The organism is Winkia neuii subsp. neuii DSM 8576 (assembly GCF_000420405.1).
GTDB classification, from domain to species: Bacteria; Actinomycetota; Actinomycetes; order Actinomycetales; family Actinomycetaceae; genus Winkia; species Winkia neuii.
This window is the reverse complement of record NZ_ATUW01000001.1, coordinates 345437-388766: the sequence shown is the minus strand read 5'-3', so window position 1 is coordinate 388766 and position 43330 is coordinate 345437. Positions and strand designations below refer to the sequence as shown.

The 43330-nt window shown below is 56.8% G+C and carries 36 protein-coding genes (1 of these 36 only partly in view); 9 read left to right on the top strand and 27 right to left on the bottom strand.

Going from position 1 to position 43330, the window contains the following annotated elements; translation table 11 throughout:
* On the bottom strand, positions 1–2210 hold a 2210-nt coding region (locus G437_RS11595), incomplete at its 3' end, for a Rib/alpha-like domain-containing protein (protein ID WP_024330880.1).
* Between the two features lie 227 nt (positions 2211–2437).
* Positions 2438–3853: a CCA tRNA nucleotidyltransferase gene (locus G437_RS0101735; RefSeq protein ID WP_024330879.1), complete on the bottom strand. Its 1416-nt coding sequence runs from the start codon at positions 3851–3853 to the stop codon at positions 2438–2440.
* A 197-nt stretch (positions 3854–4050) separates the two neighbouring features.
* On the opposite strand from G437_RS0101735, the gene G437_RS0101730 reads away from it, so the two are divergent.
* Genes G437_RS0101730 through G437_RS0101715 form a run of 4 tightly spaced genes read left to right on the top strand, consistent with a single transcriptional unit; the run spans position 4051 to position 9153 of the window.
* Positions 4051–6660, top strand: a complete 2610-nt coding sequence (locus tag G437_RS0101730; RefSeq protein ID WP_024330878.1) for a lysylphosphatidylglycerol synthase transmembrane domain-containing protein — start codon at positions 4051–4053, stop codon at positions 6658–6660.
* Positions 6661–6677: 17 nt separating this feature from the next.
* Entirely contained in the window at positions 6678–7526 is an 849-nt protein-coding gene (locus tag G437_RS10430) for a DsbA family protein (RefSeq protein WP_024330877.1), read from the top strand.
* On the top strand, positions 7523–8347 hold the full coding sequence (locus G437_RS0101720; RefSeq protein WP_024330876.1) for a cytochrome c biogenesis CcdA family protein: 825 nt from the start codon (positions 7523–7525) through the stop codon (positions 8345–8347). Before G437_RS10430 ends, G437_RS0101720 begins: the two co-directional genes overlap by 4 nt.
* The gene (locus tag G437_RS0101715; RefSeq protein WP_060797754.1) at positions 8344–9153 is read left to right on the top strand and encodes a CPBP family intramembrane glutamic endopeptidase; all 810 of its coding nucleotides are present in this window, start codon (positions 8344–8346) and stop codon (positions 9151–9153) included. Before G437_RS0101720 ends, G437_RS0101715 begins: the two co-directional genes overlap by 4 nt.
* Before the next feature lie 23 nt (positions 9154–9176).
* Here G437_RS0101715 and G437_RS0101710 read toward each other — a convergent pair whose 3' ends face one another.
* From G437_RS0101710 to G437_RS0101635, 15 genes are all read right to left on the bottom strand, one after another.
* Complete coding sequence (locus G437_RS0101710; protein WP_024330874.1) at positions 9177–10976, bottom strand: alpha/beta-hydrolase family protein; 1800 nt, start codon at positions 10974–10976, stop codon at positions 9177–9179.
* Positions 10977–11096: 120 nt separating this feature from the next.
* On the bottom strand, positions 11097–11804 hold the full coding sequence (locus G437_RS0101705; RefSeq protein ID WP_024330873.1) for an LmeA family phospholipid-binding protein: 708 nt from the start codon (positions 11802–11804) through the stop codon (positions 11097–11099).
* Positions 11805–11811: 7 nt separating this feature from the next.
* On the bottom strand, positions 11812–12999 hold the full coding sequence (locus G437_RS0101700) for an ROK family protein (RefSeq protein ID WP_024330872.1): 1188 nt from the start codon (positions 12997–12999) through the stop codon (positions 11812–11814).
* An 82-nt stretch (positions 13000–13081) separates the two neighbouring features.
* A complete protein-coding gene (locus G437_RS0101695) occupies positions 13082–13378 on the bottom strand; it encodes a ferredoxin family protein (RefSeq protein WP_024330871.1) in 297 nt (98 codons plus the stop codon).
* Complete coding sequence (locus G437_RS0101690; RefSeq protein WP_024330870.1) at positions 13379–14677, bottom strand: FAD-dependent oxidoreductase; 1299 nt, start codon at positions 14675–14677, stop codon at positions 13379–13381. It lies immediately after the preceding gene.
* 4 nt (positions 14678–14681) lie between these two features.
* Complete coding sequence (locus tag G437_RS0101685; RefSeq protein WP_024330869.1) at positions 14682–15548, bottom strand: electron transfer flavoprotein subunit alpha/FixB family protein; 867 nt, start codon at positions 15546–15548, stop codon at positions 14682–14684.
* Positions 15549–15566: 18 nt separating this feature from the next.
* Positions 15567–16325, bottom strand: coding sequence for an electron transfer flavoprotein subunit beta/FixA family protein (locus G437_RS0101680; protein ID WP_024330868.1), 759 nt, complete (start codon positions 16323–16325; stop codon positions 15567–15569).
* A 209-nt stretch (positions 16326–16534) separates the two neighbouring features.
* Positions 16535–17161: an MBL fold metallo-hydrolase gene (locus G437_RS0101670; RefSeq protein ID WP_024330867.1), complete on the bottom strand. Its 627-nt coding sequence runs from the start codon at positions 17159–17161 to the stop codon at positions 16535–16537.
* 2 nt (positions 17162–17163) lie between these two features.
* Complete coding sequence (locus G437_RS0101665; protein ID WP_024330866.1) at positions 17164–18483, bottom strand: MFS transporter; 1320 nt, start codon at positions 18481–18483, stop codon at positions 17164–17166.
* A 29-nt stretch (positions 18484–18512) separates the two neighbouring features.
* Positions 18513–19388, bottom strand: coding sequence for a MaoC/PaaZ C-terminal domain-containing protein (locus G437_RS0101660; RefSeq protein WP_024330865.1), 876 nt, complete (start codon positions 19386–19388; stop codon positions 18513–18515).
* A 14-nt stretch (positions 19389–19402) separates the two neighbouring features.
* Positions 19403–20938 (bottom strand): AMP-binding protein, encoded by a 1536-nt coding sequence (locus G437_RS0101655; protein WP_024330864.1) that lies wholly within the window; start codon positions 20936–20938, stop codon positions 19403–19405.
* A 35-nt stretch (positions 20939–20973) separates the two neighbouring features.
* A complete protein-coding gene (caiB, locus tag G437_RS0101650) occupies positions 20974–22185 on the bottom strand; it encodes an L-carnitine CoA-transferase (RefSeq protein WP_024330863.1) in 1212 nt (403 codons plus the stop codon).
* Between the two features lie 9 nt (positions 22186–22194).
* Entirely contained in the window at positions 22195–23328 is a 1134-nt protein-coding gene (gene caiA, locus G437_RS0101645) for a crotonobetainyl-CoA dehydrogenase (protein WP_024330862.1), read from the bottom strand.
* A gap of 11 nt (positions 23329–23339) precedes the next feature.
* Positions 23340–24308: an alpha/beta hydrolase fold domain-containing protein gene (locus G437_RS0101640; protein ID WP_024330861.1), complete on the bottom strand. Its 969-nt coding sequence runs from the start codon at positions 24306–24308 to the stop codon at positions 23340–23342.
* A complete protein-coding gene (locus G437_RS0101635; RefSeq protein WP_024330860.1) occupies positions 24301–25641 on the bottom strand; it encodes an MFS transporter in 1341 nt (446 codons plus the stop codon). The genes G437_RS0101640 and G437_RS0101635 overlap by 8 nt, the downstream gene beginning before the upstream one ends.
* A gap of 850 nt (positions 25642–26491) precedes the next feature.
* On the opposite strand from G437_RS0101635, the gene G437_RS0101630 reads away from it, so the two are divergent.
* Together G437_RS0101630 and G437_RS0101625 are read left to right on the top strand one after the other, a co-directional pair.
* Positions 26492–27865: a sn-glycerol-1-phosphate dehydrogenase gene (locus G437_RS0101630; protein ID WP_024330859.1), complete on the top strand. Its 1374-nt coding sequence runs from the start codon at positions 26492–26494 to the stop codon at positions 27863–27865.
* Between the two features lie 8 nt (positions 27866–27873).
* Complete coding sequence (locus G437_RS0101625) at positions 27874–29541, top strand: ribulokinase (protein WP_024330858.1); 1668 nt, start codon at positions 27874–27876, stop codon at positions 29539–29541.
* A gap of 58 nt (positions 29542–29599) precedes the next feature.
* Here the strand turns inward: G437_RS0101625 and G437_RS0101620 are convergent, their stop codons facing one another.
* The 3 genes from G437_RS0101620 to dnaB form a co-directional block, all read right to left on the bottom strand.
* Positions 29600–29893 (bottom strand): sulfurtransferase TusA family protein, encoded by a 294-nt coding sequence (locus G437_RS0101620; protein WP_024330857.1) that lies wholly within the window; start codon positions 29891–29893, stop codon positions 29600–29602.
* A 26-nt stretch (positions 29894–29919) separates the two neighbouring features.
* Entirely contained in the window at positions 29920–30978 is a 1059-nt protein-coding gene (locus tag G437_RS0101615) for a YeeE/YedE family protein (RefSeq protein ID WP_024330856.1), read from the bottom strand.
* 312 nt (positions 30979–31290) lie between these two features.
* Entirely contained in the window at positions 31291–32628 is a 1338-nt protein-coding gene (gene dnaB, locus G437_RS0101605; RefSeq protein WP_024330855.1) for a replicative DNA helicase, read from the bottom strand.
* Positions 32629–32880: 252 nt separating this feature from the next.
* Between dnaB and G437_RS0101600 the strand changes: the two genes are divergently transcribed.
* Positions 32881–34290 carry an MATE family efflux transporter gene (locus G437_RS0101600; protein WP_024330854.1) on the top strand — a complete coding sequence of 470 codons (1410 nt, stop codon included), beginning with the start codon at positions 32881–32883 and terminating at the stop codon, positions 34288–34290.
* 3 nt (positions 34291–34293) lie between these two features.
* Here G437_RS0101600 and G437_RS0101595 read toward each other — a convergent pair whose 3' ends face one another.
* From G437_RS0101595 to G437_RS0101565, 7 genes are all read right to left on the bottom strand, one after another.
* On the bottom strand, positions 34294–34560 hold the full coding sequence (locus tag G437_RS0101595) for a hypothetical protein (RefSeq protein WP_024330853.1): 267 nt from the start codon (positions 34558–34560) through the stop codon (positions 34294–34296).
* A gap of 101 nt (positions 34561–34661) precedes the next feature.
* Complete coding sequence (locus tag G437_RS0101590) at positions 34662–35594, bottom strand: ADP-ribosylglycohydrolase family protein (protein ID WP_024330852.1); 933 nt, start codon at positions 35592–35594, stop codon at positions 34662–34664.
* A gap of 373 nt (positions 35595–35967) precedes the next feature.
* Positions 35968–36429, bottom strand: coding sequence for a 50S ribosomal protein L9 (rplI, locus tag G437_RS0101585; protein ID WP_024330851.1), 462 nt, complete (start codon positions 36427–36429; stop codon positions 35968–35970).
* Positions 36430–36444: 15 nt separating this feature from the next.
* On the bottom strand, positions 36445–36693 hold the full coding sequence (rpsR, locus tag G437_RS0101580) for a 30S ribosomal protein S18 (protein ID WP_004807791.1): 249 nt from the start codon (positions 36691–36693) through the stop codon (positions 36445–36447).
* 79 nt (positions 36694–36772) lie between these two features.
* A complete protein-coding gene (locus tag G437_RS0101575) occupies positions 36773–37369 on the bottom strand; it encodes a single-stranded DNA-binding protein (protein WP_024330850.1) in 597 nt (198 codons plus the stop codon).
* A gap of 29 nt (positions 37370–37398) precedes the next feature.
* Complete coding sequence (rpsF, locus tag G437_RS0101570; RefSeq protein ID WP_024330849.1) at positions 37399–37686, bottom strand: 30S ribosomal protein S6; 288 nt, start codon at positions 37684–37686, stop codon at positions 37399–37401.
* A gap of 152 nt (positions 37687–37838) precedes the next feature.
* The gene (locus G437_RS0101565; protein ID WP_024330848.1) at positions 37839–40217 is read right to left on the bottom strand and encodes a transglycosylase domain-containing protein; all 2379 of its coding nucleotides are present in this window, start codon (positions 40215–40217) and stop codon (positions 37839–37841) included.
* Between the two features lie 227 nt (positions 40218–40444).
* Between G437_RS0101565 and G437_RS0101560 the strand changes: the two genes are divergently transcribed.
* Both G437_RS0101560 and G437_RS0101555 read left to right on the top strand, forming a co-directional pair.
* Positions 40445–41746 (top strand): alpha/beta hydrolase, encoded by a 1302-nt coding sequence (locus tag G437_RS0101560; RefSeq protein ID WP_024330847.1) that lies wholly within the window; start codon positions 40445–40447, stop codon positions 41744–41746.
* Positions 41746–43330, top strand: the 5' portion of a protein-coding gene (locus G437_RS0101555; RefSeq protein WP_024330846.1) for a bifunctional lysylphosphatidylglycerol flippase/synthetase MprF. 863 nt of this gene lie beyond the right edge of the window; 1585 of the gene's 2448 nt are visible here — the first part of the coding sequence; the start codon lies at positions 41746–41748; the stop codon falls past the right edge of the window. The genes G437_RS0101560 and G437_RS0101555 overlap by 1 nt, the downstream gene beginning before the upstream one ends.

Below are 43330 nucleotides of genomic sequence, written 5' to 3'. Positions count from 1 at the left end.
ACCGAAACACCATCACCATAAGAAGGATCAACCACATCAGCAACCGGCTTCTTATCAGCAGGCCCCACCTTCACCGGAACACTAACCGTATCCGAAGACCCATCCGGATAAGTCACCACCACCGGAACCTTATAATCACCCGGCTCAACATCAGCACCCGGCTCAACACTAAGAGAACCATCACCATTAACAGTCACCCAACCAGGCACACCATCACCAGGACCAAACTTAGACCCCTCCGGCAACGCACTCCCATCAGCACCCTTAGGAACCGAAACAGAACCAGACTCACCAGCCTTGACCGAAACACCATCACCATAAGAAGGATCAACCACATCAGCAGTCTTAGATTTCTCCTTCACCGTAACGGGTGCTTCTATAATGCGTGACTGCCCGTTGGGATAGGTGATCTTAACTGGAACTTTGTATTCGCCTGGCTTCACATCAGCACCCGGAGCCAGAGAAATAGACCCATCGGCATTGACCGTGGCCCAGTCAGGTCCAGCCTCGATCCCCTCCGGTAGCTCCTGGGCATTTGGCGCCGCAAAAGTAGTCCCCTCGTGGAGAGGCTTGCCAGCCTTGGTAACGGGAACAGGCACCGTGTCCGAACCACCTGCCTCGACCTCGATAGGTTTGTACTGAGGCTCTGGCGTGGCTGCGAAGTTATCAGCTGCAAGCGCTGTTGTAGTATCGCCCTTCGGGTAAATCGTGGCGGTATAAATTTGTGCCTGATCCAAATCGTCCGGAACAGTAAACGGGCAGGACTCGATCTTGCCTACATTTGAAGAGGTAACCGTGCACTTGCCGACTTGGTTTCCAGCCGAATCTGTCCAAACAACGTCATAGTCTAGACCCGGATTAAATCCGGAAGCTTCAGTATTTGCCGTATCGGCCGGCTTCGCCAACTTGTCGGTAGAATCGTATTCCACCACGTCAAATTTGCGGTTTTCCTGCTTAAGCGCAAAATCCATGCTGGTAACGCCACTTAGAGCATTTGAATCCACATACAGGTCATTTCTGCCAGCATCCTGGTACATGTTTGTTTGCATGGTATCTAGCGAACCGCCTATTCCCTCGGGCAGCTCGGGGGAAACGTACATGTACTTTGTATTCACGTGTTTGGAAGAGAGATTTCCCTTGGCCCAAGAACCCTGCCCAACAGGTGCCAGCTCGCCGTACTTGTTCTTATTTACGATCCCCTTGTAGTTATAGCTGTCGCCCCACAAGCCCTGGAATTGGATCTGGTAAGAGCCGTCAGCCTTAGTCAATGCATACGCAGTTTCGGCAATAGCAGACTTGCCCGGATTATCCGCCTCGTACTGCTTCATAATTTGCTTTTGAGCATCGCGGAACTGATCCAACGTAGCGCCCTTATTGTCGGCTAGCCACTTGTCGAACTGGCGAGCCACTTCGTCTTGAACATAAGAAGCGCGAACCTTCATTCCCTCAATGGGCTTATCGCCCCAGGCGGGATCGAGCCCGGGAATGTCGCCAGATGCACCATAGTTATTCCGCTGATCCCACCAGACGGTGCCAAGCACATCGCCACCAGTCTTAGTTGGAGTCAAATTAGTTTGTTTATCTTCCGGCAGGTGCATAACGTCATTTTGGGGACGTTCCTGGAACGAAACGTTGAAATCAACCGCGTTCCTGCTACTAGGCAAGCTATTCCAGAACCCGTGCACTCGCTGGACGCTATTAGCGAAAGTCTGGAAGCCCTCCGAAAAAGAGGAAATGTACTTCGAATCGTCCGGATTTTCAGACCATATACGAAGTTTTTGGGTTGAGTTGGCCTTAAAAGCATGCTTGTTGCCTAGCGAATCCGTCCAATCCGGCAACGAAATTGAATACTTTCCATCATCGCCAGAAGTAGAAGTATAAATCGGGGAAACAGTCTTGGCGGAATCATCGTCCACCCACTGCGCGTAGACTTTGACCCCAGACAGGGGCACATCCGAATCGTCATAAGCCGTCCACGACTGTTTGCCATCCAGCTCCCCACGCGGACCCGACCTATCAACGAAAACCTGCCCAGACACAGTCTTATAGCCCTGATATGAGCCGGGCGATGAAATCGGCGTATTTTCAGCAACTGCCGGGGAAATAACTACTGGAGATAGCAACATGCCACCGGCGGTTAACGCTACAACGCCAAGACCAGCTGCTAGTGGACGAGGGGTAAAGATCAACGGATTGCGCTTTAGGCTCATGGGCCCTCCTGAGTTGAGGCACCGTAGGTACCCTGACTAAACACAGCCAGCTTTATAAATACGCTACGGTATGTACCCATTCAGCCTAACAAGCAGTGTTACCATTCACACACAACTGTGACCTTAGTCACTTACAAGTGAATAGCTTTCCACCTGCTGTTATACCCAATTCGCGTTATTAGAAGAACGCAGCGGGCAATTGCTTCTAGGCGCAAACCTGAGCAAAACTACTGCTGCGCATCCCACCACGAAAGCAGGCGTTCCTTTGCCACATCCTGCCCAAGCGGCCCCTCGTCCATACGCAACTGCAACAAGAACTTATACGCCTTGCCCACCTGGGGACCAGGATCAATCTGCAGCAAGTCCATAATCTGCTGCCCGTCCAAATCCGGGCGAATGGAATCCAACTCCTCCTGCTTAGCCAGCTCGGCAATGCGCCGCTCCAGATCGTCATAAGCATGCGAAAGGTAGGCAGCCTTGCGCCTGTTGCGAGTAGTGCAATCAGCCCTAGTCAGCCGATGCAACCTTTCCAGCAGTGGACCAGCATCGGCCGCGTACCGGCGCACCGCCGAATCCGTCCACGCTTGCTCCCCATAACCATGAAAACGCAAATGCAACTCGACCAGGCGACAAACTTTCTTGGTAGTGTCCTTATCGAACTTCAAAGCCCGCATCCGCTTGCGCGTGAGCTTTGCTCCCACAATCTCGTGATGGTGAAATGACACAGTCCCGTTAGCTTCAAACCTACGCGTATCCGGCTTACCCACGTCGTGCATGATAGCCGCAAAACGCAAAATAAAATCCGGAGCCGGAACCGCCCCGTCGGGGCCCGTCTCCATAGACATAGCCTGCTCCAACACCGTCAGAGTGTGCTCGTAGACATCCTTGTGCCTCTTGTGTTCGTCAACAGTCTGGCGCAAACGCGAAAACTCCGGCAACACAAGGTCCGCCACACCGGTGTGCGTCATCAGCTCCAATCCGACCCTAGGGCGCTTACCCACCATAAGCCGAACTAATTCTGCCTGGATACGCTCTGCAGACACAATCGATAGCCGCTCCGCCTGCTCACTCATAGCCTGCATCACGTCCTCGGCAACATCGAAACCCAGCTGCGACGCAAAGCGAGCTGCACGCATAATGCGCAACGGGTCGTCGTCAAACGACTGCTCAGCAGAAACTGGCGTGCGCAGCGTCCCCGCCAACAAATCGGCCAACCCCCCAAGCGGATCTACCAAGGTCATATCGGGAAGCCGAATCCCCATAGCGTTCACAGTAAAATCGCGCCGGGTAAGATCGCCCTCCAACGAATCCCCATAAGCTACCTGCGGCTTACGCGACCCCACCTCATATTCGTCGGTGCGGTAGGTAGTAATCTCGACAACCGTGTCGTGCAAGCGCCCACCAATAGTGCCAAACGCCCTGCCCACATCCCAGGTGGTAGCCCCAGCCTCCTTCAACAAAGCCTCCGTCTGTTCCGGCCGGGCCGAAGTAGTCAAATCAAAATCGTGCGGGCGCAACCCCAAAAACGCGTCCCGAACCGGCCCCCCAACAAGCGCAATCTGGTGGCCAGCATCAACGAACACCTGCGCCAGCGCAAAAACTTCCTTTGGGATAAGCGCAAGCGCCGCATGTGCATTCTTCATAGCTACCTGCGCAGCAGCAGCCATACCCACCTCGGCAACATCGGGCAAACGTTCAGCATCGGCAATGGGCTCAGGATATTTCTGCATAAGACAACCCTAATCGAAACCGCCCGCCAATAAACAAACAAAATTGACAACAAACACCCAATTCCGCTTAGAACTGGGACAGTTAGGGCGTTTCTACTAACATATTCCCTATGGGAAAACCGGGCTCTACAAACACGTGGACAACCACGCTGCCATGGGTGCGCGCAGTCCCCCAAAAAGAAATCGCCACCCAATCCGAGGCGCCCACCACCCTCACAGACTCCCAGGCGCGCCGCGTCCACCGCCCAGACGACCTAGTGCAACTAGTATTCACGGCACTACTCGCAGCCTCCCTTGTGCTCATCTCGATGGTGGGCACCGAAACCTCAATCGCAATAACCTCAGACGTGCAACACGCCGCCTCCCGACTACAAGAAATAGTCTTCTTCCCCCTCCGGATTGTAGAAAACGCCCTCGTACTAGCCATCCCCGTAGCAGTGCTTGTCCTCCTGGCAGTAAAAGAACTATGGCGCCTAATACTCGAGGCCGTGCTAGTAGCGATAGTTGCCGGAATTAGCGCCTGGGGCGCCACCGAAGCACTCACCCTACTGCCCAAACACCTGCTCACCGCCTTCACCATCACCGAAGGCGGCGCACTAGTAATCGCCCTCAACATCCCGGTCGCAGCACTAGTCGGAATGATCACCTGCGCGGGCGAGCGCTCCCGCGAGCGCGTGATAGCGCTATCTTGGAGCGGCATCTGGATCACCCTTTTCATTTCGCTGATCCAAAACCGCTCCACCCTCTCGGCGGCTCTACTGTCAGTAGCTATCGGACGCATGTTGGGGCTCGCGGGCCGTTACGCAGTCGGGGTCATCGACAGGAGGGCGAAAGGCCCAGCTCTAGTTGGGGCCGTGCGGGCCGCCGGGTTGCACCCCAAATCGCTCACTCGCCTAGGTCAGCCTGCAGGGGGGCCATCAAAAGTTTGGCAAGTCTCACCCGTTACCTCTAAACGGGGGCACCTGATCTTACAAACCCAACTGGTGGGGGAAGGCAAGATCGTAGCAGACAAAGCCGCCTGGCCCTCCGCAGTAGATTCCCGCCACTACGCAATGGAAGATTACGACGGGCGTCACTACGAAATCGCAGTATTAGATTCCAACCGCAACTACCTAGGATGGATCGAACGCCTCTGGGATTCCCTGCGCCTACGCGGATTGTCTGGGCCCAACCCGGCTACCCTCCGAGGCGCCCTAGAGCGCGCCACCCTAATGGCCTCAGCAGCCACAAGCGCCGGAGTGAACGCACCCCGTCTGGTAAAAGTCAGCCAGAGCGGGGAAAGCGCCCTAATGATTTACGAGGAAACCCCGCAAGCCCGCCCAGTTGCCACCCGCAACGCAGACCCTCGCGAAAGTGGCGGTTCAAGCGCTATCGCGCAAGGCGCCCCCCTCTCGACCGCCGGGGCTCGCTCCCTCTGGCGGCAGTTGCGTAAAGCCCACGCCTCCGGGCTCGCCCACCGCAACCTAACCCCGGACGCAATCGGCATTACCGCAAACGCAGAACCGGCAATCATGCACTGGGAAGCCGGCGAAATCGCAGCCTCAGAACTGAACCAGCGCGTCGACCTCTTCCAAATGCTAGTGGTCCACATCTTCGCGATGGGCTGGGACAAAGCCCTGAAAATTGCTCGAGAGGAACTCGGCCAAGGGGTGTTGCGGCAAATTGTTCCCGTTACCCAACGCATAGCATTGCCGTCAGTAACTTCCCGCCTAGCCGGCAAACACAAACTGCTCGGGCCTCTGCGCGAAGAACTACTGGGCGAACAAGACCCCACCTCCGAAGTCGAAATGGTGGAGCTAACCCGCTTCAACTGGAAGCGAACAGTGTTTGCCGCCATCGGCGTAGGCGCCCTAGTAGTAGTGGCGGGCTCACTAAACATCGACGAACTCAAAACCGCAATTACTGGAGCCCGCCCGGGGTGGATAATAGTGGCCGCCTTCTTTGCCTTCGCCTCCTACCTGGGAGCCGCCCTCAACCTGAAATACCTAACCCCCGAAAAACTACCCGTCGGCGAAACCACACTGGTACAGGTAGCAGCCTCCGTAGTAGCGCTAGTCGCCCCCTCAGGGGTGGGCCCAGCTGCACTAAACCTGCGTTACCTACAGAAAAAAGGAGTTGCCCCTTCGCTGGGAGTAGCCACAGTAGCGCTCGTACAGGCAGCCCAATTCGTATTTACTGTTATCGCACTGGCCATCGTGGTAGTCATTACCGGCCAGGACGGATCAGTGCGAATCCCCGGACGCACCCTATTCATGGTGCTGGTAGGGATCGCCGCCGTGGTCATAGTGATCGCTGAAATAGCCCCCCTACGCAAACGCATCATGGCCTGGCTCAAGCCGTGGCTAACCGAAGTATGGCCCCGCATCGTGTGGGCCATGGCCGACCCCAAACGAATCGGCCTTTCAGCCTTCGCAGTATTACTACAAACTGCCTGCTACGTAGCCACATTCGGGGCCTGCCTTATGGCCTTCGACCACCGCCTGCCAATCCCGCAGCTAACCGTAACATTCTTGACGGCCAACACACTGGGGTCAGTAATTCCCACCCCGGGCGGTCTCGGCCCGGTAGAAGCGGCCCTTACCGGCGGCCTACAAGTCGCAGGCATTCCGGGAGCAGTAGCTCTCTCGGCCGCTATGCTCTACCGTCTACTCACCTATTGGCTACGTGTCCCCTTCGGGTGGGGAGCGCTAAAGTATTTGCAACGAAAGAACACTATTTAGCCTGACAAGAGGGGATTATGACCGAAAACGCAGCCAAACGCCGCCCGTCCATTCTGGTCGTAGTATTAGCAGCGGCAATCTGCGCTACTCTAGCGGTAATCGTTGGCCTGGTGGTCTACCACACCACTCGCAGCCAGAGCCCACAAGCCCCCGCTGCCAACCAACCTGCGCCCTCGAAAACGCCTGCAAATCCTGACACTACTCTTCCCGCCGACGCGCAGGGGCTTTTAGACGAGGGCGCCAAAGCCCAGAGCGCGGGCAAGGTTGCCGACAAAGCCACCCGCGATTTGATGGCTTCTGAGGCCGCCCGCGAAGCTTCCGACCCACGGGCGCTCGGCAAAGCTGACGCCCCCGTGGTAATGATCGAATACGGGGATTTCTCCTGCCCCATGTGTGCGCGCGCACAGGCGCAAACGATCTCTCACCTGCGCCCTCTGATTGATGCGGGAGTGCTGCGCCTAGAATGGAAGGACATGGCTTTCTTCCGCCAATTTCGTTCCGACTACGCGGCAGCAGGGGGTCTGGCGGCGGCCAAACAGGGCAAGTTCTGGCCTTTCCACGACGCTGCCTACCAGCTGAGCGCGAATGGGGACCACCCCACCTGGAATCAGGACAATTTACGGCAGGTGGCAACCCAAGCCGGGATAGAAAACGTAGAACAGTTTATGGCCGACGCCAATTCGCCAGAGCTACTAGGTAAGGTGCAGGCACAAACCGACCACGCCTCAAAAGAGATGGGACTACAAGGTACGCCCACTTTCTTTGTAAACGACAGGTACATTTCTGGGGCTCAAGATCCGCGCGTGTTTTTGGCAACCATTAGGGCTGCCTACAAGGATGCCACGGGAAGGACCTCACTAAAGTGAGCGTGACACTTTTGGGTGCCTATTTAGGTGGCCTAGTCACCCTGTTTGCCCCCTGCTCTGCAACTCTGGTGCCCGCATTTTTTGCCTACGCCTTCTCCTCAAAAGGACAGATCGCCAGATCCACGCTGTACTTCTTCGTGGGTCTCTTAGTTGCCCTGCTGCCGTTAGGTGCAGCCGCCGGGGCTTTGTCGAGGGCGTTACTTACCTACCGCCACCCCATTGCGATGGGCACAGGGATAGTGCTCATAGCGTTGGGGGTATGGACCGGGCTGAATCTACCCTTCCCACATCCGCGTCTTCCGGGAAGCAAACGAAAGCGCCACAGGGGAGTTTCCGGCCTCGCCCTGTTGCTTTTGGGGCTCAGCTACGGCCTAGCCGGAGCCGGCTGCACCGGCCCCATTTTGGGAGCTGTACTGGCCCTGGCGGTTACCTCGGGCTCGGCGGCGCTGGGAACGCTCACGATGTTCACCTACGCCTGCGGCATGTTCACCCCGATAGTGGTACTTTCTCTAATTTGGAATTCACTAAGCCAAACTAAACGCAACTGGCTGCGCCCTCGCCCAGTAAAAATTCTGGGCAGACAAACCACCTGGGGTTCCCTGCTCGGGGGTGCCCTATTCGCAATACTCGGAATAATATTAGTTGCTACCGGTGGCACCTCAGATTTTGCAATCTTGGGTGCCGCACAGCAAGCCGATTTAGAACACTTGCTGCTGCAAATAGGGCAGGCCGTACCCAACTGGCTGTTCCTCCTGTTGGGCGGGCTGGCACTGGCACTAATTGTCGCCCTCGTGGTGGAAAAACGGAGTAAACGCAAATGAGGTACATACATTGGCGGTCTAACCTGCCCACGATCGGATGGCTCGTAGCCACATTCGTAGGTGCGTTCGTGCTGCGAGAAGTAGCCACCGTGGTGCTCACCCTGCCAATAACAACAGTAGGGTTCCCCGCCTCGCTGACTTCGCCCGCAAGTACCGTACTCGAGCTGGTCATCCCGCTGGCGATCGTTTCTTTCTTCACCCTGTTCGTTGCGCGCCACCTGGATCACGGCATGGACGTACTCGTTGAACCCTCGCTGCAAGCCACCCGCGAGCGCGCGGCCCGGCGCCCCACCGACCCGTGGGAAGACGAAGAATCCTCTAACGCCCGCGCCTTCTCGGAACTGTCTTTGGAGCCGGCTCCAATCACCTACCCTCCCAGGCGCAACACCCCAGTCCTAGTTAGGGCCGGGGCTATGGCGCAATTGTTCCTAATCGCAGTTATCGCCATCCACAACATAACGGTTTACCAGATGCACGCGGGCGCTACCGTGGCACTTCTAAGCGGCGGCGTGGGCGTGCTAGCGATCGCCATAGTTGAAGAACTCCTGTTCCGTGGCACCATCTTGCTCACCTGCCGCAAACTAATGCGTCGCGAATGGCAGGCCGTAGCCATATCTTTAGTGCTCTTCGCCCTCTGGCAGATAGGGATGATTCCGCTGGGCACAGACTGGACTATGGCCGTGTTAATTGCGGTGCGCTCAATTGCTACAGGTTTTGGCTTCTACTGTGTTCGCGTCATGACCGGGCACCTGTGGCCCGCCATTTTGGCCCACGCCCTGTGGGGATTCTTCGTGTTCGTACTGTAATTCGTGCCCTAACGGTGGCTACGTCATTCTTGACGCAGTTTTTCGCGTATCTGCCCGTCCGAGGCCGCACCTTGCCCAACCCCGCTGCCCACGGATCCTTCGGCCCCCAGGTTGGCCCGCCACGGTTCGATCGTGCCGGGCACCCCTAGCAGCGCTTTCCAATGCACCAAGTATTCGTCCTGGTAATTGTGCCCATGGCCAGGTTCGGTTTCAATTGCCAGGGGCAGCTCTGCCGAAAGCTGGGTAAACGTGACGAACCAGTGCCAGCGCAGGGCGGTATCGACATCTTTGCCCGCGTCCTCGCGCATCCAGTCCGGTTCGGCCGTCCAAATAGGTATCTCCCAGCGCGCTACCGGATCCGAAGCATGTTGGGCGTAAATCGTGCGCGGATAGTGCCAACGCCCCAGTTCACGCCCGTAGATATCGGTGTGTAGTTCACCTTTTGCGGTTGCCACCCGCACCTGTTTCCCATTGTCAATAACAGGTGCTATTTGAGGGCTGCCGTGGGTGCGGGCACGTTCCAGTTGCACGCGTTCGGGGGTAAACGCCGGGGTTCCCACCCACAGTTGCCCACTAACCAAGGACACTAAGTTGCGACCGTGCGCGGTCTTAGCAAGTTCGCTGAGGGCGGCCAGCCCTGAATAGGCGCCCAGCGATTCGCCGGATAGGTACACGCGGGGCCGTTTATTAGCGGGCAAGGTGGCTACCTTTTCTAACACTGTGCGAACCAACATGGTACCTGCCTGGCGCACCTCGTCTTTGTTAGCCACAATTTCAACCCACGACGGATTGTACGAATACTGCATGGCGGCGGTGGCACAATTCCCGCCGGTGGCGTACTCGAAGGAACCCGGGTTCCAATTGTTTACCCAGCCGGTTCCCGTAGTGGTCACAATGGCGAGGGCGGGGCGTTCGAAAGCGCCCGCACGCTCCAGTTCTGCAACCACCGCCCTGGCAGTGGCAGACACATTCTTGTGCTGGGCAACGGAAGCATACGCCCTGATCGGCTGCGTAGCGGGGAGCTTAGTGAGTGCTTCAATTTCTTCTTTTGAGGGCGTCTTAGAGACAAACACCCGCCCCTCTTTACCCAGCAGCGCCCAATCCTCGTTTGATTCCACCGACCCGGATACGAGCTCAGAGGAAGGCCTTGACGCGTTTGGGTAGGTCTGTTTGTTCAATTCGGCCGCCTGGCGTGAGGCCCATCCTAGCCCCCCACGCATTACCCCTCCGTACAAAACCAATCCCACGGTAGAAAGCACAAGCACCCACCCAGTAAATCGGGCAAGAGGCAACGGCAGGCGGGAACTGAAGCTCTTCACGAGCACCACTGCTAACCAGTGGATTGCACTTACCACCTGCCAAATGCCCCAGGCTAGAGCTCCCCCCAGAAGCACCTCCAGTACGTACACCAGCAGACTAGGCTTTGCCATTCCAGTAAGCGCGGCAGTATGCATCGCAGACCTGTAGTTAGCCACGAACCCCCACAGTGCCAGCGCTACCAGACCCGCCGTAACCGCCCAGGCGAGCAGCCGCAAAACTCGTTTTTCTACAACCACCTGAAGCGCCAGCGCCCTCGCCACCCAGTAGGTGAGGGACCCCAAAAGTGAACCCAAAGCGTAGCCGAACGCAGAGCAAATGCCGATCGCAGCAGCCTGCGCCCACGGCGGCTTCACTAGCAGCAGCGGGGCCGTTACCACCAGCGCCATATTAGTTCCCACAACTAGGCCAACTACCGACCGAGGTAAGAATCGAGCCGCCTCCCCGAACGCCACCTGGCGCAAACTATGTTGCCGCTCCGGATGCGGGCCAAAGGAAACCAGCACAATAACCTCAAAAACCTAAACTGCTAAGCCAATACTAGGATAAACGTTTCCCCGTCTAGAGGACGCTTATCCGCCTGCCTAGAAAGGTCTGAGGAAAAACGAGCGCACCCGGCCCGCTCATTACTGAAGCTGGAAGTTAGTGAGCGACCCCTCCACCTGCACCCCACCGCTAGTGGGTTTTACCGACTTCAAACTAGTTCCAGCTGGCAAATCGTTGAGCGGCAGATGATATTTGCCCTCGAACGCACCGGAGCCAAGTGCCCCACCGAGGCCGGCGAGGTCAACATCCACACCGGTGAGGGCGAAGTCAATCTGGGGTTTGCCGTCGGCAGTGGGCGCCCCAACACCCGGTTCAAGCTTCCCGGTTACGTCAATACCCATCAAGGTCCCGGAAACACCCACATTTTTCGTTGTGGAGTGCACCTTCAAGTCGTACCCCTTAGCCTTTATTACCTTCTGGATCTGAGAGTCCGGCAAAAGGAACTTGAAATCGGCCTTCTTCACCTCGGTGAGCGGCTTATACGTTAGGCCCCTGGCATCCACAGTGACGTTACGCAAAGTTAGGGTGTCCCTTTGCTCGCCAAGGGTTATGGGAACCTCGATCGACGAGGCCGTAGCCGTAGCCGAATCAACCTTGGTACGCACCAAGTTCTGAAGCGCCGGCAAATCGTGAACCTTCACCTGTGGGTCAGTGGCCCCATAATCCGCCAACTTCGACTGCCCCAAATGTTGGGCGAGGGCGACGCCCCCGCGATCTGCCCCTACGGCAAGTACGCCAAGCAGGATCAGGATGCCTAGCAGAGCCTTCAAATTAGAGTGTTTCGACATAACGCACCTACTGGGTAGCCTTCTCGACAAGCCTGCGGATCCAACAGTCTATTGCGACTGCCCCGGCCCCGGCAGCCCAATTAGCATAGCCCCCCTTGCGCACGTGCACCCGGATCGGGTCTATGTTGGGGCCGAGAAATTCAGCAAGTTCCTTAGCGAACTCCATTTCGGGCCATTCAGCAATTGCAGCAAGCGCACCACACAAGACCACGTCCGAAACCATGGCAACCGAGGCGACCACGGTAACAGCCTTGTGCAAACTATGTTCGAAGCCGCAAAGGATTTGAGTTAGGGCTGGGTCTTCGGCCTCGAGCCGGCGGCGCAATAGCGCAATAAATTCGTCATTACTCAAGTCGTTTTGCTTCAGATCAGGCTGAGCCCACGCCACCCGCGAACGCAACGACTGGACGGTAAGTGCAGTAGAAACACAGCCGCGGTGCCCGAGCGAACAGATTCCGCTCCCACCCGAAAGTGGCATGTGGGCAATGCGCCTATGCCCCCCGTCGTCACTGCTGAGCAGCTTCCCCGAACGCACAATCGCGTGGCGAACCGTAGCCCCCGTAGTGAGTACCGCAAAATCGTCGACCTGCCTGCCGATCCCAAACCACAGCTCCCCCTGAGAGAGGGCATCGGCGTCGTTGGAAAACCAGGTGGGGTACAGGCGCGGGTCGACATACTTCGACAAGTCGACATCTTGCATAGACAAAGCCGCAGACGAAGTAACGTACCCGTCGCGACTAACAATTCCATCGAGGGCAATCACGGCCGCCTCAATAGATTCGTTTGCAGCCGCCGCCTCGGCAGAGCTCAGCAGTCGATCTACGAGCGCAGCTATAGCCTCAGGCGAAGAAGTATCAGTGTGTTCTGTGTGCGAATAACGCGTGCGCCCAGTTGAATCGACCAACGCCACCGTGGCGCCGCCCTCGTAAAGCAAAATGCCGGCAAACAAAATGCCCGCACGCACTCGAATATTAGTAACCGGCCGCCCCAGAGTCTTAGACGCACGATCTTCGCCGCGATCCAGTTCAGGGTGGGATTTAGCCTCCTCGGCAATGCCCAAATAGATGAGCTGTTTAGCGATGCGAGTAAGGGAAGCCGGGGAAAGCCCAAGTGCCCGAGCCAGTTCTAAACGCCCAAGCGGACCCCGCCTTACGATCTCGTGGGCAACTAGAATTGCTGACTTATCGACTGCCACTTGCCCCCACTTTCTGGCACTTTTGTGCCCAAATACTAGATTGGCCCGACCCCAAGGGGGCCGGGTCCAGTCTATCTTTACCTTAGCCTTCGCGGAACATGATGCCCATGGAGGACTGAGGGTAGTGCCAGGTCAAAGCACCGGGCGCGGCTACCGCGCGGCAAGTACCGCACTCTAGGCAGGCCGCATATTCCACGGCAATATCCCCGTTTTCTTCTTCTGAATAGACGTGGGCGGGACATATGCGCACCAACAGTTTGCCTGTGCCCGTGGCCTTGGCGATCTCTTGGTTTACCTCAATGTGCGGGTTGCCCTCGTCGATCTCGTAGACGTTCCTTGCCAGACGGTCCGGAACGGTTCCCCCAATGTATTCTTCCATTTACATCGACCTCATACCTTGTACGGCGATCTTCGCTAGCTTAGTTAGTTTCAGTGGCGATTCCTTGAAAGCATCCCAGGCAACCTTCACCAAGTGTTTGCGCGGGGTCAGGTCGTGGTTGTAAACGCCGTAGAGGACGTTCGCGACCAGTTCGCCAACTTGCCCATACATCTCGTCGTTCTCGAGGAATTCGGGTGCACCGGCGTAGGTCTTCATGTCCTTGCCAACGAACATAGATTCATATTCGGTTATGTAGGCGGAGAGCGCTTCCTTCGAATAGTCTTTCTTGTCGAGGGCGGAAATTACGGCTCGAGCTGCTGCCTGTGCGCTGCCTGCGGCCAGGTCCATGCCCCGCACGGTGAAACCGGTGTTCAGGGTGAAGCCTGCGGCATCGCCGATAACGAGCAGACCTGGGTGGACCAGATCGTGCTGCATTTTAGCGCCGCCCTCGGCTACCAGGTGGCAGCCGTATTCGAGTAGTTCCCCATCCCTTAGGAAGGGGGCGATCGCCGGATGAGACAGGAAGTGGTCATGCAGATCTGAGGAAGATTTGCCCTTCTTTTCGATGTCATCTAGGCGAGCCACTATGCCGATGGAAACGGATTCTTTGTTCGTGTACATGAATCCACCCCCGGCAACACCTTCGGTGCAATCGCCCACTATGGCGTAGGCGGCGCCCTCGTCCCCGGTCAGGTTGAAGCGTTCGCGAATGCGCTCCTCACCCAGTTGGATCACAGATTTGACGCCCACTGCCAAGTTTTCCTTGGGTTCGCGTCCGCGCAGGCCTTCGTCCTTAGAAATGAACGAGTTCACGCCGTCGGCCGCGATGATCACACGGGCCTTCAGTTCGTCCTCGCCTGCACGAACCCCAACATAGCGGCCGTCTTCCTTGACCAAAGAGTCGACCTTGATGCCAGGCATCACGGTCACGCCCGCTTCCTCGCACTGTTGCGACAGCCACGGGTCAAACTTTGCGCGGAGTACAGTGACCGCGTTTACAGGCTCAGCTAGCCGCCCATCCCAGTAGTCCACGTTTACGGCAGATTGCTCGTTCAAGAAGGAGATGCAATTTCGAGTAATCTTGCGTTCAATCGGGGCTTCTTCCAAGAAGTTCGGGAAGATTTCCTGCATTACGCGGCAGTAGAATACACCGCCGGAGAGGTTCTTCGAGCCAGGTTCTACCCCGCGCTCAATCAGCAGGACTTCCTTTTCCTGGCTGGCGAGCAGGTAGGCGCAAACCGCACCCGAGATTCCGCCACCGATGACGATGGCATCAAAGTCGTACTCTTCTTCGGTCATAGATTTATCGAACTGCCTCGGTTAGGGCCGGCAGAACCTCGTACAGGTCACCGACGATTCCATAGTCTGCCTTGGCGAAGATGGGGGCATCCTTGTCGGAGTTGATTGCCACAACAACCTTCGAGGAATCCATGCCAGCGGTGTGCTGGATCTGCCCCGAGATGCCCACTGCCAGGTAGAGGTCGGGGGATACGGTCTGGCCAGACACGCCTACGTAGCGGTCGCGTCCCAACCAGCCGGAGCCTTCCGCCACCGGACGGGAGCAGCCGAGCTCTGCACCAATTGCGCTTGCCAGATCGCGGGCCAGTTGCAGGTCCTCTTCCGCCTTGAAACCGCGTCCTACGGACACGATCTTACGAGCATCACCCAGGTTGGCCTGGGCGGTGGAAGATTCTGCAACAGCGGTGACCTTGGCGTCGAAGCCAGTGAATTCAACTGCTTCGCTTGCCTCTTCGCCGGCTGCGTCAGCGCCGCCCTCGGCAATAAAAACGGCCGGGCCGGAGTAGGAGACGGTTTCGGCCGAGATGCCGCCGTAACGCGAAACCTTCGCAGTGCCCTCGCCAATTTCGATTGGGGAGGTCAGCACCGGGGCGTTCAACTTGGCCGCTACGGCACCAGCCAGCACCTTCTCAACCGGGCGGGAAGCCGCCAAAACGACGTCCCCAGCCTGGGCGGTGATCGCCTGCGCGACTGCCGGCGCTGCAGCCTCAGCCGGAATGCCTTCCGCCAGGGCGATGTTCAAAACCTTATCTGCGCCCGCAACTTTTACGTCGCCGACGGTAACGACGGTAACAGTGCCGCCAACGCTCTTACCAAGTTCGATTAGCTTTGCGACGTGCGATTCTGCCGCGATAACCCATGCGTTTGCCATTTTGAGTAAATCCTTCCCTTACAGAACGCCCTCGGAGCGCAGTGCCCCAACAAGTTCGGAAACAGCTTCTTCGCCGCTGAACACCTGGTTCTTGCGGTCCTTGGCGGCAGGCTTCTCGGTGCCGGTAATTTCCAGTTCAACCGGAGCGGCCTCGACGCCGTCGGCAGCAACTACCTCGACCGGCTTCTTGCCGGCAGCCAGGATGTCCTTCATTGAAGGAACCTTGACGGGGGCCGCATCAGTGGCAACAGACACAACTACGTTGCCGGACACGGTCAGGGTTCGGGTGCCACCGCCGTGGGCCTGCACAATTTCGTAGCCGCCGTCGGCAGGAGTAATGGAGACGACTTCTTGGAAGCAGGGCCAGCCCAGGTAGCCCGCCACCAACGCGCTCATTACGCCAACTCCCTCGTCAATGGAGGAATCGCCGGTAAGAACAACTTCAGCCTCTTCCTTCTTGGCCAGTTCGGCGAGGGCGGAGGCCACCTTCGAAGCGTTCCAGGATGCGGTGGCGTCGTCCGACAGGATTACCCCGCGATCGAGCCCCTTGGACATCGCGTTCTTCTTCGCCATCGAAGACGACAGGTTCTTGCCCCCGACAGAAATGCCAACGAGCTCCGCGCCGGCAGCCTCTGCCAGCTTTCGGCCAACTTCAACGGCTACCGGATCGTAGTCGCTGACGGCAGCCTTGGCGCGAGACCAATCGACGGACCCATCAGAACGGACGTTAGCGTCCTGGGGGTTTGCCGCATATTTATAAGCAACCGCAACAGTCATCTATTATTCCTCCTCCAGGAATAGTGAATACGCTTTTGTTTGCTGCTTCTTATCAAACCGCATATTATTTATTTTTAATAGGACTTTCTCCCCAAAAAGCATATTTTCTTTTTATTTCTCGACGGAAATATTAAATATCGTTTGCCCAGGTAGAAGGCTCTTTTTGAGGATTGCACTACATTCCTAGAGGAAAGATTTAGGTATTTATTTTAGCTACTAAAAGAGCTTAGAAATGGATTCAGCCTTTGCTCAATTTCTAAACTAGTGGAAGGTCCGTGCCCCGGCAACACAGTGAGAGCCGGATCCAAGCTCGCCAACCGCTTGCAAGTAGCCCTCATCGCAGCAGCATCCCCACGCACAAAATCAGTGCGTCCAACGGAGCCCGCAAATAGAGTGTCACCTGTGAAAAGCCGCCTATTTTCAAAATCCAGCAGACAGATGGAACCGGGCGTGTGCCCCGGCGTGTGGAGCACCTGAAGTAACGAATCCCCCCAAGAAATAACTTCGCCCTCGGCAAGCCCGCGAGTCGGAACCGAAACCTTATAATAGGTACCGTCGTCGTCAGAACCAGATAGGTGCGGATCGGCGAGCCCCGCCTGGTCATCCTGGCCTACCAACACGGGAATTGGATACTCGGCAACGAGCTCGTTTATTGCGCTGATATGGTCACTGTGGCAGTGCGTCACCACGATCGCCACCGGGTTTTTAAAACGCAACTCCTTTAACAGCAGGTGCGGATTATCGCCCGGATCAATAATAAGGGTGTCATTTTCGCTATTCAGAAAATAGCAATTCGTGTCGTAAGAACTAACTACATGTTTTTCTATGCTGTACATTTTTACCTTCCCTCGATAGAGCTGGCTGCAGCAAGAGTGAGCCCCTTCGTCTCGGGGGCAAAGAGCACGGACACCAGGCAACCCAGCGCCGATATGCCCGCGCCCATCAGCATAACGGCCTCAATACCGCGGGTATTGATCAGGCCGGGCAGGAGGTAGATCGAAAATACGGTGCCGATTCGGCTAAACGCCATTGCCACGCCCATAGCCGAGGCACGCACTTCGGTAGGAAACAACTCGTTGGGGTATAGCCATTGCAAATTGCCCGGTCCGCCCGAACAAATCGCGTACACCGCAAAACAGCCGATTACCACCGCTATGGGGGCGCCCTTGTAGAATCCGAGCACCGCCATAGCTGCCGTCATCAGCACAAAAGAATAGATTATAAGAGGGCGGCGTCCCATCCACTCGGCCAAGAACATTGCGGGAATAGTGCCCACCAGGAAGAAGGTGCCCACGATAGTTTCGCCTATGAGCACGCCCCTGCCAGAACCAAACCCAAAGGCACCCATAATTTGGGGGCCGTAGGTGTAAATCGCAAACATTGGGATTGCCTGACACAACCAAATGGAACCTACGAACAGGATGCGTTTCAGGTAGCTTCCTCGGAAAATTTCACTGAAACGGGTGCGTTCTTCGGGTTCTTCTTCCAAAATTACGGGCTGGCCGAAAATTTGGTACAGGATTTGGTCCGCCTCGTCTTTGCGCCCCTTTGAATACAGCCATCTGGGAGATTCGGGGATAGACCAGCGGCCCACCAAAATAATTACGCAGGGAATTAGCGAGGACGCCAGTGCCCACCGCCAGCCATTGTTCCACTCGAGCACCAGGTAGCCTATGGTGTAGGAAACGTTCGCGCCCACGTACCAGATCGCGGCTATGAACCCCATAGAGATGGCTCTATACCTACGGGGAGTAAATTCGGCAATCATCGAAGTTGCAATCGGGTAATCAGCCCCGATAGCGACCCCAATCAGAAAACGCACGGCGATCAGTTGAAATGCATCTGCCACGAATAGATTCGCAACGGAAAGGGCCGCGATTGCCAAAACGTCGATTACAAACATCTTTCGCCGCCCCAGTTTGTCGGTAGCCCAACCCCCCAGCACGGCACCTACGAACAGGCCGGCGAGGGCGATCGTACCAATCGCCCCCACCTGCGAGTCCGTAAGTTTCAGATCGGGAACCATCTTCACCATGGCGATGCCTACGATTCCCAACACGTAGCCCTCCAGGAAAGGGCCTCCGGAAGAAAACAGGGTGACGCGACGCAAGAAAGGGGTAACCCCCAAGTCATCTAGTAGTACTGCCTTTTTTGCCACGACTAACCCTCTTCTCTTCTAACTTCCACTTAGCGGTATTCGATAATTCCCCAGTTCAGGTGGGGCTTTGCTCCGGTCTTTTCAAAATCTTCATCAACAAGACGGAAACGCAACTCGCCCTCGCCAACCTTCCACAGTTGGGTCTTCAGAACCGAGCCGGGATGCACCGGCGAGGTGATGCGAGTCTTAAAGCGAGTAATGCGTTCTGGTTCCCCAGGCACGAACTGGTTGATTGCGTGGCGCATCACTACGCCCGCGTACGAAATAGCGTGCAGGATCGGGCGGGGCTCGCCGTTCTTAGCAGCGTATTCCCAGTCGATGTGCTGCGGGTGGTAGTCCCCCGACAGGCGGTAGATTAGCGCCTGATTTTCGGGAATGCGCTCGCTGATTTCGTAGTCGGGGGCGCGATCTGGCATATCCACAAGATCCTTCGGGGGCTTAGGCCCACCCCAGCCGCCGTCGTAGATCAGGCAGTCCCAAGACTCGTTGGTGAATAGCAAGTTGCCCTCGGAATCGTAAGTATCGCCGATATGCTGGGCGAGCAGGCCGCGACCTTCGCCGCGGTCGTATAGCCCCTCCAGCTTCACCTTGGTTTCAAGATGGTCGGCCATCTTAGTGATCGGCTGGTGGAACTTGATGTCGAAGCCCCAGTGCAACGACCCGGCGTAGTTGTAGCCGTAGTCGATGGTGCGAGTAACTTCGCTGTCGACGATCAGCATCGCGCCGAACATGGGCAGCACCTTCAACTGCGGGTTCTGGGGATCCTTCTCGTTCAGGTACTCGAGGCCGTCTTTGCCGTCTATACCGGCCCCACAGCCCAGGGCGAATAGCTCCAGGTCGCGGAACGTGTAATCGCGGGTGAAGGGACCAAATGTTTGCCCGACCATATCAGTGTTAATAGCCATGGCATTCCTTTCTTTTAGTTGTTTGGCACCAATAGATGCTTCAGGAGCTTTCCGTAGGCTCCGCGCGGCAGAGCCTTGCGGAATTCGATTACGGAGGGGACTTTGAAAGAGGCCAGGTTTGTTTCGGCATAAGCCGCTACGTCGGCCTCGGTAATATTTGAGCCGGGCTCTAAAACAAGGACAGCTTTGACGGCTTGGTCGCGCACCGGATCGGGTACTCCCACCACCGCCGCCTCAGCTACTCCGGGAATTTCTTCCAAAATGTTTTCCACCTCAGTAGTGGAGATGTTTTCCCCGCCGCGCTTGATCAGGTCAATGTGGCGGTCGGCAAAATAGAACCACCCGTCGTTGTCTACTACGCCGTAGTCGCCGGTGTGGTACCAGCCGTCGGCGTCAATTGCCTTGGCAGTTGCCTGCGGATCATTCCAATATCCGGCCATCAGCGAGTAGCCAGCCTCGCCGCGAATCAGGATCTCGCCGCACTCGCCGGCCGGCAGTTCCCGCCCTTCAGCATCGACAATTCGGGCCGCGTATCCTGGGCCCACCCGGCCAATTGAGGGCCAATTTCTGGGCCCGTAAGGATAATCGGTAATGACTCCCACCAGGGATTCGGTGGAACCGTAATTGTTCAGCAGGCTCACCCCGAAACGTTCCTCAAACGCAGCCTTCTCGGGTTTAGAGAGGGGAAGGAAATAGTGGACTTGCCGAACCCGGTGCTCGCGTTCGCCCTCGAAATGGGGCTGACGCATCATAGTGCGCACCATCATCGCCATCGACTGAACCAACGTGGCATCATTGCGCAAAGTCTGCCGCCAAAACCTGGTTGCAGAATAGCGCGAAGCCATAATCAAAGTTGCTCCAGCGGTCAGCACCGGCAACAGCGCCGACAGTTGGAAATTTACGTGGGAGGCGCACATGGAAGTCATGTAGCGATCTTCGCTGTTCATCGCGAGCTGCCAATTCACGTACAGCCCCGAAAAAACCATATTCGCGTTGGTCAACATCACCCCTTTAGGGGTCGAGGTCGTACCCGAGGTGAACATGATCTCTACAACGTCACTGCTGGTAGGGGCATGTTCGCAAACTAATTCCGTGGGTTCCCCGTCGCGGAGGGCATTGTAGCCCGAGGGCGTGCCATCAACTATCAACACATCCTCGGCAAGGCCGTCCATGCCGGGCATCTGGTACAGCGAGGGCTGGGTGAGCAGTAGTCGCACCTGGCAAAACGACATTATGTAGGCGCACTCAGAGGTGGTGTAAGAAGAATTTAGGGGAACGTAAATCGCCCCAATTTTCGCAAGACCCACAAGAGCCTCGAGGCATTCGGGCGAATTAGTCAGCTGAACCGCTACCCTATCGCCCGGGCGGACTCCCCTAGACCAAAACAGGTTCGCCGCCTGATTGGAGAGGCGATGGAACTGGGCGTAGGTGTACACCCGACGCACATCCAGATCGCAGTCTTCGTAAATCAGAAAGACCTGCTCCGGATGCGCTTGCGCCTGGTATTGCACAAGGCTACGCACCGTAGTTCCATCGCCAGTTCGAAACATTATTTCACCTGCATGGGGCTAACCCCACGCTCTCCTTACTCGGCAAACTTGATCTTGCCGGATTCTTTGAATTGGTTGATTTTTTCTTCGCTGAAGCCGGCCCGCTCCAAGAGGTAGCGGGTGTCCTCGCCAAGCTTCGGCATGGGGCGCCACTGACGGCCCGGGTTGTTGGCAAATTTGGGGAAGATGCCGATGCCCTTGATCTTTTCGCCGTCGCCGTTTTCCCATTCGGTGAAGACACCGCGCTGGTGCATGTGCTCCTGCTTGACTACCTCTTCGAACTCGTTGACAACCTGAGCTGCGATCTTGTGGGCTGTGAAGTCGCGCTCCACATCCTTCTTGTTCTGCGTCTTCAGGTATTCGGTGAGTTTCTGCTGGATCAGATCCGCCTTGGGGCCGTTGAGCCACAGGGCCGAGGTGTCCTCGGGGTATTCTTCGGTTCCCCACAAGTAGCCCAACCCGATCGTTTCCAGCAGGTACTTGTTCTGCGGCACGCCGTAGACGCAAAGGCCGATGTAGCCGTCTTTGCATTCCCATTCGCCGATTGCGCACAGGTTCTGGTGGCGGTTGCCGGGACGCGGCCAGACGATCCCCTCGTTCATGTAGTCCATCAGGTAGTAGGACCCGATGCGCATCATGGTTTCGTACATTGCCAGGTCGATGCTTTCGCCCTGTCCGGTGGCGCGAGCCTTGTGCAGTGCAGCCAGCGAGGACGAAACAACCATCAGGGAGTTGAAGTAGTCCACCGAGTAGGGGGCAATGTTCATCGGCTGTTCGGGGGTACCGTTTTGCGCGATGATGCCTGCGTAGGCGGCGACGGTTAGATCGTAGGCGGCAGAGTTCACCCGTTCCGGATCGCCGTTCTGGCCGAAACCAGAAACGTGGACTATGACCAGGTCGGGGTTGACCTCCCACAGCACTTCGTCAGTTATTCCCTTGCGAGCCCACACCGGGCCCTTAGAGGATTCGATGAAGATGTCTGCGTCTTTGACGAGGGCGAGCAGTACTTCCTTACCTTCGTCGCTAAAGGGGTGCATCGAGATGGAGCGCATGTTGCGCCGTTCCATTTCTTTGACCCACTTGGTGTCGCGCATCGAATCGCCAGTCCAAATGTTTTCCATCCAGGTGACGTCGGCGCCCCATTCGGCCATGAGGCCTGCGGCGGTGGGGGCGGCAATTTCTACAGCCGAGAAGACGACCTTTACGTCGTCTAGGGGGCCAAATGAGGGTTTTTCAGTTGGCAACATGGCTGCTCCTTAGCGGTATTCGCGCAGTGCTGCGCGGCCGGCGGTGAGGATCATCATTTCGTCGGTGCCACCGGAGACGCGGTCCACGCGCAGGTCGCGATAGAAGCGCTGAACGCGGTGTTCGCCGGTAATGCCTACGCCTGCCAGCACCTGCAGGGCAGAGTCGACAACCTGGAAGGAGGCGTGCGAGCAGTAGTACTTTGCCATGGAGCAGTCGCCGCGTCCGAGCAGACCATTTTCCTGCTTCCAGGCAATTTCGTACAGCATGTTGCGCATGTTGGTTAGGGCAACCTTCATGTCCGCAAATTTCTCTTGGATCAGCTGGTGGCGAGCAATTGCCTGGCCACCTTGGACGCGCTGGTTGGCGTACTTGGCGGCATCTTCGAAGGCGCAGTAGGCCTGCCCGTAGTTGGTCAGGGCTACCAGGTAGCGTTCGAGGTCGAAGTCCTTTACGCCGCGCATGAAGGCGTTGCCCTCAGTGCCGAAGAGGTCTTCTTCTTCTAGTTCCACGTTGTCGAAGTAGATTTCGGCGCAGGAGTCCATCCGCAGGCCCAGCTTGTTCAACGGTTCGCGGGTGATGCCCTCCTTGGACATGTCGACGAACCATTCGGTGTAGACCGACATGTCTTCGCTGTTGCGGGCCATGACGATCATGTAGGGAACGTGCATTGCGGAGGTCTGGAAGGTTTTGTGACCGTTCAGGTAGACCTTGCCGTTTTTGCGAGTGTAGGTTGTGCGCATGTCGTCCCAGGACGAACCTGCCGACGGTTCGGTCATCGCGTAGTTCAGCATCTGCTTGCCGGAACCTACAAACTTGAGGATGGTTTCCTTTTGCTTTTCGGTACCTTCGCGGATGACTGTGTCCCAGCCGGGCAGTTGATACAGCACGTAGGTGGGGCCACCGGCGCGGCCAAGTGCCTCGTAGGCTGCACAGAGGGTGGTCCAATCAGCGCCGAAGCCGTCGTATTCTTCCGGCAGCAGGATGCGGTCGAAGCCCAGGTCGCAGATGGCCTTTACCCATTCTTCGGGATATTCATGCTTCTCGTCGCAGTCGTGGAAGTAGGTTTCCCAGTTGCGCGAGTTCATCAATTCGGTGAACCCATCAACCATGAGTTGCTGTTCGTCAGTGAGAGAAAAATCCATGTTCTTTCTTTCTAGTTGTGAATGACGTGCTTTTTGTAAAACTTGGCTGCCGCTTCCATGGTGTCGCCGGCGGCATCTAGGAGTCGGGAATTGTGTAAGAAGCCGTGAATTACCCCTTCTACGGGAAGGAATTCGTTGGCGATCCCAGCATTGGTTAGAATTCGCGAAAGCAGTTCGGAGTTGTCGCGCAGCGGATCGAGGTCGGCTGCGGCAATAAACGAGGGCAAGAATCCTTCTTTTAGCTCGTTGTCGACAATCTTGAAGAAGCGCTGGTCTGCGGCAGGCTGAGCGCCGAGGTATTGCCCCCAGTAGTAGTCGATGTCGGCTTCCGTAAGGCCGTCCCATTCCCCGCCCAGCAGGCGAGCAGATATGGAATCGTCTAAACCAAAGTAGCCGTAGAAGAACAGGTTCACGCCCAGGCCTGAAACATCTTTTTCGACCTCGCGAAGATGCAGGTAGGTTCCTGCCACCAAGTTCGCCCCACCTGAATCGCCCGCGAAGGAAATGGAAGAGGTATCTAGGTGCAGCTCATCTGCGCGCAGGCGCAGATCCTGTACTACGGCAACAATTTCTTCAACCGGCTGCGGGTAGTGGGCCTCCGGGGACAGCGTGTAGTCTACAGAAACTACGGCAGCCCCGGTGAGCGCCGCCAATGTGCGGGTGATCCGGTTATGAGTGTTTACAGAACCCACCGTGAATCCGCCCCCGTGGGCGAACACGATAACTGGGAGCACGCCCTCTTCGGGTCGGAACACCGTAACTGGAACCTGCCCGTATTTCGTGTCCACAGTATAGGTTTGCTGCGCGTGCATCTGCGGGCCGCCCTCGTTCCAGAAAGCTCGCTCAGTTTCGTAGGCGCTGCGCAGGGCTTCGAGTGACTGATTGGTGTCAAAGGCACCTGCCGCCAACTCCTGCTGCTTGGCTACTACGGCTCCAGTCTGGGCGGACCACAGTGCGGGAACGTTGATCTTGTTAGGCATTTGTGGCCTCTTGAACGTGTTCTACTACGGCTTCTGCCGCCTGTTCCTGGGCTGCCGCCAGCTTGGCTTTGTTCCTAGAAACGTAGATGAGGAGCGCTACTGCAAACAGTGCGGCAATAACGGCTGAGGCGGCCAGAATTAGGAAGATGCCGCGGTAAGCGTCGTTACCCTGGTGGTCGATCATGGCTCCGAACCACACGGACGAGAAGGAATCGGGCAAAAAGCCGATTACCGACAGTAGGCCCGTGGCAGTGCCGAAGATCGTGAGCGGGACTTTACCTTCCGTAAGCTGTGAGGAAACTACGCCGAACACGCCGTTTGCCAAAAAGCCCAGCACAATCATGATTACCGCTGCGATTATCGCCGAGGCCGGCTTGGCTGGTAGCACAGTAAATCCGAGTAGGCCGGCTACAACCACCACGGAGCCGCCTACGATTACTTTCGAGGGCGAGCCCACTTTTTCTGCGACGGTGCCGAAAATCGGGCCCGACAGCAAGGTGACACCGTAGGTGCGCACGATTGACACAAACGAGACGACTCCCAAGGAGGCGCCCATTACGTCTTTGAAGTAGGGGGTGGTGTAGTTGATGCCGGTGTAGTAGAAGTACACGAAGAACATGCACCCTGCGGCTAGCCAAACCACCGGGTTCTTCAGTGCGGAAAGCACTTCACCCAGGTCAAACGAAGATTTGGTGGGGTCAATTTCACCCTTGAAACGAGGGATGAAAAGGTATGAAAATACGCCGAGGAGGGCAATAATGACGCCCAGGAAGATCAGCATCGCGCGCACGCCTTGCACGGTGGAGTTGGCAAAAAGGGTTTGCACAATCCACATAATCACCAGGCCCACAATTAGGCCGGCAGCCCCGTAAATGCCGTAAGAGATGCCGATGTTGCGCGAGTATTCGCTCTCTTCGGAAATGAGGCGCACAAGCTTGAAGCGCACGCCCCACCAAATAAGAATCGAAGTTACGCCCATACCTACGAATACGATGTAGAGCACGGCGATAGAAGGCAGGAAAGCGTACACGAAAGTAAGCGCGGCAGTTCCAATGAAACCCACCCAAGACAGGGTACGCACGCGGATCTTGTCGGCTACGATTCCCGAGGGCAGGTAGCAAATGGTGGCCGTGAGCGCGTAGGCGGCAAGAAGCTGGCCGATCTGCGCGTTTGTAGCGTCCAGAGCCTTTATTAGTGGATCGTAGAAGACGTTCTTCAAGTAGGCGGGCGTATAAATAATTGAACTGCCCATTGAAACAAGAACCAAAAGGAAGATCCTGTGGAGACGGGACAGGTCTTCCACGCTCTTCTCTCCAGTTACGGACTTAGCCATATTTTTCCTATTCTCTAAAGCTGACCCACGTGAGCAACTTTGCATCGGGCCTAACCATTCTTCGGTTATAAGGACCTCAAATTCCTCCGCTTATTGACGATTCAACCACGCCCGTGGCGTTACCTTCTTAGCCGTTCGTCCCCATCACCTAAGCCGGCGGACAAGCCCGCAAAGTAGGCTTTGGCCTGGGATTATTTATCCTGGCAAAAGAAGCACCTGCATATTTGTGCAACAGCGCATGCACTTTGGTGCATAGACGTTTTAAACGACTATAACTTCTACCATTTGTAAACTATGCCCGGATTCGCAATTTCCTGCCGTTAGAAGATATGAAAAGATATATATCTGCAAAAAATACGTCCGGGATTTAACAGTGGTTCAAAGCTCGAGGATTAGCTATTCTTTTCGCGCCGGTAATTAGTAACCCTTTTAATTCATTGGTGAAAATATAGCCTATATTTGCAGACGCCCCCTCCAAACAGCGGTTCACCTGGTGCTATGCCGGATTTTAAGACCCGTTTAGGCCCTTCGACCTACAGAAACTAACTGGGCCCCGCCCTCGCAATAAAGGCTGGAAGACCCCGTCGCGGCAGCTTGCAACGAATCTTTCGCTGTGTCCATGCGGAAGTTAGCTATTTCTTGCAACAGAAATAAGTAGGCCAGTTTTGACCGGCAACCCACGCCCCGTCACATGCAGTATTTGGCCACCACAGAATAGTCACGGGTGTGTCGACACCCCTGCAGCCGGCTCTACTCATTCCGTTTAACAGCTATTCCTGTTAGTTTTACCAACGGGTACGATTGTGTATGAGACGCAGCTCAATAGTTTAGACAAAGGAGACTGAACGTTATGGCCGAAGACCTGATACAAAAGGCGCTAAAGACAGCCAAAGACACCAAAGCCATCGTAATTGGCCAAGATGTACTAGACCAGACCGGAAAAATGTTCAAAGAGCTCTTCCCGGGCAAGAAGGTGTTGCTGGTTGCCGACGACAACACGTTTGCTGCAGCAGGCAAGGAAGTAGTTGCCTCACTCGAAGCCGAAAACATACAGATTGCAGACCGGCTCATCTTTCCCGGCAAACCCACCGTATACGCCGACTACCAAAATGTATCCAAAGTGCGCGAGCACCTAAAAGGACTCTCCGACACCGTTATCTGTTCAATCGCCTCAGGCACCCTCAACGACATTTCCAAACTGGCCAGCGGAGAACTAGGCCGCCCCTACATGAACGTGTGCACCGCCGCCTCGGTCGACGGGTATGCCGCCTACGGTGCCGCCATCACCCGCGACGGCTTCAAGATAACCCGCGAATGCCCTGCTCCCGCAGGCCTAGTCGCCGATCTGAAAGTAATTGCTAACGCCCCCCAACGGCTTACCGCCACCGGCTACGGGGACCTGCTCGAAAAAATTCCTGCGGGAGCAGACTGGATCTTGGCCGACCGCCTGGGCATAGAACCCATAGACCACTACACCTGGTCGCTGGTACAAGGGCCCCTGCGAAAAGCCCTCTCCAATCCAGCCGAACTCGGTTCTGGCGACGCTGCCGCCATCGCCGGCCTCACCAGGGGCAACATTATGTCCGGGCTCGCAATGCAAGCCCTCTCCTCGTCCCGCCCTGCCTCTGGTGCAGGGCACCAATTCAGCCACACCTGGGAAATGGAAGGACACGGTCTGGATTGGGAACCACCTCTGTCACACGGCATGAAAGTGGGCGTTGGCTCGGTAGCCTCGCTGGCACTGTGGCAGGAATTCCTGGCCATGGACATCGACAATCTAGACGTCGAAAAAGTCGTTGCCGCCGCCCGCCCAAAGGAAGAGGTCGAAGCGCGCGTACGCGAATACATCATCGACAAGATTGAAGACATTGCCGTAAAACACACCCTCGGCAAGTATCTTGAAGGTGCAGCCCTCCGCGAGCGCTTGCAAACTCTAAAAGCAAACTGGGCCAACATCAAGGCCTCCTGCGGCAAGCAGCTCATTTCCCCTGAACAAGCCATCGATAATCTAAAAGCTGCAGGAGCCCCCTACCATCCGGAGCAAATAAAAATCGGCTGGGACCGCTTCCGCAAGACCCACGTTCAAGCCCAAATGATTCGCCCCCGCTACACCGTCTTCGACGTGTTGGTCGATCTGGGCGCGCTCGACGCAACAATTACCCACCTCTTCAGCGAGGAAGGGTTCTGGGGCCGCCATCGCCACCCGGTCGACCAGGAAAAATAAGGAAACAAATGGATAAGGAACACACCTACACAGTCGGCATAGATTTTGGCACTCTTTCCGCACGAGCCGCAGTAGTTCGCCTTTCTGACGGCGAAACGTTAGGTACCGCTGTGCACGCCTACCCCAACGGCGTCATGGACAAAACCTTAGATTGTGGCGACGGCCGCCGGCTACCTGAAGACTTCGCCCTGCAAAATCCGCTCGACTACCTGGAAGCAATAAAGCACACTGTGCCGCAGGCTCTAAATGAAGCGGGCGTCAGCGCCAAAGACGTAATCGCCCTCGGCGTCGACACCACTTCCGCCTCCGTGGTGTTTGCCGACAAAGACGGCCACCCCATGTGCGAGCACGAAGAATTTCGCAACAATCCGCACGCCTACGTGAAACTTTGGAAACACCACGGCGCGGCCGAACAGGCCGACCGAATTCAATCACTGGCGGCAAAGCGAAACGAAAAGTGGCTCGCCCGCTACGGCGGAATCATTTCGTCGGAACTGCTACTGCCCAAGGCACTGGAAGTGTTCGAAAAAGCCCCTGAGGTTTACCGGGCAACAGGTGCGATCACAGACGCAATGGATTGGATCAACTGGCGTCTGACGGGAGTGCACAAGCAGTCGGCGGGGCCATCCGGTTACAAGCGCATCTACCAGGACGGGCATTACCCTTCGGCTGAATATTTGGAAGCTTTAGCCCCCGGGTTTGGCAGAGTTTACGAAGAAAAAATGTCGGCTCCCATCGTGGAACTAGCCGACAAAGTAGGGGGCCTAAGCGAAGAAGCAGCGCACTGGACCGGGCTCGAGGTGGGCACGCTCGTGTGCGCAGGCTCTATCGACGCTCACGCCCACGCCCTCGGTGTGAATGCTGTCGAGGACGGAGTGATGACTATTATTGCCGGCACTTCCTCTGTTCTGTTGGTTTCCGACAAGGATTTCCACTTTGTGCCCGGCGTGTTCGGCACGGTTGACGGCGGTATTTGCCCCGGAAAATGGGGTTATGAGGCCGGACAAACGGCAGTTGGGGATATTTTCGGCTGGTTCAAAGACACCTTCGTGCCCCTGCGCTACTACGAAGAAGCAGAATCTCAGGGGATTGACGTGCACGAGCTGCTAACCCAGAAGGCACTGAAGCAGAAGGTTGGCGAACACGGTTTGGTCGCCCTCGACTGGCACAACGGCAATAGGTCAATTCTTTCTGATCCGCGCCTTTCGGGAATGGTGTTGGGCAAGACTCTAGCTACCAGGCCGGAGGACATTTACAGGGCGCTGATCGAAGCTTCCATTTTTGGTGGGAAAACAATAATTGACAATTTCGTTGCACACGGGGTGCAGATAAACGAGGTCGTGATCGCGGGCGGACTGCTGAAGAACCCGATTTACACGCAGGGTTACGCAGACGTGACCGGGCTGCCAATTTCGGTTTCTGCCACAGAGCAGGCGGGAGCGTTGGGTTCGGCCATTTTTGCCGCCGTGGCAGCCGGCGCCTACCAGGATGTTTACCAGGCCGCAGCCGCGATGGGGAAAAAGGTGAAGGCCAAGTACAAGCCTAAGCCAGAAAATGTTGAGCCCTACCGCAAGTTGTACGAAACCTACCAGGCCTTGCACGACTATTTCGGCCGGGAAAATACCCAGGTCATGCACGGTTTGCGAGCGCTGCGCAACAGTGTAAAAAGCGCCTAGTTATACGTGGGCGGCCAGGCCTCCCCCCGGGACCCGGCCGCCCACTTTTCCGCAACACCTACGCTTTGCGCAAGGTGATAGTCCAGGAGGCGTCGCCAGTCTGTTCAAACGCGGTTACCTGGTGGCCTGCTTTGGCTGCCCAGGCAGGAATTGAATCAGTGGCTTGGGTGCAGTCGAAATCGATCTGCAACTGGTCGCCGCTAGCTAATTTTTCGATTGCCTTTTTGGCTTCTACCAGAGGGAACGGACATACTTGCCCGAGCGCGTCCAGCCTGTAGTTCTTTTCAGAGCCGGTAAGTACGGGGGTTTTTCTGGTTTCCCTGGTGGGGAATTTGATTCCTAGAAAGCTCATTTTTCTTCTTTCTGTAATTGCGTCGTTTACGCGTTTTGCGGGGCGGGAATTTCGACGGGGGCGGCACCGGCTCGCTTGTGAGTCTGCACGAACAGGCGGGCACCTAGGCCGACACCTAGGAAGGTGAACAGGAAGGCGGTCCATCCCTGCCAGCCGAAGAGGGCGGTGTCCACTAGGGAGTTGCCTATGTTGCACCCGCCTGCGAGCACTGCGCCCGAGCCCATTAGCAGGCCGCCCCAGACTGCGCGGATTGCGGTGGAGGCATCTGGCACGCGCACTCGGAATTCGCCGGAAGCTTTAGCTGCCAGGTAGGAACCGGGGATGAGGCCCAGTATCAAAAGCACGCCCCAGTCTATGTAGCTGGTGTCAGCGGTGGTTAGAAATTGGATTAGTTTTGCGGAGGGCGTGGTGATTCCCAGGCCAGCATTGCGTCCCGTGGCTGCAGACAGGGGGAAAGCGGCGGCGGCGATAAGACCTACCAAAGTGGCGGTGAAGAAGGGGTGCCATTTCTTTTCAAAGAGGAAGTGAGCAATGCCCGTCTTTTTGGCGGGAAGTTCAGCAAGGGGGGCGCTGGCACCAATTTCCCGGGCCAACAAATATGCCACTGCCACGGAAAGTAGCAAAGTTAGCGACCACCAGGGTACGCCTAGGGTTTTGTAGATAGTGGTTGCTTCTACGGTTTGGCCGCGAAGAACCTTGGTAAGGTTCGAGCCCAACCCAAATTTGAACGCCGAGGACGAGAGGGCGTACAGCACCAGGGCGATCCAGGAGCCCACTAGGCCTTCCCCGGCCCTGTAATAGGTGCCGGTAGCGCAGCCGCCCGACAAAATAATGCCGAGTCCGAACAGCAGGGAACCGCCCGCTACTGCCAGGGGCGCGAATTTGTCAACCTCGGGGCTAATTACGCCCAATCCTGCCAGCGCAGTGACGATAATGGACTGCAGAGCAATGGCCAGTAAGAAGGCTTTGATCCATCTGGTGGAGCCCGATAGCCAAACGTCTCGGAAAGCTCCGGTTACACAAAATCGTCCGCGTTGGAAAATAAATCCTAGAAGAATTCCGACAATTAGTCCGGAAATAAGCATAGTTTTCTCCCTGAGAATGGAAAAGAAAATAAAAACGGTATAACTCTGGGAATAGGTAACAGAGTTGGAAAAGCCCCAATCGACGCCTGGGCTGAGGGCGAAAAATGGTTAGCGCGAGGTGCGCATCAAACACATGTGCGCAGCTGAAACGCGCATACACATGGCTGCCTGGCAGGTGGCCGCGGCAATCAGTGTTGGGGAGGCGAAATCAGCACGCATGAAATTCCCTTTGCTAGATAAATAGGGTGATTTTTTTATACCATTCACAAAAATCCCCGCGCAATAAGGTATTTACTATTTGAGATTAACGGATTATGCTTCGGGGCCTAGCGATGCGAAAGAAGCATAGTGCCCCAAGAAGGACACCGCTATTGTTCCAGTGGAACCGTTACGGTGTTTGGCAACAATAATGTCGGCTTCACCTGGGCGATTATCTTCTTCGTAAGCTTCCGGGCGGTGTAGAAGCATAATTACGTCGGCATCCTGCTCCAACGAACCTGATTCGCGCAGGTCGGCCATCATGGGTTTGTGGTCGGTGCGCTGCTCGGGGCCACGATTTAGCTGGGCAACCGCAATTACCGGCACGCCCAATTCCTTCGCCAGCAGCTTCAACGAACGCGAAAATTCGGACACTTCCTGTTGGCGCGACTCCACAGCCCTGCCGGAAGTCATCAACTGCAGGTAGTCGACTACGATCAAGCCAAGGTTGTGCTGCTGTTTCAAACGGCGACACTTTGCCCTAATCTCGGTCATGGACATGTTTGGCGAATCGTCAATAAACAGCGGCGCCTCGTCAGTTTTACCAATAACTTCGGCAATCTTAACCCAGTCCTGGCGTTCCATTTCGCCGCGGCGCATCTTCGCCATAGGTACGCGCGCCTCGGCCGAAAGCATGCGCATAGCAATTTCCCCACGCGACATTTCCAAGCTGAAGATCACCGACGCTACCCCGTGGTGAATTGAGGCCGACCTGCAAAAATCGAGCGCTAAGGTGGACTTACCCATTGCCGGACGCGCAGCCACGATAATCATCTGCCCTTCGTGCAACCCCCCTAGCAGGCGGTCGAGGTCGTGGAATCCCGTGGGCACACCCTGCGCTTCACCCTTGTTGTTCTCGATTGCCTCCAGCTCTTCGACGAGCGGCTCGATCGCATCAGAAATTGGCACATAGTCTTCGGCAGTACGGTTAGAGGTGACCGCATAAATTTCACTTTGAGCCGTGTTGATGATCTCGGCTGGATCCCCGCCCTCGGCAGAATAACCCAACTGCACAATACGGGTACCCACGTCTACCAACGAACGCAACTGCGCTTTTTCGCGAACGATGCGGGCGTAGTAGTTGGCGTTAGCTGCGGTAGGCACAGCTGTAGTTAGCGTGTGCAGATAGGGGGCTCCCCCAACTCTATTCAGGTCGCCCTTGCGTTCTAGCTCTGCGGCCACGGTAACCGCGTCGGCCGGTTCCTCGCGCCCATACAGATCGATGATCGCGTTGTGAATTATTTCGTGCTTGGGTGCGTAGTAATCCGAAGCCCGCATTTCTTGGGTGACGTCGGCGATCGCATCTTTTGAGAGCAACATGGCCCCCAAAACCGACTGCTCCGCGTCGTTATCGTGAGGCGGAACGCGATCGTATGCGGACTCGTCTGCCATGCAACCCCCTAAGCGAACATACTCCGTCTAAGTATCGAACAGGCGGCGGCAAAAACCAAGCTGGCTTCGGCTGGCATGTGGATAAGCTCGGCACTATTGTGGAGTCCTTGGGGACAAATCCCCACCTCCTGTGGATACAGTGTGGACAAAAATAACCACAAATCCACAGTAAAACAGGTAAACCGGCTTTCACCGGCCAAAAAGTCCACAGGTTTACCCACAGGCTGTGGATAAAAAGATTTCGGAGGAAAAGTGGACAAGCCTCGCCCGAAGACGCTCAACCGGCAAATTCTAGAGTTGGCGATTCCCGCCCTCGGCGCACTCATTGCGGAACCCCTTATGACCATGGCCGATTCAGCCATGGTCGGACACCTGGGAACTGCCCAGCTTGCCGGCATGGCCGTGGGAACCACCATCTTGAACCTGTTTGTGGGCATGTGTATCTTCCTTGCCTACACCACCACCGCACTCACCTCGAGACGTTTAGGTGCGGGAGACAAGAAGGGGGCGCTACGCGGAGGCGTGGATGGCATGTGGCTGGCGGCCGGAGTGGGATTACTGCTAGCGCTAGTGCTAGCAATTTTTGCCCCCCAGTTGGCCTCACTTTTCGGCGCTTCTGCTGCCGCCTCCGGGCATGCGGGAATTTACCTGAGGGCGGCTGCCCCCGGTTTGATTTCGATGCTCACCGTCATGGCGGCCACTGGAACTTTGCGCGGCATGCTGAACACTCGCACTCCGTTCGTAGTGGCCACGCTGGGCGCCCTCGCTAACGTTTGTTTGAACGCCACCCTAATTTACGGGGTTGACTTAGGCATTCGCGGCGCCGGCATTGGCACGGCGTTGGCACAGACCGGCATGGCAGTAGCGTTGTGCCTGATTGTTTACCGTGGGGCCAGGCGCGAGGGCGTATCCGTACGTCCGTCAATAAGTGGTATCCGCAAATCTGGTTTTTCTGGGTTGCCGTTATTAGTCAGGTCACTGGCGCTACAACTTTGCGGGGTGCTCACAGTCAGTGCTGCCACCCGGCTGGGCGACCTAACGTTGGCTTCCCATCAGGTGATTAATTCTATTTGGGCACTGTCGTCTTTCAGCCTGGATGCCCTGGCTATTGCAGCGCAGGCCCTGACGGGGCACGCGCTAGGGACCGGCAATTTTAGCCGCGTCAGAGCAGTGTTGGGGCGCTGCCTGGCGTGGGGCGCCGGTGTGGGCGTTGTACTAGGGGTAATTATTATCGCCGGATCCCCACTCATCGGGCGGATCTATTCTTCTGACAACCAAGTGCTTATGGCTACGGCGGTAGGCCTGATCATGGCGGGTCTGATGCAGCCGCTAGCCGGAGTGGTTTACATGCTTGACGGAGTACTGATAGGGGCTAACGATTCGAAGTACATGGCCGCCTCCTACGTTGTGGTGCTGGCAGTTTACGCCCCCGCAGCCCTAGCCATAGCCCACTTCGGCAATACTTGGTCTGCAGCATTGGTGGGCGGCCAAGATCTGCCCGCTGAGGCGCCCTCGTACGGGTGGATACTGGCTGGCAACCATGCAGGTTTGAACCTGCTGTGGGTGTGGGTCGGGTATGCGGCGATCATGTTTGGAGCTCGCGCCGTGGTTCTGGCCATCCGGGCTAGGGGCAGCAAGTGGATGGAGAACGCCGAGGCCTAGCGGTTATCGGCGCCAGCAGGTGCGGATTACAATTGCCGCGATTATGCACAAGGTGGCTACTGTGGGCAGGGAGAGTGCTTGCAATTCCCCTATTAGAAAGCTGACTACCGCACCCAGTGGTTTGGCGGAGCCTACTTGGTTGGCGCCCCAGCTCATCAGGTGTGACCCTAGCGTGCGGACCAGCAACGAAAAAATATAGATGCCGATGCCAATTTTCAGTAGTAATGAAGAGGCGTCCTGGTTGTTCCGGTTTACGTTGCTGCGTGTCATGTTTCCTCCCTTGGATCGATACGCCAGCATCCTAAAACGGGGGGGGTGATGGGTCGCAACTTTTCGGCATTATGATGCCGTTATACACAATTGCGCAGCAACTATTTTACCTTTTCGCCCGCCCGAACCAGCTGTTCAGCAAGTACTAGCACGTTGGCCCCCCACAGGCGCACAGGCCGAGGGTGGGCGCTGGCCTGGTCCGGTTCGGCCTCTAATACCACTTGCACCCACGAGGGCGGAAAACTGGCTCCGGCGGCCCCTACTAAGGCCCCGGCTATGGCAGCGTTTGTGTCTGTGTCCCCGCCCTGCAAAACGCTCGTGCGGATGGCGTCCTCGCCCGAGCTAGCATGCAACAACTGGTAGAACGCATTTTGCAGGGCTATCAGCACCCAGCCCTGGTGGGTCATGAAATCTTCGGGCATTCTGTTGTGAGCCCGCCGCAGGGCCGCGGCCACAGGCTCGGGTACGCGCATTTCTTGCGCCCAGCTGAGTGCGCTCCGGTAGATGCTTTGGGCGTTGTGGCCACGTACACCGAGGGCGATTGCCATGGCATATAGGCAGTTTGAGGCACGTGTGATCGCGTTAGGGTGGGTCAAGGCGGCATCGGTGGCGGCCCAGGTGCCCACCTTGTGCAGGGGCGCGTGCCAGCCGTATACGCCTAGCGGGCTGATGCGCATGAGGGCCCCGTTCGCCTGGGTTTCGTTTGAGGGCGCGCCGGCGAGGGCGGAACGGGTGGCCATACCCATGCTGAACGGCTGGGAGTGCCCCCATTCTTGATATGCAGAAAAGGCTGCCGCCGCGCAGTATTCTCCTGAATCGACGATTGAATGGGCCAACGACAGCGCCATTTCGGAGTCGTCCGTAAGCTGCCCGGCTATAGTGCCGTGTATGGCAGATGGCCCCATCAGGCGGTTACCTGCGAACCGGTCCTTTACTTCTTTGGGAGTCATGAATTCCATTTGAGCGCCGAACGCGTCGCCAACGAGTTGGCCAAGCAGGGCGCCTTGCCCTCTAGAGATCACAGCCTCATCCATGCCTTCATAATATCGACGTATGAAAAGCCAGGCGCAGAGTTCCGCAAAGGGCGGCTACGCATCGCATTTGGGCCTTGTGCAAGTGGTGTGCGCTCTGGGTGCGGTCGGGCATTTGCGCGAAGCACAAGGGCAAGAACGCACACCACTTGCACAACCTGGCCACCGAACGACCGTTGCGCGAAGCACAAGGGCAAGAGCACACACCACTTGCACAACCTGGCCACCGAACGACCGTTGCGCGAAGCACAAGGGCAAGGGCGTTAAGGGAATGTGGGAAACGCTAGGTGAGCGATAAGGGGGTATTTCCCGATTCGGGGTTAGCAAAATGGCCCGCTACGCACGGGGCGCGGCGGGCCATAGGGCTGAATAGAAACTATTCGCCGTCAACCTTTACAACCAAGGTCGCGTTGACCTCGGGGTGAAGGGAAACGTTCACCTTGAAGGTGCCGGTGGTCTTGATCGGGGCTTCCCAAGAGACGCCGCGACGATCGATGCTCTGGCCGAGCTGTTCCTTGACCGCTTCCGCGATCTCGGAGTTGGACACGGACGCAAATAGGCGACCGGTGTCAGTTGCCTTCTTGGTGATGGCAACGCCCTCGGAGCCCTGCAATGCGTCGCGTACCGCGCGCGCATCGTCGATGGAGGCGATTTCGCGCTTGCGGCGAGCGGCCTGCATCTGGTCGATCTGGCGCTGTGCACCCGGGGTCCACTTGGAGGCCAGGTTGCGCGGGAACAGCAGGTTACGAGCGTATCCTGCGCGAACAGTTACAACGTCACCGGTGACGCCCAGGTTGGGGACGTCGGCGTTTAGTACAACTTTTGTCTGTGCTGCCATTGTGTTCCCCTCCTATCAGCGGCCGGATGACGAGTACGGAAGCAGAGCAACTTCGCGGGCGTTCTTGACGGCCTTAGCGATTAGACGCTGCTGCTGTACGGAGACACCGGTCACGCGGCGGGCGCGGATTTTGCCGCGGTCCGAGATGAACTTGCGCAATAGTGCGGTGTCTTTGTAATCGATTACTACATTTTCGACGCCCCGGAACGGGTTCGCCTTCTTTTTAATTGGCTTAACAGTGCGAGCCTTTTGCTGCCTTGCCATGCCTTCTCCTTATGGTCATTTGCCTTGCGGCAGCCCCTAGTGGGGCAAAATCCTGGAAATGGGCTCTAGGCCCAGCGCTTTAGAACGGGGGTGCTTCGTCGAAGCTGGAGCCGGCTTGTGCACCGCCGGTGCTCCATGGGTCTTCGGGAGAACCACCCGTTGGCGCGTTGTAACCTGCGTTTGAACCGAAACCTTGTCCCTGGTTTTGCTGGCCATAGTTTTGGGGCTGGCCTTGGTTTTGGCCGTAGCCGCCCTGGTTTTGCTGGCCGCCGTAGCCGCCTTGGCCACCACCGCTGAAGCCGGAGCCTCCGCGTTGGGAGCGCTCGACGCGGGCTGTGGCGAAGGTTAGGGACGGGCCGATTTCGTCTACTTGCATTTCGACGACAGTGCGCTTTTCACCCTCACGGGTTTCGTATGAGCGCTGCTGCAACCGACCTTGCGCGATTACGCGCATGCCTTTTTGTAGCGAGTCGGCAGCGTTTTCGGCTGCTTGGCGCCACAGTGAGCAGCGCATGAAGAGGGCTTCGCCATCTTCCCACTGCCCTGACTGGCGGTTGTACCGGCGGGGGGTGGAGGCGATCGTGAAGGACGCCACTGGCGCCCCTGATGCCGTGAACCTGAGTTCCGGATCGGCGGTTAGGTTTCCTACTACCGTAATTACGGTGTCTCCGGCCATGATTCCTCCGTTTTGGTTCTACTGGGTTACTACTTGGTGTCCAAGCGCATCAGCTTGGTACGAAGAACGCTTTCGTTCAAAGTGAGCTGACGGTCGAGTTCTTTGGCGTCCGCGGGCGTGGTCTTCAGTTTGATAACCACGTAGATGCCTTCGGAGTGCTTTAGAATTTCGTAGGCCAAGCGGCGCTTGCCCCACACGTCAACTTCGGCGGTGCCACCATTGTTGGTTACAACTTTGGTGACTTTTTCCATGGATGCAGGGACTGCACGCTCGTCTAGCTGCGGGTCCAGGATGACCATGAGTTCGTACTCACGCATTGATAACCCACCTCCTTTGGTCTGAGCGGTCACGGTCTTTCCGTGACAGGAGGGTCTGCGTTGGCCGCTTTGCGGGTGCAAAGTTGCCAGATACACAGTTTAGCTGGATCTTCGCGCCACCTCTACCCTTTTTGCGGGCGAGGCCCGCCACACTATTGCCTGTTTTGTTTTTCTTCCGAGGGCGCGGGGGCGGGTTGGTTGCGCTGTTCTTTGTGTTTTTGCCCCTCCTCGTGGGGGGACTCTTCTTGGACTTCTTCCCGCTCATTTTCTTCCGAGGGCGAAGGGCTGGCCTCTTCTGAACGTGGGCTCTGCTGCCTAGGGGCTGGGGCCGGGGCGGGTGCAGGCGCACGCCTGGATTGGGGTGCCTGCCAGCCCTCGAATTGTTCGACCGGAGTGTTTGCTAGAGCGTCTTGCATGTACCAGGTCCACACTTGTGCAGGCCAGGTGGAGCCTGTAACCTCACCTACGCCGCCGAAGGGGGTGATGGACTGTTCGGAACCATCTTCGCCTACCTGGTACATGGAGACGACGGTTACTAGTTGCGGTACGAAACCTGCGAATTGGGCGGAACGGTTCTCTTCTGACGAACCGGTTTTGGCTGCGGCGGGCCTGCCTAGGGCTAGGGCTTTGTCGCCGGATCCGCCTTGCACTACGGATTGGAGTGCTTCGGTGGTCTGGTCCATTATGTCTTCGTCGAATACACGCTTACCTGCGGTGTCTGCCTTGTAGAGCACATCCGAGGCTTTGTCTTTGACCTGGTCGACAATGTGGGCGTCGCGGCGTATTCCCCGCGAGGCAATTGTGGAATATGCGGTGGCGATGTCGACTGTGTGCGGCGAGGACGAACCCAGCACGTTTGTGGGCGATTCGTCTAGGCCGGGGGTGTCTTGCGGGTAGCCGGCGTCGATTGCAACTTGTTTTGTGGTCGCGGGCCCAACTTTTTGGTTTATGCGCACGTAGGCGGTGTTGATGGAATATTGGGTTGCTTTTTTGTAAGTGACGGGCCCGAACGAGATGGAGGCGTAGTTGGAGACTTTTCCGGCTCCTAGCGCTAGTGGGGAAGAGCCGTCGACGCTCGAGTAGATGCTGTCGCCGTTTTGCAGTGCGGCGATTAGGGCGAAGGGCTTGAAGGTGGACCCTGCCATGGCGTTGTCTTGGAAGGCTGCTGAGCGCTGTACTTTTTGGAAGTCGGCTCCGCCGTATTCGGCTACGATCGCCCCAGTTTCGGGGTCGACTGAGACGAGGCCTGTGCGCAGCGTTTTTGGCCTGTCGGCGGGTAGGTTGTTTACCGCGTCAACTGCCGCCTTTTGCCGGTCGGGTTGGATAGTGGTGACTATCTGCATGCCCATGGTGTCGATTTGTTCGTCGCTGTAGCCGGCTTTGGAGCGCAGCTCTTGGCGCACGTGAGCCAAGAGGTACCCGTTTGTGCCGGTTAGTGACGGCTGTACTGCCTGCGGGGCGGCAGCTTTGGGGAAGGCCATTTTTTCGGCTTCGTCGGCACGGATCCAGTTGTCTTTTACTAGGCGGTCGACTACGCGGTCCCAACGTTTGTGGGCCATATTCTGGTCAATTGCGGGGTCCCATGAGGAGGGCGCGGGAATGATTCCTGCTAGTAGCGCGGCCTCTGAGGGGGTTAGTTCGGCGGCTGGCTTGTTGAAGTAGGCGTGGGCGGCAGCCTCAATGCCGTATGCTCCTCGGCCCCAGTAGATTGTGTTCAGATAGTTGCCTAGGATCTGGTCTTTTGATTGTTCGCGGTTTATCTTCAGCGCCAAAATGGTTTCTTTGAATTTGGCGAAGTAGGCGCGGATGCCGTGTTCGTTTGAGGTGGAGCCGGTGTAGTAGTTTTCTACGTACTGTTGCGAAAGCGTGGATGCGCCTTGGCGGGGCCTGCCCAATAGGTTGTTTATTAGGGCGCGGCCGATGCCTTTGACGTCGATGCCGTTATTTTCGAAGAACGTGGAATCTTCGGAGGCAACTACCGCTTGCCCAATGTAGTCGGGTAGTTTGCTGGCGTCGATGATTTGGCGGTTTTGGGTTTGGAATTTGCCCATCTCGGTTTTGCCGTCGGCGAAGTAAACTGTGGAGGTTTGCGCCTGCGCCAGTTTGTCGGGCCCGGGTATGTCCATTGTTGCGTATGCCACTAGGAAGGTGCATCCAGCTGCGATGATGCCTAGTAGGAAGGTGCCGAGCAGCCCGATTCCCAGCCGTTTCGGCCAGGTCCGCCTGGCCTTCTGGTTGCGTTTTTGTACTGCCCTATCGGACCTAACTGCGCTGGTTTTGCGTTTGGGTTGGTACGAGGGCGGGTTGTTGCTGCTGCTTGCGCGCTTACTTTTCGTGGCGCCTTGGCCGCTTTTGGGGTGTTGAGTACGCCTTGTGCTTTGGGAGGACTTGGGGGCTGGCTTGGGATCCGAAGTGGCCTTCGGGGCGCTGGTTGCGCCGGAAGCGTTAGCGTTCAAGCTGCGCCCTTGCCTACGTAGGCGCAGTTCGCGGCGAGTCAGTTTACCCGGCCCGTCCTTTTTTGGATCCGCCACGTTTCCCCTTTCTAAAATGCCCGTTCGAGCACTTCTTACCCTACCGCCTCTATTGGGTTCGCAACCTTGTCATTGGCCACAATCGGGCCTTTCTGGCTCTGCCTAGGCCCCTAGCGGGAGGTTTCCTTTAGAACTAATAGTAAACGCTCAGGTTTTACACAGATAATAGCGACTACTCTTAGATGTTTTTGTTGCCGGGCCCAGGCCCTTAAAGAATAGGAGTCGATGTGCGGGACGCGAACTTGCTTAGCCCCAATGCTTTGTGGCTGGCCTGGATTCTTGTCGCCGTCGCGACCGCTTTAATGTTTTCCCTGGCGGCGGGCGCAAAAAAGTATTTTCGCAAAGCTTTTGTGGCGTTGCTTGCGGGTGGGGGCGCCTCCGCAATAACGCTGCTCGTAATTGACTACCTTTGGGTGCCTTTTCCCGATGGGCTCGACTGGCACATTTATATTTGGATCGTCTTGGCGGTAAGCGCCCTAGTTATGGGGGGTTTCGCCCTCGGGATTAAAGCCCCCACCCTGGCGAGGGCAACCCGCTTTTTGGGCGCACTGGTTGCGGTTGCGGTTTTTGCGGCTGGGGCCTCACTTGGTACTAATGCGGTATACCAGGCCTACCCCACTATGGAATCTTTCTTTGGGCCCAGCAAGATTGACACCGTTTCTTGGAAGAAGCTACATCTGGCTGCGGGCAGCGAGCGGAAACTGGATGCTAAATCCTTTGGCAATATTCCCAAGCGGGGGGTGCTCACTAAGGTGACAATTCCGGGCAAGAAGTCTGGTTTTCGGGCTCGCCCGGCAAATATTTATCTTCCTCCGGCCGCGCTGGGGCCGCGCCCACCAAAGCTGCCTGTGCTGGTGTTGTTGGCCGGTATCCCTGGCACCCCGAACGACTGGGTTCGACTAGGTAACGCCCCCATGATGGCTGAACGTTATGCCAGTACTCATTCTGGCGTTGCCCCAATTCTTGTGCTAGCTGACGTTACGGGATCTACCACTTACAACACCCTGTGTGCGGATTCGACTAGGGGTAACGCTTCTACCTACGCCACTAAAGATATGCCCGAATGGGTTAAAGCTAACCTACCGGCCGCTGCTAGCGCGGACAAATGGCTGGTTGCCGGAGTAAGTTTTGGGGGCACCTGCGCGGTCCAATTCGCATTGCAGGCACCCAACACCTACCGCCACTTTTTTGACATGTCTGGGGAAGCTGAACAAAAAATAGGCACCCGCCGCTACACGATTCAGCACGCTTTTGCGGGGGATGCAGAAAAGTGGAAGCTCTACCAGATCGCTCCCCTACTGCAGAACGGGCATTTCCCCGCCATGTCGGGTAGGTTCGGGCTCGGAATCGAAGATAAGTTCGCGGGAGCAAAAACTAGGCGCGTGCACGCGCAGGCAAAGAAGAAAGGAATTGACGTGGGTCAGATTGTCTACACCCAGGGCAGGCATTCGTGGGCGGTCTGGCGCAGTCTATTGAAACAACAATGGCCGTGGATGATGCAGCAGCTAGGAATCGAGAAGGGCAAGTGATGAGCAGAATTAAGTCCGCGTTATTGCGCTCGCCCGCCACCCTTGTTCTAGTGGGGTTGGGCTGGGCGGCAAACATTGCTTTAGCTCTCGCTCTGGGGATTGGCCCCGCTGCTTCTACGCGCGGGCCGCTAGCTCGTTTTGCACTTACCGAATTTCCTGGTTGGTCGCGCCCTTTAGTTGCTGTCTTTACTACCTCTGATGGGATTGCCCTGCTGCTAGCTACCGCGTTTGCCCTGGCTGTAGGTTCGTGGGCGGAACCAAAGTTGGGTTCTGCCCGCCTGGCACTAATTGCCGTGGGTGGCCACCTTTGCGGCATTATTTTTGGGGCACTTACTGTATTTGTCTTTTACGCGGTAGGATTTTCCACCTCGGCTGTTTTGGTTGACGAAACGGTGGTTTCTCTTTCGCCGTGGGTTATTGCGGTGCTTGTGGGCACTACCTGGCGGATTAGTCGCATTGGGGCTCGCCGCATCCGCGTGGCAACATTTGTCACCTTGGTGGTGTTGTGCCTTATCGTAGGGAACTTGGTTGAGGTGGTACGCATCGGCGCCGCGCTTGCGGGCCTTGTGCTTGGCTACACGCCTTCCGCGAGCGCTCGACGCGGCAAGCCCATGGGGGCGCGCGCTGACATTCCCGCTAACATTGCCATAATCGTTGCCGCATTAGGCACCTCGGGGCTTATTAGCGCCATTTTCAGGCACCCTGCGGGGCCGATGGCGCAAATTGAACGGCTAATTTTTATTTCTAGGTTGCGGCCGGCTTCATTGGCAGCGCACTGTTTCCCCGATGGATTCGCCTCGATTAGGGCGCATATAGCCGATCCGCTTTGCACGGTGGAGTTGGCGCGCGCCAGCGGTGGGGCCATGTCTCCCCTGCTTCACCATGTCGCCCTCTTCCTGCTGTTTTTGGCTCTGGCGGACGGGTTGTCGCGTTCGCGCAGGGCAGCCTGGATTGTTGCGGTGGCAGTGCAAATTGTGGGCGTTGTGCGCGCCCTGGTGTGGGTGCATTTGGTTCCTGAGGACTTCACTTTTTCTACCCAACACATTTTTTCGGCACTTCCTCCGCTCTATTTTCAGATAGCTATCAGTGGCTGCGCTTTGGTGCTGCTTCTTGCAACTAAAGGTTTCTTCCACGTGCATGCAGCAGAGGGCACCTATAAGCTCATGGGCAAGAGGGCGGGACTCATTTTCGCGGTGGGCCTGGCCGTTATGCTACTGCTTTACGCTTTGGAGCCGCGTGCCTGGTCGACTCCCCGCACCTTTGTGCAAATTTTTGCGGGACCTCCCGCCCATCTGCTGGCTATTGCCTTGGTGTTTTTACTTTGGCGTACGTTCACTTCGAGGGGCCGGCTCGTACCTGCGGAGCGCTCCTATTTCCGCCCCGCGAACCTGGATGCGGAATCGCATTTGCGGGAACTTGTTCTAACCGGTGGCGGTTCTCTTTCGTGGATGTCTACGTGGGCGGGCAACCAACCTTGGGCGGATAGGACGGGTTCTGCCGGGTGGGGTTACCGCGTTGTCGAGGGCGTGGCCTTGGCTACCGCCGATCCGGTGGGCAAGGTTGCGAACATGGGTCGCCTCGTCC

Bases quoted from the DNA above. Each gene is read 5' to 3' on its own strand.
- G437_RS0101735 (WP_024330879.1), bottom strand. From the start codon at position 3,853: ATGAAGAATGCACATGCGGCGCTTGCGCTTATCCCAAAGGAAGTTTTT.
- G437_RS0101730 (WP_024330878.1), top strand. From the start codon at position 4,051: ATGGGAAAACCGGGCTCTACAAACACGTGGACAACCACGCTGCCATGG.
- G437_RS10430 (WP_024330877.1), top strand. From the start codon at position 6,678: ATGACCGAAAACGCAGCCAAACGCCGCCCGTCCATTCTGGTCGTAGTA.
- G437_RS0101715 (WP_060797754.1), top strand. From the start codon at position 8,344: ATGAGGTACATACATTGGCGGTCTAACCTGCCCACGATCGGATGGCTC.
- G437_RS0101705 (WP_024330873.1), bottom strand. From the start codon at position 11,804: ATGTCGAAACACTCTAATTTGAAGGCTCTGCTAGGCATCCTGATCCTG.
- G437_RS0101695 (WP_024330871.1), bottom strand. From the start codon at position 13,378: ATGGAAGAATACATTGGGGGAACCGTTCCGGACCGTCTGGCAAGGAAC.
- G437_RS0101690 (WP_024330870.1), bottom strand. From the start codon at position 14,677: ATGACCGAAGAAGAGTACGACTTTGATGCCATCGTCATCGGTGGCGGA.
- G437_RS0101685 (WP_024330869.1), bottom strand. From the start codon at position 15,548: ATGGCAAACGCATGGGTTATCGCGGCAGAATCGCACGTCGCAAAGCTA.
- G437_RS0101680 (WP_024330868.1), bottom strand. From the start codon at position 16,325: ATGACTGTTGCGGTTGCTTATAAATATGCGGCAAACCCCCAGGACGCT.
- G437_RS0101670 (WP_024330867.1), bottom strand. From the start codon at position 17,161: ATGTACAGCATAGAAAAACATGTAGTTAGTTCTTACGACACGAATTGC.
- G437_RS0101660 (WP_024330865.1), bottom strand. From the start codon at position 19,388: ATGGCTATTAACACTGATATGGTCGGGCAAACATTTGGTCCCTTCACC.
- G437_RS0101655 (WP_024330864.1), bottom strand. From the start codon at position 20,938: ATGTTTCGAACTGGCGATGGAACTACGGTGCGTAGCCTTGTGCAATAC.
- caiB (WP_024330863.1), bottom strand. From the start codon at position 22,185: ATGTTGCCAACTGAAAAACCCTCATTTGGCCCCCTAGACGACGTAAAG.
- caiA (WP_024330862.1), bottom strand. From the start codon at position 23,328: ATGGATTTTTCTCTCACTGACGAACAGCAACTCATGGTTGATGGGTTC.
- G437_RS0101640 (WP_024330861.1), bottom strand. From the start codon at position 24,308: ATGCCTAACAAGATCAACGTTCCCGCACTGTGGTCCGCCCAGACTGGA.
- G437_RS0101635 (WP_024330860.1), bottom strand. From the start codon at position 25,641: ATGGCTAAGTCCGTAACTGGAGAGAAGAGCGTGGAAGACCTGTCCCGT.
- G437_RS0101630 (WP_024330859.1), top strand. From the start codon at position 26,492: ATGGCCGAAGACCTGATACAAAAGGCGCTAAAGACAGCCAAAGACACC.
- G437_RS0101625 (WP_024330858.1), top strand. From the start codon at position 27,874: ATGGATAAGGAACACACCTACACAGTCGGCATAGATTTTGGCACTCTT.
- G437_RS0101620 (WP_024330857.1), bottom strand. From the start codon at position 29,893: ATGAGCTTTCTAGGAATCAAATTCCCCACCAGGGAAACCAGAAAAACC.
- G437_RS0101615 (WP_024330856.1), bottom strand. From the start codon at position 30,978: ATGCTTATTTCCGGACTAATTGTCGGAATTCTTCTAGGATTTATTTTC.
- dnaB (WP_024330855.1), bottom strand. From the start codon at position 32,628: ATGGCAGACGAGTCCGCATACGATCGCGTTCCGCCTCACGATAACGAC.
- G437_RS0101595 (WP_024330853.1), bottom strand. From the start codon at position 34,560: ATGACACGCAGCAACGTAAACCGGAACAACCAGGACGCCTCTTCATTA.
- G437_RS0101590 (WP_024330852.1), bottom strand. From the start codon at position 35,594: ATGGATGAGGCTGTGATCTCTAGAGGGCAAGGCGCCCTGCTTGGCCAA.
- rplI (WP_024330851.1), bottom strand. From the start codon at position 36,429: ATGGCAGCACAGACAAAAGTTGTACTAAACGCCGACGTCCCCAACCTG.
- rpsR (WP_004807791.1), bottom strand. From the start codon at position 36,693: ATGGCAAGGCAGCAAAAGGCTCGCACTGTTAAGCCAATTAAAAAGAAG.
- G437_RS0101575 (WP_024330850.1), bottom strand. From the start codon at position 37,369: ATGGCCGGAGACACCGTAATTACGGTAGTAGGAAACCTAACCGCCGAT.
- rpsF (WP_024330849.1), bottom strand. From the start codon at position 37,686: ATGCGTGAGTACGAACTCATGGTCATCCTGGACCCGCAGCTAGACGAG.